45 protein-coding genes and 2 tRNA genes (2 of these 47 running past the window's edge) are annotated in these 57671 nt (G+C 68.6%); 13 read left to right on the top strand and 34 right to left on the bottom strand.

All coding sequences use genetic code 11. The features are described 5' to 3' along the window. The 11 genes from RVX_RS11405 to lysS all read right to left on the bottom strand — a co-directional run. Positions 1 to 955, bottom strand: partial view of a PLP-dependent aminotransferase family protein gene (locus RVX_RS11405; RefSeq protein ID WP_116305954.1) — the 5' portion only. Its footprint begins 221 nt before the window's first position; the window shows 955 of its 1176 coding nt (coding positions 1-955); it begins with the start codon at positions 953 to 955; its stop codon lies off the left edge, out of view. 120 nt (positions 956 to 1075) lie between these two features. After that, a complete protein-coding gene (locus RVX_RS11410; protein WP_116305955.1) occupies positions 1076 to 1921 on the bottom strand; it encodes an LpxI family protein in 846 nt (281 codons plus the stop codon). Between the two features lie 181 nt (positions 1922 to 2102). Then, positions 2103 to 2903, bottom strand: a complete 801-nt coding sequence (gene lpxA / locus RVX_RS11415; protein WP_007527378.1) for an acyl-ACP--UDP-N-acetylglucosamine O-acyltransferase — start codon at positions 2901 to 2903, stop codon at positions 2103 to 2105. After that, positions 2903 to 3367 carry a 3-hydroxyacyl-ACP dehydratase FabZ gene (fabZ, locus tag RVX_RS11420; RefSeq protein ID WP_007527376.1) on the bottom strand — a complete coding sequence of 155 codons (465 nt, stop codon included), beginning with the start codon at positions 3365 to 3367 and terminating at the stop codon, positions 2903 to 2905. Before fabZ ends, lpxA begins: the two co-directional genes overlap by 1 nt. 1 nt (position 3368) lies before the next feature. Further along, a complete protein-coding gene (gene lpxD, locus RVX_RS11425) occupies positions 3369 to 4400 on the bottom strand; it encodes a UDP-3-O-(3-hydroxymyristoyl)glucosamine N-acyltransferase (protein WP_116305956.1) in 1032 nt (343 codons plus the stop codon). Between the two features lie 10 nt (positions 4401 to 4410). Beyond that, the gene (locus tag RVX_RS11430; protein ID WP_116305957.1) at positions 4411 to 4938 is read right to left on the bottom strand and encodes an OmpH family outer membrane protein; all 528 of its coding nucleotides are present in this window, start codon (positions 4936 to 4938) and stop codon (positions 4411 to 4413) included. 225 nt (positions 4939 to 5163) lie between these two features. Continuing rightward, positions 5164 to 7575, bottom strand: coding sequence for an N-acetylmuramoyl-L-alanine amidase (locus tag RVX_RS11435; RefSeq protein WP_116305958.1), 2412 nt, complete (start codon positions 7573 to 7575; stop codon positions 5164 to 5166). A 337-nt stretch (positions 7576 to 7912) separates the two neighbouring features. Further along, a complete protein-coding gene (bamA, locus tag RVX_RS11440) occupies positions 7913 to 10603 on the bottom strand; it encodes an outer membrane protein assembly factor BamA (protein WP_116305959.1) in 2691 nt (896 codons plus the stop codon). After that, complete coding sequence (locus tag RVX_RS11445; protein WP_230404580.1) at positions 10587 to 11360, bottom strand: ABC transporter ATP-binding protein; 774 nt, start codon at positions 11358 to 11360, stop codon at positions 10587 to 10589. Before RVX_RS11445 ends, bamA begins: the two co-directional genes overlap by 17 nt. Then, positions 11357 to 12634, bottom strand: coding sequence for a lipoprotein-releasing ABC transporter permease subunit (locus RVX_RS11450; protein WP_116305960.1), 1278 nt, complete (start codon positions 12632 to 12634; stop codon positions 11357 to 11359). Before RVX_RS11450 ends, RVX_RS11445 begins: the two co-directional genes overlap by 4 nt. A 10-nt stretch (positions 12635 to 12644) precedes the next feature. Continuing rightward, complete coding sequence (lysS, locus tag RVX_RS11455) at positions 12645 to 14150, bottom strand: lysine--tRNA ligase (RefSeq protein ID WP_007527362.1); 1506 nt, start codon at positions 14148 to 14150, stop codon at positions 12645 to 12647. Between the two features lie 274 nt (positions 14151 to 14424). Here lysS and RVX_RS11460 point away from each other — a divergent pair. The 3 genes from RVX_RS11460 to RVX_RS11470 all read left to right on the top strand — a co-directional run bounded on the left by RVX_RS11460 (position 14425) and on the right by RVX_RS11470 (position 19490). Beyond that, a tRNA-Asn gene (locus RVX_RS11460) sits at positions 14425 to 14500 on the top strand. Positions 14501 to 14952: 452 nt separating this feature from the next. Then, positions 14953 to 16494 carry a YeiH family protein gene (locus RVX_RS11465; protein WP_116305961.1) on the top strand — a complete coding sequence of 514 codons (1542 nt, stop codon included), beginning with the start codon at positions 14953 to 14955 and terminating at the stop codon, positions 16492 to 16494. A 122-nt stretch (positions 16495 to 16616) separates the two neighbouring features. Beyond that, the gene (locus RVX_RS11470; protein WP_116305962.1) at positions 16617 to 19490 is read left to right on the top strand and encodes a cation-translocating P-type ATPase; all 2874 of its coding nucleotides are present in this window, start codon (positions 16617 to 16619) and stop codon (positions 19488 to 19490) included. 136 nt (positions 19491 to 19626) lie between these two features. Here the strand turns inward: RVX_RS11470 and RVX_RS11475 are convergent, their stop codons facing one another. Further along, entirely contained in the window at positions 19627 to 20775 is a 1149-nt protein-coding gene (locus tag RVX_RS11475; protein WP_116305963.1) for a radical SAM/SPASM domain-containing protein, read from the bottom strand. Between the two features lie 34 nt (positions 20776 to 20809). After that, complete coding sequence (locus RVX_RS11480; protein ID WP_230404581.1) at positions 20810 to 21505, bottom strand: methyltransferase family protein; 696 nt, start codon at positions 21503 to 21505, stop codon at positions 20810 to 20812. Between the two features lie 264 nt (positions 21506 to 21769). Between RVX_RS11480 and nhaA the strand changes: the two genes are divergently transcribed. From nhaA to RVX_RS11500, 4 genes are all read left to right on the top strand, one after another. Beyond that, positions 21770 to 23137: a Na+/H+ antiporter NhaA gene (gene nhaA, locus RVX_RS11485; protein ID WP_116305965.1), complete on the top strand. Its 1368-nt coding sequence runs from the start codon at positions 21770 to 21772 to the stop codon at positions 23135 to 23137. Positions 23138 to 23255: 118 nt separating this feature from the next. Beyond that, positions 23256 to 23331, top strand: a tRNA-Asn gene (locus RVX_RS11490). A gap of 376 nt (positions 23332 to 23707) precedes the next feature. Continuing rightward, on the top strand, positions 23708 to 25762 hold the full coding sequence (locus RVX_RS11495) for a methyl-accepting chemotaxis protein (protein WP_116305966.1): 2055 nt from the start codon (positions 23708 to 23710) through the stop codon (positions 25760 to 25762). Between the two features lie 314 nt (positions 25763 to 26076). Continuing rightward, on the top strand, positions 26077 to 26418 hold the full coding sequence (locus tag RVX_RS11500) for a calcium-binding protein (protein WP_116305967.1): 342 nt from the start codon (positions 26077 to 26079) through the stop codon (positions 26416 to 26418). 255 nt (positions 26419 to 26673) lie between these two features. Here the strand turns inward: RVX_RS11500 and RVX_RS11505 are convergent, their stop codons facing one another. Next, a complete protein-coding gene (locus RVX_RS11505) occupies positions 26674 to 29880 on the bottom strand; it encodes an ATP-binding protein (RefSeq protein ID WP_116306566.1) in 3207 nt (1068 codons plus the stop codon). A gap of 433 nt (positions 29881 to 30313) precedes the next feature. On the opposite strand from RVX_RS11505, the gene RVX_RS11510 reads away from it, so the two are divergent. After that, positions 30314 to 32629, top strand: a complete 2316-nt coding sequence (locus RVX_RS11510) for a YgiQ family radical SAM protein (protein ID WP_116305968.1) — start codon at positions 30314 to 30316, stop codon at positions 32627 to 32629. Positions 32630 to 32767: 138 nt separating this feature from the next. Here RVX_RS11510 and RVX_RS11515 read toward each other — a convergent pair whose 3' ends face one another. Further along, entirely contained in the window at positions 32768 to 35284 is a 2517-nt protein-coding gene (locus RVX_RS11515; RefSeq protein ID WP_230404583.1) for a hypothetical protein, read from the bottom strand. A gap of 146 nt (positions 35285 to 35430) precedes the next feature. Between RVX_RS11515 and RVX_RS11520 the strand changes: the two genes are divergently transcribed. Next, entirely contained in the window at positions 35431 to 35898 is a 468-nt protein-coding gene (locus RVX_RS11520) for an EVE domain-containing protein (protein WP_116305969.1), read from the top strand. A gap of 58 nt (positions 35899 to 35956) precedes the next feature. Continuing rightward, on the top strand, positions 35957 to 36178 hold the full coding sequence (locus tag RVX_RS11525) for a SlyX family protein (protein ID WP_007527329.1): 222 nt from the start codon (positions 35957 to 35959) through the stop codon (positions 36176 to 36178). 50 nt (positions 36179 to 36228) lie between these two features. Here the strand turns inward: RVX_RS11525 and RVX_RS11530 are convergent, their stop codons facing one another. From RVX_RS11530 to RVX_RS11560, 7 genes are all read right to left on the bottom strand, one after another. Further along, positions 36229 to 36798 carry a VanZ family protein gene (locus RVX_RS11530; RefSeq protein ID WP_116305970.1) on the bottom strand — a complete coding sequence of 190 codons (570 nt, stop codon included), beginning with the start codon at positions 36796 to 36798 and terminating at the stop codon, positions 36229 to 36231. Between the two features lie 111 nt (positions 36799 to 36909). Continuing rightward, positions 36910 to 37401 carry a rhodanese-like domain-containing protein gene (locus RVX_RS11535; RefSeq protein ID WP_116305971.1) on the bottom strand — a complete coding sequence of 164 codons (492 nt, stop codon included), beginning with the start codon at positions 37399 to 37401 and terminating at the stop codon, positions 36910 to 36912. A gap of 138 nt (positions 37402 to 37539) precedes the next feature. Continuing rightward, complete coding sequence (locus RVX_RS11540) at positions 37540 to 38154, bottom strand: flavodoxin family protein (protein WP_116305972.1); 615 nt, start codon at positions 38152 to 38154, stop codon at positions 37540 to 37542. Positions 38155 to 38292: 138 nt separating this feature from the next. Beyond that, the gene (locus tag RVX_RS11545; RefSeq protein ID WP_015946597.1) at positions 38293 to 38625 is read right to left on the bottom strand and encodes a hypothetical protein; all 333 of its coding nucleotides are present in this window, start codon (positions 38623 to 38625) and stop codon (positions 38293 to 38295) included. A 172-nt stretch (positions 38626 to 38797) separates the two neighbouring features. Then, on the bottom strand, positions 38798 to 39916 hold the full coding sequence (locus RVX_RS11550) for an NADH:flavin oxidoreductase (RefSeq protein WP_116305973.1): 1119 nt from the start codon (positions 39914 to 39916) through the stop codon (positions 38798 to 38800). A 116-nt stretch (positions 39917 to 40032) separates the two neighbouring features. Continuing rightward, the gene (gene dmpI / locus RVX_RS11555) at positions 40033 to 40221 is read right to left on the bottom strand and encodes a 4-oxalocrotonate tautomerase DmpI (protein WP_116305974.1); all 189 of its coding nucleotides are present in this window, start codon (positions 40219 to 40221) and stop codon (positions 40033 to 40035) included. 1 nt (position 40222) lies between these two features. Continuing rightward, positions 40223 to 40732, bottom strand: a complete 510-nt coding sequence (locus RVX_RS11560; RefSeq protein WP_116305975.1) for a nitroreductase family protein — start codon at positions 40730 to 40732, stop codon at positions 40223 to 40225. A 220-nt stretch (positions 40733 to 40952) separates the two neighbouring features. On the opposite strand from RVX_RS11560, the gene RVX_RS11565 reads away from it, so the two are divergent. Further along, positions 40953 to 41393: a winged helix-turn-helix transcriptional regulator gene (locus tag RVX_RS11565; protein ID WP_116305976.1), complete on the top strand. Its 441-nt coding sequence runs from the start codon at positions 40953 to 40955 to the stop codon at positions 41391 to 41393. Between the two features lie 91 nt (positions 41394 to 41484). Here the strand turns inward: RVX_RS11565 and RVX_RS11570 are convergent, their stop codons facing one another. From RVX_RS11570 to RVX_RS11615, 10 genes are all read right to left on the bottom strand, one after another. Beyond that, positions 41485 to 42465, bottom strand: coding sequence for a DMT family transporter (locus tag RVX_RS11570; RefSeq protein WP_172596564.1), 981 nt, complete (start codon positions 42463 to 42465; stop codon positions 41485 to 41487). Between the two features lie 245 nt (positions 42466 to 42710). Continuing rightward, positions 42711 to 43619 carry a glycerophosphodiester phosphodiesterase gene (locus RVX_RS11575; RefSeq protein WP_116305978.1) on the bottom strand — a complete coding sequence of 303 codons (909 nt, stop codon included), beginning with the start codon at positions 43617 to 43619 and terminating at the stop codon, positions 42711 to 42713. A gap of 199 nt (positions 43620 to 43818) precedes the next feature. Further along, entirely contained in the window at positions 43819 to 44679 is an 861-nt protein-coding gene (locus RVX_RS11580; protein WP_116305979.1) for an ABC transporter permease, read from the bottom strand. Beyond that, entirely contained in the window at positions 44676 to 45557 is an 882-nt protein-coding gene (locus RVX_RS11585; protein WP_116305980.1) for an ABC transporter permease, read from the bottom strand. Before RVX_RS11585 ends, RVX_RS11580 begins: the two co-directional genes overlap by 4 nt. Then, positions 45554 to 46738 (bottom strand): ABC transporter ATP-binding protein, encoded by a 1185-nt coding sequence (locus tag RVX_RS11590; protein WP_230404584.1) that lies wholly within the window; start codon positions 46736 to 46738, stop codon positions 45554 to 45556. Before RVX_RS11590 ends, RVX_RS11585 begins: the two co-directional genes overlap by 4 nt. Positions 46739 to 47019: 281 nt before the next feature. Then, entirely contained in the window at positions 47020 to 48090 is a 1071-nt protein-coding gene (locus RVX_RS11595) for an extracellular solute-binding protein (RefSeq protein ID WP_116305981.1), read from the bottom strand. Between the two features lie 149 nt (positions 48091 to 48239). After that, positions 48240 to 49154, bottom strand: coding sequence for an EamA family transporter RarD (gene rarD, locus RVX_RS11600; RefSeq protein ID WP_116305982.1), 915 nt, complete (start codon positions 49152 to 49154; stop codon positions 48240 to 48242). Between the two features lie 174 nt (positions 49155 to 49328). Then, entirely contained in the window at positions 49329 to 49883 is a 555-nt protein-coding gene (locus tag RVX_RS11605; RefSeq protein WP_007527298.1) for a hypothetical protein, read from the bottom strand. 175 nt (positions 49884 to 50058) lie between these two features. Then, positions 50059 to 50517, bottom strand: a complete 459-nt coding sequence (locus tag RVX_RS11610; RefSeq protein ID WP_007527296.1) for a glycine zipper 2TM domain-containing protein — start codon at positions 50515 to 50517, stop codon at positions 50059 to 50061. A 265-nt stretch (positions 50518 to 50782) separates the two neighbouring features. Further along, the gene (locus RVX_RS11615; protein ID WP_007527294.1) at positions 50783 to 51049 is read right to left on the bottom strand and encodes an RNA recognition motif domain-containing protein; all 267 of its coding nucleotides are present in this window, start codon (positions 51047 to 51049) and stop codon (positions 50783 to 50785) included. Between the two features lie 302 nt (positions 51050 to 51351). On the opposite strand from RVX_RS11615, the gene RVX_RS11620 reads away from it, so the two are divergent. Beyond that, positions 51352 to 54921: an EAL domain-containing protein gene (locus tag RVX_RS11620; RefSeq protein WP_116305983.1), complete on the top strand. Its 3570-nt coding sequence runs from the start codon at positions 51352 to 51354 to the stop codon at positions 54919 to 54921. Positions 54922 to 55041: 120 nt separating this feature from the next. On the opposite strand, the gene RVX_RS11625 is transcribed toward RVX_RS11620, so the two are convergent. Next, the gene (locus RVX_RS11625; RefSeq protein WP_116305984.1) at positions 55042 to 55557 is read right to left on the bottom strand and encodes a hypothetical protein; all 516 of its coding nucleotides are present in this window, start codon (positions 55555 to 55557) and stop codon (positions 55042 to 55044) included. Positions 55558 to 56123: 566 nt separating this feature from the next. Next, positions 56124 to 57365 (bottom strand): response regulator, encoded by a 1242-nt coding sequence (locus tag RVX_RS11630; protein ID WP_172596565.1) that lies wholly within the window; start codon positions 57363 to 57365, stop codon positions 56124 to 56126. Between the two features lie 164 nt (positions 57366 to 57529). Here RVX_RS11630 and RVX_RS11635 point away from each other — a divergent pair, with 164 nt between their 5' ends. Then, positions 57530 to 57671 carry the start of a magnesium transporter CorA family protein gene (locus RVX_RS11635; protein ID WP_116305987.1) on the top strand. Its footprint extends 1043 nt past the window's final position, so 142 of the gene's 1185 nt are visible here — the first part of the coding sequence; the start codon lies at positions 57530 to 57532; its stop codon lies off the right edge, out of view.

The raw sequence follows: 57671 nt of genomic DNA on the forward strand, positions 1-57671 counted from the left end.
ACATGCCGCCCTCGGGCTCGGTGTAGGACACCTCTTCCGGAAAGTGCTGGCGGATGGCCTGCACCATGGCGTCGCGCTGCGCGCCGTAGCGGGCGCGGATGGACGCGATGTGCGTGTCCACGTCGTTGTCCACGAGGTAGCGGTGCAGGATGCGCTGGGTAAAGCCGGGGGTATGCAGGTCGCTGGCCTGCTTGGCGGTGATCATGGGGTTCAGCACCTCCTGCGGGGCGCACACCCAGCCAAGGCGCAGCCCCGGCGAAACCACCTTGGAGAACGAGCCCAGCAACACCGAGGGCGCGTTCATGTACGCTCGCACCGGCGGCAGGTGCTGCCCCATGAAGCGCAGTTCGCCGTAAGGGTTGTCCTCCACCAGCAGGCAGCCTGTCTCTGCCATGATCTCGGCCACCTCGCGGCGGGTCGCCTCGTCGTAGGTGATGCCGGACGGGTTCTGGAAGCTCGGCACGGCGTAGAACACCTGCGCGCCCTTGGCCGCCTGGCGCAGGGCCGCCGTATCCACCCCGCGCGGGGTGAGGGGCACGGTGACGAAGTCCGGCCCGAACACGGCGAAACACTGGATGGCCCCCAGGTAGCCGGGGCGTTCCATGACCACCTTGCCGCCCCGGTCGATGCACGCCTTGGCCACCAGGTCCAGGGCCTGCTGCGAGCCGGTGGTGATCAGGATGTCGTCGGGCGTGACGTTAATGCCCTGCCGCTTGTAGCGGTCGGCGATCCACTGCCGCAGGGGCGGAAAGCCCTCGGTGGTGGTGTACTGCAACGCTTCCGGCCCTGCCTCCTCCAGCACGCGGGCGGCGGCATCGGCCACCGCGTCCACCGGGAACGACGCCGGATGCGGCAGCCCCCCGGCAAAGGAGATGATGTCCGGTTGCGCCGTCACCTTCAGGATTTCGCGGATGTAGGAACGGGGCACGCTTTCCATGCGTTGTGCAAGACGCATCGCTGAATCCTCCGCCGCCCTTTGGACGGCACGTATGTATGCGGGCAACCGGCCCGCGTGGGGTCTGCCGAATACGCGGCGAAACCGGATAGACAGTCCGTATTCACGCAACGACGGGCGTCAGTTGGTGACTTCGGGATCCTCACCGGCCATGAACCCTTCCGGCATGGAGATGATCGAAATGTCGTGCTTGTCGGCCAAGGCCAGGCTTTCCTCGCGGTCGAAGAACAGGGTCTTGCCCGCTTCCAGCGCAAGGCAGGTGTACCCGTAGTCGGCCAGCACCCGGATGGTGCCCGCCCCCAGCGCGGGCAGGTCGATGCGGTCGTCCTGGCCGGGCTTGACCACCTTCACGGCCACGCAGCCCTCGCCGCCCAGTTCGCCCCCACGGCGCAGGGTGGCGTCGGTGCCTTCCATGCCTTCCACGGCCACGGTCATGCCGCGCTTGACCACGATGCACTGGCCGATGTCCAGCCGCCCCAACACGTGGGCGATGGGCCAGCCGTAGCGGATGTCGGCCCATTCCTCGTCGCTGGGGGGGCGTTTGGTCAGCACGCCCTCGGGCGCGCGCAGGCCGGGCACCAGCGAGGCGGGCTGCACCACGGCAAGGCCCTCCGACTCCAGTTCGTCGATCACCGCGCGCAGGATGGCGTCGTCGCCCTTGGCCCGCAGCCGGAACAGCACCTTGGCCGCGCGCAGGTCGGGCCGCAGGTCCAGCGCGCGCGGCTTGCTGATGGCCCCGGCCAGGCACAGGCGGCGCACGCCGTTGTCGCGGAAGAAGTCGATGAGCTTGCCGAGCTGCCCCAGGTGCAGCATGGCGAAGGCGTCGGCCTCGTGCTCAAGGGCTTCGTCGGTATGGCCGTGAAAGCCGCACATGACCACGGATAGCCCTTCGGCGCGCGCGCCGCGCGCCACCAGGGCCGGAAACTGTCCCCTGCCTGCGATGATGCCGATGGATTCGTTGCTCATGCTGCTCCCGTGCGGGTCTGTGCCGTGTGCGTGTGTTTCGTGCGTATGGTTGCCGTGCCGCCGGGCGTGGCGCCGGGTTCGCGCCGCGCCTGCCGCCCTGTTCCCCCAAAAACGCCGAAGGGAGAAAGGGGCCACGGCCCGCTTTCCCCCTTCGGCGGAATGGCGATGCATTCCGGGTGGGCTATACGGCCGTTCCCTGCGCGGCGGGCAGAATGCCGCGCTCGCTGGCGCGAATGAATTCTACGAATAGAAGAACTTCGGGGTAGTTGCCAAGCTCGTATTCCAGCTGTTCCAGGGCCTCCTTGCGGGGCACCTCGGAATTCCAGATCAGCCGGTAGGCGTTCTTCAGCGCGCCGATGAGCTCGCGCGAGGCCTGCATGCGGCGCAGGCCCACCAGGTTGGGGCTGTGCACCCCGGCGCGGTGGCCCACCGCCAGCATGAACGGGGGCAGGTCCTGCGCGATGCCGCTCATGCCGCCCACGAAGGCGTGGCCGCCGATGCGCACGAACTGGTGCACGGCGGAAAGGCCGCTCATGATCACGTAGTCGCCCACGTGCACGTGCCCGGCCAGGGTCGCCCCGTTGGACATGACGATGTGGTTGCCGAGAATACAGTCGTGCGCCACGTGGGTGTAGGCCATCAGCAGGTTGTTGTTGCCGATGCGGGTCACCCCGCCGCCGCCCTCGGTGCCCCGGTGCAGCGTGGCGAATTCGCGCACGGTGTTGCCGTCGCCCATTTCGAGCACGGAGGCTTCGCCGTGGAACTTCAGGTCCTGCGGTTCGCCGCCCACGCAGGCGTAGGAGTGGATGTGGTTGCGCTCGCCCATGCGGGTGTAGCGCTTGACCGAGGCAAAGGCGTCCACGCGCGTGCCCGCGCCGATGACCACGTCCTCCTCGATGACGGCGCAGGGGCCAACCACCACGCCTTCGCCAAGCCGTGCGCTCTCGTGCACGAACGCGGAAGGATGCACCTGCGCGGCCACTACATGTCCTCCCTGTTGGTCACCGCGGCGGTCATCACCGCTTCGGCGGCCAGCTTGCCGTCCACGTAGGCGAAACCTTCCATCTTCCACAGCTTCAGCTTGTGGCGCAGCAGGCGGCAGTGCAGTTCCAGCTTGTCGCCGGGGTAGACCGGCTTGCGAAAGCGCACCGACTCGATGCCGGTGAACAGGAACAGCTTGTCCTCCACGGGGGTGTCGGTGCTTTTGACCACCAGGATGCCGCCAGCCTGGGCCAGGGCTTCCATGATCAGCACGCCCGGCATCACGGGCACGCCGGGAAAATGGCCCTCGAAGAACGGCTCGTTCATGGTCACGTTCTTGTAGCCCTTGATGTACTCGCCGGGGACATATTCCGTCACCCTGTCCACCAGCAGGAAGGGATAGCGATGGGGCAACAGGCCCAGAATCTGGCGGATGTCGAGGATGTTCTGTGCGGGGTCGGTCATATCATTCCTTGGCGGCGAGCTTTTTCAGTTCCTCAAGCTCCTTTTCGAGCTTGCCGATGCGCTTGTACATGTCGGGCAGCTTGGGCATGACGGTCAGGGTGCGCATGTAGGTGGACTTGTCCACGGCGGGCGCGCCGCCCATGGTTTCGCCGTCGGGAATGCTCTTGGCCACGCCCGACTTCGGCCCCAGGGTCACGCCGTTGCCGATGGAAAGGTGCCCGGCAACGCCCACCTGGCCCGCCATGGTCACGTCGTCGCCCACCTTGGTGGAACCGGAAATGCCCACCTGCGAGACGATGAGGCAGTTGCGCCCCATCTCCACATTATGGCCGATCTGCACCAGGTTGTCTATCTTGGTGCCATCCCCCACGGTGGTCACGCCCAGCACCGAACGGTCGATGGCGGTGTTAGCCCCCACCTCCACGTCGTTGCCAAGGCGCACGGTGCCCACTTGCGGAATCTTCTGGATGCCGAATTCGGTGCGGGCAAAGCCGAAGCCGTCGGCCCCCAGCACCGCCCCGGCGTGCAGGATGCAGCCGTTGCCGATTTCGGTTCCGGCCATCAGCACCGCGTTGGGGTACAGCAGGCAGCCCGCGCCCACGCGGCAGTCCTCGCCCACGTAGCAGCCGGGAAACAGGACGGTCCCCGCGCCGATACGCGCGCGGGGACCGATGAATGCAAAGGGATAGACGGTGCAGCCTTCGCCCAGTTCCGCCTCGGGGTGCACGAACGCCATGTCGCTCACGCCCGAAAGGCTGCCCTGCTGTTTCGCGAACAGGGCCAGGGTTCGGCCGAAGTCGAAGTAGGGATTGACGCTGATCAGGGCGCACGGAACGGAATCCGCGTGCTCTGCCGCCACGATCACCGCGCCAGCGCGCGTTGCCGCCAGCAGGTGGGTGTACTTGGGGTTCGCCAGAAAGCTCACCTCGGCGGGGCCTGCCGCCTCAAGGGTGTTCACGCCCTCGACCATGCGGTCCTCGCCGCGCAGTTCGAGTCCCAGCAGCCCCGCTATCTCGGAAAGCAGTCTGGCCATCGGCCCCCCGCTACTTCTTGCCCGCGCGGTACACGCGGTTCACTTCGTCCAGCAGTTCCTTGGTCACGTCGATGGACTTGTCGGCATGCACCACGCCCGCCGAAGCGCCGTCGAGAATCATGGTGTAGCCCTTCTTCTCGCCGTATTCCTTGGCGGCCTTCAGGATGATGGCGGCCATTTCCTGACGCACGCGCATTTCGGCGGCTTCCACCTTGCGGGCGAAGGCGCGGGTCTTGTCTTCCAGGTCGCGCTTCAGGCGGATGAACTCGACCTTCTTGTCTTCCTTGGCTTCGGAAGACAGCGCGGCGGACTGGACCTTCATGTCCTCGGCCTTCTTCTTCAGGTCGTTGGCCTGCTTTTCCAGCTGGTCCTTCTCGGCCCCGAAGGTGGTCTTCATCTTCTTCTGGGCATCCTGCGCGGCTTCGCTCTGGGAGGCGATGGCCTGCATGTTCACGATGGCGATCTTCATGTCGGCGGCGACGGCGGCGGTGGTCCAGGCAAGGACGAAAGCCACGGCCAGGATGAGAACTCTACGCATGCGAAGCGACTCCTTTAAAAACAACCTTACGGGATGATTGGCAGCCGGAAGGCCCGGCGTGTGCTTGTGGTGAGGCATGGCCCGGGGTTCGCGGCGGTTCTGGACGCCGCCCGGCGTCCGGTCCGCGCCGCCCCCGCGACGCCTGCCGCATCCCGCGCGAGGGGCGCGCGATATGCGGGGGTTCCGGTCAGTTATCCCCTTGCGGGTGGGGCGTCAAGCGGCGCGTCATCTCTGGGAAAAACGGGCAAGTTTGCGCTTGTACGAGGCCACCCCCTCGGCGACGCCGTCGGCCAGCGTGGACAGGTATTTCTCCGAGGCCAGGCGGCGCGCCTCGTCGGGGTTGGTGCAATAGCCAAGCTCCACCAGCACCGAAGGCATGCGCGCGCCCATCAGCACATAGAACGGCGCGGACCGCACGCCGTTGTCGTGGGCGGGAAAGCCGGTGCGCCGCAGCCGCCCCAGAGCCGAATCCTGCACGAAGTTGGCCACGTCGCGCGATTCCTGGGTCTTGGCGTTGAGCATGAGGTCGGTGAGGATGAATTGCAGGTCGCTGAGGCTTTTCTCGCTCACCGCGTTTTCGCGCGCAGCCACCCGGGTTGCGCTGTCCGAACGGGCAAGGTCGAGGTAGTAGGTCTCGAAGCCGCAGATGCGCGGGTCGGTGTTGGCGTTGACGTGCAGCGACAGGAACAGGTCGGCCTTCTTGTCGTTGGCGAAGGCCGTGCGCTTGTCCAGCGGCACGAACACGTCCCTGTCGCGGGTGTAGATGACCGAAAAACCCATGCGGCGCAGGCGTTCGCCCACCATCCTGGCCATCTTCAGGGTCAGGTTGCGCTCGGTGATGCCGTTGCCCATGGCCCCGGGGTCCTTGCCGCCGTGACCCGCGTCGATCATCACCGTGTGCACGGTAAGACCCAGCTGTTCCACAAGATCCTTGGGCGGCGTGGTGGGGGCGGCCTTGTCCGCCTCGCGCACGGGCACGGACACGCGCGAATCGTCGGGGCGCTGGCCATCGGGCAGCGCGGCGTCCGTCGCGCCCACCTCGATGACCACCCGGTACGGGTTGCGCACCGCCTGCACCTTGTAACGCTTCAGGGCCTTGAAATCGAGGATGACCCGGGTGTGACCGGACGAGGGCTGGTCGGAGCGCACCCGCGTCAGCAAAGCGCCGGAAACCCGCGCGCCGGGCTTCACCGCGTCGTCGGGCAGGGCTTCGGAAAAGTCGATGTACAGGCGCGGCGGACGGCCGGATGCGCCGTCCGGGGCGGCGTACTGGCTGCGCCATTCGGTTTCGCGCGAAAGCTCAATGGTGATGGTGGCCCGGTCGTTGTCCGCCCGCCACGACACCTGGCGCAGCACGGCGGGCTTGCCGCCCCTGGCGGGAGCGGCCGGGGCCTGCGGCACCTGCGCGCCTGATGCGGCGGATGCGACGGGCGCGGGCTGGGCCGCCTTGCCCGGCTGGGCGGCGGTGATGCGCGCGGCGGTCAGGTCCGCCAGCAGGGCGCGCGCCTCTCCGGCCATGTCGCCCTTGGGATAGCGGCGCAGCTGCGCCTCCAGCAACTGGTGCGCGCCGTCGGCGTCATCCAGGCGGTTGGCCCGCAGCCGCGCGGCGCGCAGCATGCAGTCGTCGGCCAGCGAATCGTCCGGGTGGGCGGCCACCACATCGTTGTAGCGGGCCACCGCCGCCGTGAAGTCGTCCTTGCGCCACGAGCGCGAGGCCAGTTCCTCCTGCGCCACGGCAACGCCGTACAGGGCATTGGGCGCCAGTTCCCCTTCGGGCGCGGCATCGCGCGCGCCTTCATACAACGCCATGACCCGCAGCCACGGTTCGCGCAGGGCGGCGCGTTTTGCGTCACCGCGCAGCGCGTCCAGTTCCTTGCGGGCCTCGGCATACAGCTTCGCGGCCTTGGCCGGGTCGCTGCGCGCGCTCTTTTTCGGCTTTGCCGCGGCCTTGGCGGCGGGCACTCCGTCGGCGGCGGAGGCCACGGCCACCCCGCCGCCGTCGGCGGAGGGATTGGCTGCACGTGCGGAAGTGCTCGCGGCATTGGCGACGGGGCCGTCGTCATCCTGCTCCAGGCGGCCGGAGCGCCCCACGGCCACCGGGGCCTTGGGCGCATCGCCCCCGGGCGCGCCGGAAAGCGAGGCCAGCAGGTCGCGCGCCGATTCGGCCATGTCGCCGCCGGGGTAGCGGGTCAGAATGGTGTCCAGCAACTTGCGGGCGTCGGCGGCATCGCCAAGGCGGTTGCCCCGGATGTCGGCCGCGTGCAGCAGGGCGTCGTCGGCCAGCACGTGCCAGGCGTATCTGGCGGCCAGCTTCTCGAAACGGCGTGCCGCGTCCTCGAAGTCCGTCTTGCGGAAGGAACGGATGGCCAATTCTTCCACGGCCAACGCGCCGTGGAACATGGCTGCGGGCACGTTGCCCCAGTTCGGGTACTGCCGGACTATCCCATCGAAGCGGCCAACCAGGCGTTCCCATGGTTCGCGCAGGGATCCGCGCCGGTCGTCCCCCTTCAGGGACGCCAGTTCCTTCTTGGCGGCCGCGTACGCCGAGGACGCATCGGCGGCCCCCGCCGGTGCGGGGAGGCCGAGGCAGCAAACGAATGTGAGGGAAAGCAGAAGGAGGGCGAAAAACCTGTGCATGTCCATTCCTGGGTTCCGCCGGGCGGCCACGGCGCAGTGCGCCGTCGGGGTCCGGTTTCGGACACCAGCGGCGGCAAACCCTACCGCAACCCCCGCCCCGTTGGCAACCCGTGCGCTCTGGTCGGGGCGCTCCGCCCGGCCAACAGGCCAGGCTGGCGGGACGGCCAAGCTTGGTCGCTTGGACAGGGGCGCCGACCATGGCCGTGCCCCGCGCTGCGGCGCGCGCCTGCCTCCCCGTCCGCACGAGAAAAGGGGCGCGGCCTTTCGCCGCGCCCCCATCATGCCTTTTCCGTGCGTCCCTGGCAGACGCTTCCGCCCCGTGGGGCGCTCACCTGGGCTAGAAGAACTGGCCCATGGAGAACTCGAAGCGGCCGTTGGTCTTGTCGCCCTCGCGGTTTTCGTCCAGCGGGTAGCCGTAGGCGAAGCGCAGGTCACCCATGGGCGAACGCCACCGCAGTTCCAGGCCGACGGACTTCTTGATCTCGTCGTCCCAGTTGAACTCGTCGCGCGAGTCGGAGTTGAAGCCCACGTCGAAGAACGGCACCAGGGCAAGGCCAAGCTCGGAATGGAACACCCAGATGTATTCCATGTTGGCGAAGGCCATGCGGTCGCCGCCGATGCGGTCGCCGCTGTCCTTGTCGCGCGGGGAGAGGTCCTTGGAGCTGTAGCCGCGGATGGAGTCGATGCCCCCGATGTAGAAGCGCTCGAACACCGGCACCTCTTCGCCGTCCTTGGTCTCCAGCACCACGCCGCCGCGTACGCGGCCGTGCAGCACGTGATTGGGGGCAAGCTGGTAGTACTGCTCGGTCTGGGCGGTGGGCTTGAAGAAGTTGTCGTCGCCCATCAGGATGCCGCCGCCGTATTCGGTGAATATTTTGGTGATGTTGCCCCGGGTCGGATTTTCCTTGCTGTCCGTAGTGTCGCGGGTGATGCGGCCGTGCACGACGCTGGACACGTTGTCGCCTTCGCGTTCCTTGATGATGTCGGCCGCGTCGTCCTCGATGTCGTACAGCTTGTAGAAGTCCAGGCGGTAGCCCCAACCCACGGTGGTGTATTCGCCGATGGGGTAGGCAAAGCGGATGGTGTTGCCGATGGTGTTCTTGCTGAAGTCCGTGTACTCGTCGCGGATGTTGTACGCGTCGTAGCCCACCGACAGATTGGTGTCGTTGTAGCGCGGGTTGGTGAACGACCACTGGTAGGCGGTGCGGCGGCCGGAGAACAGGGCCATCAGCGAGGTCTGGTAGCCCTTGCCGAACAGGTTGCGCTCCATGATGGTGCCGGACACGCCGAACTCGTAGTAGGTGGAGTAGCCGATGCCGCCGATGAGCGCGCCGGTGTTCTTCTCCTTCACCTTCACCTTCAGGTCCACTTCCTCTTCGCGCTCGGTGGGCACCAGTTCGGTGGACACGGCCTCGAAGTACTGCAGCTTGTTCAGGCGCTCGGCGCTGCGGCGCAGCTTCTTGCCTTCGAACATGTCGCCGTCGGTGATGCGCAGTTCACGCAGGATGACGTTGTCGCGGGTCTTGTCGTTGCCTTCCACCAGCGCGCGGCGAATGTACACCTTCTGCCGCTTGTTCACCGTGTAGGCCACATCCACCACGGGTTCGTCCTCGTGCTTGCGGGTGCGGGCGTTCACTTCGGCGAAGGCGTAGCCGTAGTCGGAATAGAAATCGGTAAGGGCCTTGTTGTCTTCCTGCATCACGTTGAAGCGGAAGAAACCGTCTTCCTGCTTCACGTCGTCCAGTTTGACGATCTCGGCCAGGCGGGCATCGGGCTCGATGAGGTCGCCGGCGAAGGTCACCTCGCCCAGCTTGTAGCGAGGGCCTTCCTTGATGGCGAAGGTGACGATGATGCCGTCCTCCTCATAGTCCACCTTGGGCGCGGCCACCATGGCGTCGAGATAGCCGTGGTTCATGCAGTAGGCGGTGATGGCGGCGGAATCGCGCTCGAGGTGTTCATCCTTGAGCACGCCGGACCCGGTGATCCACGAGAACATGCCGCGCTCGGAAAGCGCCAGCTGCTTCTTGAGATCGTCGGCGTCCATCTTTTCCGCGCCTTCCACGGCCACCTTCTTGATGTACAGCTTCTTGCCCTCTTCCACCTTCAGCACCAGGCTCGCGCCCGCCCCGCCAGCGCGAGATTCCACGCGGTGCGAGACCTTGGCGAGGTAGTAGCCTTCCTTGCGATAGAGTTCGGTGACCTTTTGCAGGTCCTGGGCAAGCAGCTTTTCGTTGAGGACCGAACCGGTCTTGGTGCTCATGGCGGCGAGGATGTCATCCACGTCCACCTTGTCCGAGCCCTCGACGGCAACGTTTTCGATGCGCGGCTTTTCCTTCACCGTGTAGACGAGGACAAGGCCTTCGCCGTCCTGCTCCACGTTGGCCTGCACGTCGCTGAAGTAGCCAAGGTCCCAGATGCGCTTCACTTCGCGGTTGATGGCGGCCGGGTCCACCGGGTCGCCCTTGCGGGTGGTCAGGCGCATCAGCACCACGTCGGGGTCCAGCACCTTGGTGCCGCGCACCTTGACGTCGGCCAGAGTGTTGCGGCGCAGAAGGTCCGAGGCGATGCGCTCGGCCAGTTCGTCCACGGCGGGCAGGACATTGATCAGCCCTTCCTTCTGGATGAAGAAGGGGCGCGCCGCGCGGATGCCCAGGGCGTCCACCACGCGCACGTCGATGCTGAAGCCATCGCCAACCTGGTTGAAGCTGCCGTACACGGCAACACCCGCGCCCGCGAGCACGGAAAGGTCGCGCGCCGTGGACACGTCCAGCGTGGTCACGCGCTGGTCGCGCACCAGGGCCTGCGCGTCCTTGCGGGCGATGACGTTAAGCCCGCGCGCCACAAGGCGCTGCGAGATGAGTTCCGGCAGATCGTCGTTGAGGTATTCGAGGTCCGGACCGGCATTCACCTGGAAAGGCAGGACGATGACGGTGGTATCCCTCGGCGTCTGGGCCGGAGAGGTTGCCGCGTGTGCGAGCACAAGCAGGGCCACCGCAAGGATGCGCCCCCATTTAGCGAGTCTGGTCATACAGCTCTCCGGCTCTGAGTTCTAGGCATCTGCCCATGATGTCGGCCAATTCGCGGTTGTGGGTCACGATGACGAGGGTCATGCCCAGTTCCCGGTTGAGATCAAGCAGCAGGCGCGCCACCACGTCGCCGGTGCGCGCGTCGAGATTGCCCGTGGGCTCGTCGGCCAACAGCACCTTGGGCCGCATCAGGATGGCCCGCGCTATGGCGGCGCGCTGGCGCTCGCCGCCCGACAGCGTGGTAACCCGATGCCCGGCCCTGTCGGCCATGCCGACAAGGGCCAGGGTGTCGCGCGCCCGAGCCAGGGCCTCTGCGCGCGGCATGCCCGCGATGATGGCCTGCATGGCCACGTTTTCCAACGTATCGAATTCCGGAAGCAGGTGGTGGAACTGGAAGACGAAGCCTATTTCGCGGTTGCGCAGCCGCGCCTTCTCGTCCGCAGACATGGCCCCCATGTCCCGGTCCTCAAACAACACCTGTCCCTGTGAGGGAGTATCAAGGGTACCCAGCAGATGCAAGAGGGTGGACTTGCCGGAACCGGATGCCCCGACGATGGCCACCGACTCGCCGCACCCGATGGAAAGGTCCACCCCGCGCAGGATGGTCAGTTGTTCCGCCGGGCCTTCGTATGCCTTGTCCACGCCCACCAGGCGGTACAACGGCGCGTTATTTTCGCCGGGTCCGGCATTCTTGCCGGTCGGGCCAGTCGGGCCGGTCTGTCCAGTCGGGCCGGTCATGTGGATGGTGCCGGTGCTCATTCGTAGCGCAGCGCTTCGGCGGGTTCCAGGCTGGCAGCCTGGCGCGCCGGGTAGATGGTGGCGACGAAGCACAGCAGCATGGCGCTTACGCCTATGGCCACCATGTCGGTCCATTGCAGCAGCACCGGCAGGTGGTCCAGCGAATAGACCCCGTGCGGCAGCTCGATGAACTGGTACTTCTGGAGCAGCCAGGCCACCCCCAGCCCCAGCACGTAGCCGAGCCCGGTGCCGATGGCCCCGATGACGGTGCCCTGAAGCATGAAAATGCGGCGGATCATGCCCTTGGTGGCCCCCATGGACATGAGTATGGCGATGTCGCGCGTCTTTTCCATGACCAGCATGACCAGCGTGGTGATGATGGAGAACGAGCCCACCAGCACGATGAGCACGAGAATGACGGCCATGGCGGTCTTCTCCAGCTTCAGCGCGGCGAACAGGTTGGCGTTCATCTCCATCCAGTGGCGGGTGTACAGCGGATAGCCGCCCACCGCGCGGGTGACGCGCTCCGCCACCGCATCGGCCTTGTACACGTCGTCCACGGCCAGCTCCACGCCGGAAACGGCCCCGTCCGGCAGGCCCAGCACATCGCGCGCGGCGTCCAGCGACACGAAGCCCAGCGAAGAATCGTACTCGAACATGCCGGTGGAGAACACGCCCACCACCACGAAGGGGCGGATGCGCGGGGCGAACCCGGCCGAGGTCTTCTGCCCGGCGGGCGACAGCAGGTTCACCCGGCTGCCCACCACCACGCCCAGACGCTGGGCCAGCTCCTCGCCGATGATCACGCCGGGCGGCCCCGAAGCCGTGGCAACGGCCCCTGTAGAGGACGCACCTTCGGGCGTGACGCGCGGCGCAAGGTCGGCCACGTCGCCCTTCTTCATGTTGGAAAGGATGCCCAGCACCGAAGGCGCGGTCCGGGGGTCTATGCCGCGCAGCACCAGCCCCTTCACCCCGTGGGGGGTGGAGAGCATGACTTCGGAATAAATGAACGGCGTCGCGCCGCGCACCCCTTCCACCTGCCGGATCTTGTCGATGAGATGCGGCGCGTCGGTAAGGCCGGTGCGGTCGGCGGACATGACGATGCCGTGGGCGTTGGCGCCCAGGATCTTGTCGCGCAGGTCTGTGGTGAAGCCGTTCATGACGCCCAGCACCACGATGAGCGAGGCGACGCCCAGCGCCACCCCCAGGATGGAGGTGACGGAGATGACGGAAATGAAGGTCTGCCTGCGCCTTGCGAACAGGTAGCGCAAGGCCACGAACAGTTCGAAGCTCATGCGGCGGGGCCTAGCTTTCCGGTTTCAGCAGCGGGAACAGGATGACCTCGCGGATGGAGGGCGAGTCGGTCAGCAGCATCACCAGACGGTCGATGCCCACCCCCTGCCCTGCTGCGGGCGGCATGCCGTATTCCAGGGCGCGCAGGTAGTCCTCGTCCATGAAGTGCGCCTCGGCGTCGCCCGCTTCCTTTTCGGCCACCTGGTCCATGAAGCGCATGCGCTGGTCCACGGGGTCGTTCAGTTCGGAGAAGGCGTTGCCCAGTTCGCGGCCGGTGATGAACAGTTCGAAGCGGTCCGTCACGTCGGGCCGCTCGTTGTTGCGGCGCGACAGCGGCGAGATGTCCGTGGGATAATGATAGATGAAGGTGGGCTGGATCAGCTTGCCCTCCACGTCGAGGTCGAACAGCTTGGCCTGCAGCTTGGCCATCTTCTCGCCGTCCACCACCTTTTCGCCCCGTTCGCGGATGTACTTTCGCACCGCTTCGTAGTCGTTGTAGAATTCCGGCTTGTGCCCGCCGATCTTCTCCAGCGAATCGTGGAACGAAAGGCGCGTCCAGCGGCCGGGGGTCAGATCCACTTCCTGTCCCTGGTAGGTGACCACGTACGAGCCGCACACCTTTTCCGCCACGTGGGCGAACAGTTGCTCGGTGAGGTCCATGAGGTCCTCGAAGGTGGCGTAGGCCCAGTAGAACTCACACATGGTGAATTCCGGGTTGTGCCGGGTCGAGATGCCTTCGTTGCGGAAGTTGCGGTTGATCTCGAACACCTTCTCGAACCCGCCCACCAGCAGGCGCTTCAGGTACAGCTCTGGCGCGATGCGCATGTACAGCTGCATGTCCAGCGCGTTGTGGTGGGTGATGAACGGCATGGCCGTGGCGCCGCCGGGAATGGGCTGCATCATGGGGGTTTCCACCTCCATGAAGCCCTTTTCCTCCAGGAAGCGGCGGAACTCGCGCACGATCAGGGTGCGCTTGCGAAAAATCTCGCGCGTGCGCGGCGTGACGATGAGGTCCACGTAGCGCTGGCGGTAGCGGGTCTCCACGTCCTTCAGGCCGTGGTACTTTTCGGGCAGGGGCCGGATGGACTTGGTGAGCAGGGTGCACTGGTCGCACGACAGGGTCAGTTCGCCCGTCTTGGTGCGGAACAGCGTGCCGGAAACCCCAAGAATGTCACCGATGTCCAGCTTCTTGAAGTTGCGGTAGGGGTCGTCGCCCAGCACTTCGCGCGCGGTGTAGCACTGCAGGCGGCCGCTCTTGTCCATCAGGTGGAAGAAGGTCACCTTGCCGAACGAGCGCAACGAGACGATGCGCCCCGCGCAGGTGAAGCGTGCGTCGACGTTCTCCAGTTCCTCGGCGGTCAGCCCTTCGTACTCGGCCGAAATGGCCGCCACGTCGTGCTGCTTCACGAAGCCATTGGGGTACAGGGAAACGCCGTCGTCCAGCAGTTCGCAGGATTTGACCACCCGGTTCTTGACGACTTCGTTCAGTTCGTCGCGGGCTTCTAGGCTTTCGAGCATGGGCATGAAATATTCCGCCCGCTCGGACTTGGTGGCAAGCTTGATCTTCTTGCGCTTGGACTGTTCCTGACTGCTCAAGGACGTTCTCCGTGGACCTGTTGATTCTGCCGTCTGCCGGACTGCTACGGGTATGCCAATTGAGTGCGGCAGTCAAGAAACGCCCAAGGCGGCAGTTCGTCAACCGTTTTTTCGCGCTGCGCGATTTTTCGCTTGACCGTCCGGCCCGTTGCGGGTACTTCACCCTCCGCGCCGGAAAACGTCCGGCGCTCCACGTTCCCCGGTGGCTCAATTGGCAGAGCGGGTGACTGTTAATCACTAGGTTGGCGGTTCAAGTCCGTCCCGGGGAGCCAGAACGCACAGGGCGCATGACCACGGTCATGCGCCCTTTCGCGTCGCCCCCTGCCCTGCACGCGGATCGGGCAGCCGGGCAAGTGCTGGACATCATGCCGCGCATTTAATATCAATGTATCAATAGGCAAAGTTTTGGCGGGGCCTCGCCGTTCCGCCCACACCGCGCCGCACCCTTCCCCACGCGCCTCGTTCGCGCCCTTCCCCGTCCAGTGCGGCCGCGTCCACCACGCGCGCCACCCGCGCGCCACCCGCCCGCAGGCTACGCCCATGTGGTCCATGCCGCGCGCAACCGGACAAGGAGGAAGCTGCCCACCCCACCGCCCCGTCGCCCCCGCTCCGCGCCGTCGCCCCGTTCCGGGCCGTCGCCATTGACGCGGAGCACGTGCTCGGAGGCGGCAGCCTTTGGATTCCACACGCTTCACCCACCGCAAGACACGGAGGAGGACTTCGTATGGCTGGGGAAAACAAGCTGGGGATTTCCGTACTCTGGAAGACCGAGGACTGGCTGGCCGTCTGGCTTGGCTTTCTGATCATCATCCTGATCCTCGGCGGTCTCACCGTCACCCTTCCCAAGTTCAAATGGACCACCGACGGCGAATTCGCCCAACTCGCGGAGCGCAAGGCCCCCGAGGTGACGGCGTTCGCCCTGCAGGCCACCCAGAAGGGCGAGGCGGGAGTGGCCACGTCGGCCGCCCTGCTTCAGGCCGCCCTTGCGGGCAAGGACCGCAAGGCCATCGGCGATGCCGCCAAGGCCATGGCCGACGCCGCCAAGGCCGCCAAGGACAAGGACATCAAGAAGAAGGGCGGCGCAATCGCCAAACTCCTGGGGGACAACGCGGGCGCGCTGCTGCCCAAGGTGTTCGCCGCAGCCAACCTCACCGGTTCCCTCACCCTGATGGTGGGCCTGCTGGCGGTGGCGTCGCTGGGCATCGTGCTGCTGGGACGCAACATCGGCAGCTTTCTGGTGGGCTTTCCCGTGGTGTTCGTGCTGGCGTGGCTGGCCCAGTTCATCGCGGGCAACTTCACCATCAACGACTACGGCATCGAGTACGTGCTGTGGTGCCTGTTCCTGGGACTTGCCGTCAGCAACATCCTCGGCCTGCCGCAATGGATGCGCCCGGCGGTGCAGACCGAGTACTACATCAAGACGGGCCTGGTCATACTGGGCGCGGGCATCCTGTTCGGCGAAATCGTGCAGGCCGGGATGTACGCCATCGTGCAGGCCCTGCTGGTGATCACCGTCGTCTGGTACTTCACCTTCTGGCTGTGCAAGAAGCTGGACATCGACGATGAATTCTCGGCCATGCTCTCCTCGGCCGTGTCCATCTGCGGCGTGTCGGCGGCCATCGCCACATCCGGCGCGGTGCGGGGCGACCCCAAGAAGCTCTCGTACGTCACCTCGGTGGTGCTCATCTGCGCGGTGCCCATGATGGTGCTGCAACCCATCATCGCCAAGATGACCGGAATGCCCGACCTGGTGGCGGGCGCGTGGATGGGCGGCACCCTCGACACCTCCGGTTCGGTGGTGGCGGCGGGCGCGCTGGTGAGCGAAACGGCCATGAAGATCGGCGTCATCGTCAAGATGGGCCAGAACGTGTTCATCGGCTTCGCCGCGTTCTTCCTGGCCGTGTGGTGGGCCTACAAGGAATCGGCTCACCTGCCCGGCGGGCAGAAGCCCAGCGCCATGGAGATATGGGACCGCTTTCCCAAGTTCGTGCTGGGATTCATGGCCGCTTCGGTGCTGTTCTCGTTCTTCCTGCCCGGAGACATGGTCAGCGCCACCAAGTCCACCCTCAGCGGGCTGCGCACCTGGTGGTTCGCCCTGGCCTTCACCTGCATCGGGCTTGAAACGCGCTTCAGCGAACTGGCCAGCCTTGGCGGCGGCAAGCCCGCCCTGGCCTTCCTCATCGGCCAGGGGGTGAACATCATCTGGACGCTGGTGCTCGCCTACCTGATCTTCGGCGGCACGCTGTTCCCGCCGCCGCCCATGTAACGGACCATGCAACGCGTCCGCATGTCCGCGCCAGCGTTGCGGGCATGCGGCCAGACGAAATACCGCGCCGGGGGCTTGCCGTCCCCGGCGCGCACCACGCCACCCCCGCACGGGAGCGCATCATGACCCAACCAGCATGGCACGCCATGGCCACGGACGACGCCGCGCGCACCCTGGGCACGGACCCGGCGCGCGGCCTTTCCGCCGCCGAGGCGGCCGCCCGCCTTGAACGCCACGGCCCCAACGAACTGACCCACGAGGAACGCGCCTCGCCCCTGCGCATGTTCCTGGGCCAGTTCGCCAACGTGCTGATCGTCATCCTGCTGGCGGCGGTGGCCCTTTCCGCCGCCGTGGGCGAGGTGGTGGACGCGGCCATCATCCTGGTCATCGTGCTGTTCTGCGCGGTGCTCGGCTTCGTGCAGGAATACCGAGCGGAGCAGGCCCTGGACGCCCTGAAGAAGATGCTTTCCCCCACCACCGGCGTGCTGCGCGACGGCGCGGAGGCGCGCATTCCCTCGGCGCAGGTGGTGCCCGGCGACATCGTGCTGCTGGAGGCGGGCGACCGCGTCCCGGCCGACGCGCGGATCATCGAATCCCATTCCCTGCGCTGCGACGAGGCCCCCCTGACCGGCGAATCGGCGCCCGTGGGCAAGTCCACCGACCCGGTGCCCGAAGATGCGGGCACGGCCGACCAGCGCAACATGGCCTTCACGGGCACCACCGTCACCTACGGGCGGGGGCGCGCCGTGGTCACGTCCACGGGCATGGAGACCGCCTTCGGGCAGATAGCGCGCGAGGTGGCCACCGTGGAAACGGTGAAGACCCCGCTGGAAAAGCGCACCGAAGAAATCGGCAAGTGGCTGGGCATCATCGCCCTGACCATCTGCGTGCTGGTGGCCGGGTTCAGCATCGCGCGCGAGGCCTTGCACGGCAAGGTCGACTTCGCCTTCATCGTGTCCATGATCATGTTCGCCGTGTCGCTGGCCGTGGCCGCCGTGCCCGAGGCGCTGGCGGCCATCGTCACCGGGGCGCTGGCCATCGGCATGCGCCAGATGGCCCGGCGCGGGGCGCTGGTGCGGCGCATGCCCGCCGTGGAGACGCTGGGCTGCACCACGGTGATCTGCACCGACAAGACCGGCACCCTGACGCGCGGCGAAATGACCGTGCGCGCCATCTTCACGCTGCCCGACACCGCCGCGCCCGGTTCGGCGGACGGCGGCGAGACCGAGGTCACCGGATCGGGCTATGAACCCAGGGGCGGCCTGCGCCACGCCGGGCAGGCCGCGCAAACCGCCGCCGGTCCGCCCCCGCGCGAGGTGCAGGCATTGCTGCTGGCGGGCCTGCTGTGCAACGACGCGGACCTGCTGCCCCCCGGCGACGCCGGGCAGTGGGCCATCCGGGGCGACCCCACCGAGGCGGCGCTGGTGGTGGCCGCGCTGAAGCTGCGCGCGCCCGGCGCCGGAAACGCCGCGGCGGATTGCCCCGCGTGGCTGGCCGCCGGAGACCAGACGCCCGACGCCGGATGCGCCCTGCCCGTGCGGGCGGCCAACCCGCGCGTGGAGGAATTTCCGTTCAGTTCGGAACGCAAGCGCATGACCACCCTGCACGAGCTTTCGGCGCAGGCGGCCCTGGTGGCGGGCGCGCCGCTCGCGGCCTTCATGAAGGGCGCGCCGGAAGTGGTGCTGGCCCGGTGCGAGCGGGTGCTCTCCGGCGGCGAGGTACGTCCCCTGACGGACGCGGACCGCGCCGCCGTGATGGCTGCGGCCGAGGGCATGGCGGGCCGCGCCCTGCGCGTGCTGGCCCTGTCCATGCTGCCCCTGGAAGGCCACCCCGGCGCGCAGCCGATGACCGAGGACGCGGCAGAGCACGGCCACGTGCTGCTGGGTCTTGCGGGCATGATGGACCCGCCCCGCGACGAGGCCAGGGACGCCGTGGCCACCTGCCGCAAGGTGGGCATCCGCCCGGTGATGATCACCGGCGACCACCGCCTGACGGCAGAGGCCGTGGCCCGCGAGATCGGCATCCATGGCGAGAATGACATGGTGCTCACCGGCGACGGGCTGGCCGCGCTGGACGACGCCACCTTCGCGGGCATGGTGGACAGGGTCAGCGTGTACGCCCGCGTCTCGCCCATGGACAAGCTGCGCATCGTCAAGGCGTGGAAGGCGCGCGGCGACGTGGTGGCCATGACCGGCGACGGAGTGAACGACGCCCCGGCCCTGAAGCAGGCCGACATCGGCGTGGCCATGGGCATCACCGGCACCGAGGTGGCGCGCGAGGCGGCGGACATGGTGCTGACCGACGACAACTTCGCCTCCATCGTGAAAGCCATCGAGCTTGGCCGGTGGATTTACGACAACATCAAAAAATACCTCACGTTCCTGCTGCGCTGCAACATCACCGAGGTGGCCGTCATCGGCGGCACGGTGCTGCTGCTGGGGCCGGAATACCTGCCCCTGCTGCCCGCCGCCATCCTGTACATCAACCTGGCCACGGACGGCCTGCCCGCGCTGGCCCTGGGCGTGGCCCCGCCGGATCCGGACATCATGGACCGCCCCCCGCGCGACCCGCGCGAAAGCGTGTTCACCAAGGACGTGATGACTTTCGTGCTGCTGGCCGTATGCATAGAGATTCCGCTGTTCTTCGGCCTGTTCCTGCACGACCTGTCGGACATCGAGGCCGCACGGACAGAAATGTTCTTTTTGTTCATCATCATAGAGATGATCATCGCGCTGAACTTCCGTTCCATGCGTTTCAGCATCGTGCAGGCCCCGCCGCACGGCTGGCTGCTGCTGGCCATCGCATGGGAGATGGCGCTGATCGCCGTGCTGATGCAGTTCGCCCCGGTGCGCGAGGCGTTCGGCATCCACATGCCGGATGCACGCACCATCGCCATCATCGCCGCGTTCGGCGCGGTGGTGTTCGCCTCCATGGAGGTGGCCAAGGTGTTCATTCGCAGGCGCATGGGGGGGCAAGGCGGGGCGGCGCGGGGCTGACGCAGGCGCATGGCGGGCTGCGGAAGGCCGGGCGGCGGAGGTTGCCGAAGGGGGACGCCGGGTACGGGCTGGCGCGGCCACGCATGGCCGCGCACGAGCAAGAACGCACGGACACGTGCGGTCAGCGAAAACCGGTTCAGTGCACCCGCAGCTTGATGCATCCCTCGCAGGGCGGGGGCGGCGCGCCGCGCGCGTGGGCGGCGCGAAAGGCCGCGTAGGCCGGGCGCTGCCACACCTCGGCCAGGGTTGCGTCCGCCACGCTGCCAAAAAACATGCGTTGCGCCGTCACCTCGTTCGTGCCGTCACGCGCCCGGCCGCCGCACCTGGGCAGCGCCGCGAACACGCACGGGGCCACCATGCCGTCCACGGTGACCACTGCGGCGCGGCCCACGTTTTCGGTGCAGCAGGCATCCCCCTCGCGCGCCGCCAGCGCGTGCAGCATGTCTTCGGGAATATCCCAGAGTTCCGGCGGGCTGCTCCCCGGCGAGAGCGGGTGCTCGCCCCGCGCGGGCGCGTCCATGACCTCGCCCGGCGCGTGATGCCCGGCGGGTTGCGGCAGCCGCCAGACCATGCGGATGCCCGCCGCGCGCGCCGCGGCCTCCGCCCGTTCCAGCCTGCGGCGCAGCGCGGCCAGTTCCTCCGCGCCCGCATGGGCGAAGGATTCACCGGCCAGTTCCGGCGCGGTCACGTGGTCCAGGGTGGACACCACCACCGTTTCCACGCCGCGCCCCCGCAGCAGCGCGGGCAGCCCCTCCGGGCCGTCGGCGTCCGAGCGCAGCAGCATGTAGGCAAGATGCACGCCGGGCAGCGCGCCGCCCGCGCGGGCCTTGGCCTCGCGCAACCTGTCCAGCGCCTCCAGCACCCGGGCCACGGGCGCGCCGCGCCGCACCGCATCGTTGCGCGGGCCGGTTCCCGCCAGCGACAGGGCCACCATGTCCACCCCGGCGGCCACCAGCGTCCGGGCCATGTCCGCGTCCAAATGCATGCCGTTGGTGGTCAGCCCCACCTCGTAGCCCGCCGCCACGGCCTCGGCCAGCATGTCCGGGTAGCGGGGGTGCAGCAGCGGTTCGCCCCACCCTTGCAGATGCACGCGGCGCGCGCCCCGGCAGGCGTGCAGCACCCGCCGGAAGAGCGCCTGCGGCATGTCCGCGTCGCGCCAGCCGTTCCCGCAGGCGGTGCGCGGACAATAGGCGCACGCCGCGTCGCAGCGGGTGGTCACCTCCACCTGCACCCAGTCCCAGCGGGGTCGGCGGGGACGGAACAGCGCGCGCAAGGCAGGGAACATGGTTCCCCTCCTGTTCAGTCGTGACGATGGGGGGCTACCCGCCGCGCGTGCGGAACGGATTGGGCCACAGGCGGTTCACCCGCATGGCGTAGCCGTCCCATTCCTCGCCGAAACGGGCGGCCAGGAACGACTCCTCCACCACGATGGTCTCGCGGAACAGCGCCCACGCCACCACCGGTCCGGCCAGCATGGGCCACGAGGCGAAGCACAGGGCGATGCCCGGCAGGATGCCCAGGATCCACCCGGCATAGATGGGGTTGCGGGTTATCCGATACGGGCCGCCGGTGACCAGCCGCCCCTCCTGGCGGCCCGGCTTCAGCTCCGCCCAGGCGCGGCGCACGGTCAGCGTGCCCAGCAGCAGGGCGCACAGCCCCATGAGCGCCCAGGCCCAGTGGGGCAGCATTTCCATGCCGAAAGGCCCCGGCAGGGCCAGGGTAAGCCCCGCCCCGCCAAGCTGCGCCAGCAATGCGGGCACCACGATGCGCGGCCCCGCGCCCCACAGCGAAAGCTCCTCCTGCCCCGCCCCCTCGGCGCGTTCGTCTTCGGGGGTGGGCGTCACGCGGGGGATGGTAACGTCCAGACCGTTTGCCTGCGCGCCGGGCCCCAACAGGACAGCCACGTCGCGCGGCGGCTCCGGAATTTCCCGGCCATGCCCGCCGGTTTCGCCAGTGTCGCCGGGCGGCAGGGAAGAAGAACCCTCGTGCGCGAGTTCAAGAGATTCATGCTTCATGGCGGCGCCTCCGTGCGGAAGGGTTTTCCACGTCTGCAGCATAGCCGAACCAGGCGGCATCAGGGAAGCCCCGGACGACTCCGCTGGCCGTATTTTCCGCATTTATCCAGGCAGCGGCGCGCATGCCGCGCCACGCCGACACTGCCGCCATGCACCTGCATGGAACTGCTGCAGGAAGCAGATTTCAAGATTATTTTTCTTGACTGTACGCAACTCGCGCATATTATATTCAATTGAACCAATAAAAGACCACAAGGATACTCCATGACGCACGACACCGGTCACGACCTGCGCGCCTCATACGCACGTCCCGCGACCCCTGCCGATCGCCTGCTCGACCCCTTCCGTTCCTTCATGCGCATCGAGGCCGCCAGCGGATTGCTGCTGCTTGCCTGCACCGTACTTGCGCTCATCGCCGCGAATTCCCCCCTTGGCCCGGCCTGGCAGTCCTTCTGGCAGCACCCCTTCGCCGTGGGGCCAGAGGGCTTCGAGTTGCGCAAGCCGCTGATCCTCTGGGTCAACGACGGCCTGATGGCCATCTTCTTCTTTCTGGTGGGCCTGGAAATAAAGCGCGAAATGCTGGCCGGAGAGCTGGCCTCGCCCGCGCAGGCCCTGCCGCCCGTGCTGGCGGCCGTGGGCGGCATGGCCGTCCCGGCGCTGCTCTACCTTGCCTTCAACCTGGGGCACCCTTCCGGCATCGCGCAGGGCTGGGCGGTGCCCATGGCCACGGACATCGCCTTCGCCCTCGGCGTGCTCTCGCTGGCGGGCGACAGGGTGCCCCTGTCGGTGAAGGTGTTCCTGACCGCGCTGGCCATCGCCGACGACATCGGCGCGGTGCTGGCCATCGCCCTGTTCTACACGGCGGACATTTCTCTGGCGGCGCTGGGCATCGGGTTCGCCGGGCTGGCCGTGGCCGCGCTGGGCAACCGGCTTGGCGTGGTGCGCACCCTGTTCTACGTGCTGGCGGGCGCGGTGACGTGGGTGGCCTTTCTGAAGTCGGGCGTGCATGCCACGGTGGCGGGCGTGCTGCTGGCCTTCTGCATTCCCGCCCATGCGCGAGCCACCCCCGGCGACCTCGTTGATGCGGCACGGCGGCTGCTGGACATGGTGGAACGCGGCGACGCCGACGCCCGCCTGCTGGCCGATGGCCAGCGCCACGCCGCCGTGGAAGCCATGGAAACCGCCGCCCGCCATGCCTCCGCACCCCTGCTCCGGCTGGAGCACGCCCTGACCCCATGGGTGGCCTGGGGCATCATGCCGGTATTCGCCCTGGCCAATGCCGGGGTGGCCATCAATGCGGACCTGCTGGGGGGCCTTGGCAACCCGGTGACGATGGGCGTGGCCGCCGGGCTCTTTTTCGGCAAGCAGTTGGGCGTGCTGGCCGCCGTGTGGCTGCCGGTGAAGCTGGGCCTGGCCCGCCTGCCCAGGGACATGACCTGGCGACACGTGTACGGCGTGGCCCTGCTGGCGGGCATAGGCTTCACCATGGCCCTGTTCGTGGCGCAACTGGCCTATGCCGACGCGCGCACCCTGGACTACGCCAAGGTGGGCATTCTTGCCGCCTCGCTGGTGGCTGGCGTATGCGGCTGGCTGGTGCTGCGCGCCGCTCCGCCAGCCCCGGCCGGGAACTGATGACGGCAACGGACGCGCCCCGCCACCGGCCGGACCGCCATCGCGAAACTGCGGGCTCGCGCTTGACAAAGACGCCACTTCACCATACACACCTTCTTCGCCGTAACCACGGCCACGTTCCCCGGTGGCTCAATTGGCAGAGCGGGTGACTGTTAATCACTAGGTTGGCGGTTCAAGTCCGTCCCGGGGAGCCAGAACGTACAGGGCGCATGACCACGGTCATGCGCCCTTTTCGCATGTCCTTCCGGGCGTTGCGGACGGCACGCCCAACCGCAAGGCCACGCCCGTGTCCATCGCAGCGCCCGTCGCGCGAAGCTCCACGGCCTTCTTCCGCCCACGGGCGTCTCCCCGCGCCTGCCTTTACACTTTTCCTCCCGCCTTCACGGAAATGCGCCGGAACTGCATCGTACCGGAACGCATAACAATCCACCGATTATTGACATGCCACACCAAAAGCCGCGAGCGATTACGCACAACACAAGCCTATAGACACTACTCGAAGTGCAATGTTAGATACAAGACCAATCCGCACATGACACACTCACCTACCGAACCAGAGAGAGGGCAGACATGGTCTCGCAGAGCATTCGCACTGCCATGCTGGTCATCATCGGGGGCGTCGTACTGCTGATACAGTCGGCCCTGATCGTGATGGTGGCCAAATCCAGCTTCGACGAAGGCATGGCTTCCAGAAGCCACGAAATGACCCTGATGGCCAACACCATCTCCAAGTCGGCCTCGGATTTCGGCTTGCGCCAGGTGGACATGATGCGCGGCACGTCCAGGGTGCCGGTGCTGCGCCAGTTCCTGCAGGGGGACACGGCCCTGGAAGGCGCGGCGGCAGAGGTCATCACCTCCATGTCACTGGCCGCGCCGGGGGTGAACACCTTCTACCTGTTCAACGCGCAGGGCAGCCAGGTCATCCTGCGGGCGCAGGGCAAGCCGGGCAAGCCCAACCTTCTCGCCGACCGCGAATACATCAAGGCGGCCCTGGCCGGTAAGGAGGGCTACAGTTCCTCCCCCACCAAAAGCCTGGCCACGGGCAAGCTCATCGTCAGCGTAACCGCGCCCATTTTCGACGAGGCGGGCAAGGTGCTCGGCGGGGTGGGCATGTCCTACGCCATCGACGGCCTTGTGGCCAACTATGTGGAATCCGTGAAAATCGGGCAAACAGGCCATCCCTTCTTCCTTTCGCCCAAAGGCATCGTCATCGGCCATCCCGACGACACGCTGATCCTCAAGGACATCTCCGCCGAACCCGGCATAGCCGCCATGATCGCCGCGCCGCAGGGCCAAGGCACCTTTACCCGCAACGGTCGCGAAGTGATGCTGACCTGGACCCGCGTGCCCAACTGGAACTGGATTCTCGGCGTGACCATGGACATGGACGAAATCGCCGCGCCCGCCGTGGAGCAGCGCAACCACATGATCACCCTGGGCGTGGTGGCGGTGCTGGCACTCATCGGGGTCAGCCTGTTCGCCCTCGACCGCATGGCCGTGCGGCCCATCAAGCAGTTGGAAGCCTACGCATCGGACGTGGCGGCGGGCAACCTGGACAACACCCTGCACCTTTCCCAGCGCAACGAGATCGGCAAGCTGGCCGACAGCCTGCGCACCATGGTCACCAGCCTGAAGGGCAAGATCGCCGAGGCGGACGAGAAGACCCGCATGGCCAATGAGGAATCCGGCCGGGCGGCCAAGGCCGGGCGCGAGGCGGAAGAAGCCCGCGCCGCCGCCGAGCGCGCCCGCGCCGAAGGCATGTTGCAGGCCGCGGCCAAGCTGGAAAGCGTGGTGGAAATCGTCACCTCCGCGTCAGAAGAACTTTCCGCGCAGGTCGAGCAGTCCAGCAAGGGGGCGGAAGGCCAAAGCGCCCGCGTGGGCGAGACGGCCACCGCCATGGAGGAAATGAACGCCACGGTCATCGAGGTGGCCCGCAACGCCTCGCAGGCCGCCGAATCGGCCGAGAACGCCAGGGGCAGGGCCGAGGACGGGGCCACCGTGGTCACCGACGCGGTGCGCAGCATCGGTGAGGCGCAGACCCAGGCGATGTCCCTGAAGGAGGACATGCAAACCCTGGGGGCGCAGGCCGAGGGCATCGGCCAGGTGATGAACGTGATCAGCGACATCGCCGACCAGACCAACCTGCTGGCCCTGAACGCGGCCATCGAGGCGGCCCGCGCCGGGGATGCCGGGCGCGGCTTTGCCGTGGTGGCCGACGAGGTGCGCAAACTGGCCGAAAAGACCATGAACGCCACCCGCGAGGTGGGCGACGCCATCCGCAACATCCAGCACGGCACCCGCCGCAACATCGACAACGTGGAGCAGGCTGTGCACCTCATCGACAACGCCACGGGGCTCGCCAACAAGTCCGGCGACGCGCTGCAGGCCATCGTGCAACTGGTGGAGGTGACCTCGGAGCAGGTGCGTTCCATCGCCACGGCGGCGGAGCAGCAGTCGGCCACCAGCGAGGAAATCAACCGTTCCATCGAGGACATCAGCCGCATCTCGGCCGAAACCTCCGACGCCATGCGCCAGTCGTCCCTGGCCGTGACCGAACTGGCCCGCCAGTCGCAGGCCATGAAGGCGGTCATCGATGCCATGAAGCAGGAAGCCACGGCCGCGTAAGCAGCCGCACCGGACATCCAGGCGCTGAAGGCCGGGACGACGGGGAATGCCCGTGTTCCGGCCTTTTTTCGCCCCTTTTCCGCCATGTCGGCGTGCCCCGGGAGGCATTGCCCCCCGTGCGCGCGGCGACAGGCGCGGCCTTCACGCCGCCGCCATGCCCCCTGCGATCATGCGGCCCTGCGCTTGCCGCTGTTGACCAACACCGCCACGGGCCTATACATGGCGGTACGGACCACGCACCGCGCCCCCCCCGGCGCACCCACCTCACGGGGGCGCGTGCCCGAGCCCGCAACCCGAAGCCCGCAGGAGGCACCATGAAACGCATCATTCCGGCCGCCGTGCTGCTGCTGTGCGCCGCCACGGCCCAGGCCGACGACAAGTTCTCCGCCATGGACAAGGACGGCAACGCCAGCGTGACCTGGGAGGAATTCTCCGCCGCGTTCCCGCAGATGAAGAAGCCCGCCTTCGACGCCATCGACACCGACACCAGCGGAGCCCTCTCGCACGAGGAATGGGACGCCTTCCGCGCCCATCACGGCCAGGGCGGCATGGGCATGGGCGGCAGCATGGGGCCCAAGGACATGCAGGGCAAGGAAATGCCCAAGGGCATGGGCGGCATGGGGTCCACCCCGCTGGTACAGCCCCCCTCCAAGTAGCCTCCGCGTGCCGGGGCCGCGCGCCGTGCCGGCGCGGGCACGCCCCAGGCAGGCGCAGGGCGTACGACGCGATACGGGCCGGTATGACACCGGCCCGTTCCTTTTGCCCGACGGCGGAAATTTCGGAAAACCCCGCACACCTCCACGGCCCGGCCACACCCGCCCGGACACACCCGCCCGGACACACCCTCCGGCCATTCTGCCGGTAGCCGCGCCCGCCACGGGCAGCCCCGCGAGACTCTAGCGCCCCGCCCCTCAACTGGTCGGCTGCTCGCCGCGCTGCATCTTGCGCAACTCGTGTTCCAACTGGTTCAGGGCGTCCATGAGCAGCATGAACACCGGGCGCGTTTCCTCCGCGCCCGTGGACCTGGTGCGCAGTTCCAGCCGTTCGGCCATCTGGCGCACCCGTTCCGCGCCGATGGCCTCTGCTTCCAACCGCAGCAGATGCGACAGGGCGATGAGCTCCACGCGGCTGCCCCGGTCCATGGCCGACCACAGGCTTTCGCGCAGCGTGCCCGACTGGCGCAGGAAACGCAGCGACGCCTCGTCGCCGCCCACCAGCAGCGTGGCCGCGTTGAACACCGGCGGCTCCTCCACCGGCGCGGGCGTGGAACGGCGCAAGGCCTCTTCTCCCGACCCGCCGCACACCAGCCCTTCCACGGCGGCCAGCAGCGCCTTCAGGCGCACCGGTTTCAGCGCCACGGCCACTCCGCCCGCCGCATCGATCGCCGCCTGGTCCACGCCCGTGGGGTCACCGGTCATGAGCAGCACCGGCACGTCGGCGGGGGTGGCCGCATCGGTCAGGCGGCGCAGTTCGCGCAACACCTGCGTGCCGTCCATGTCGCGCGGGTGCGCGTCGGTGACAACCAGGTCGAAACGCTGCGCGCGCGCCGCCGCCAGCGCCTCGCGCCCGGTGGCGGCCGTCACCGGGTGGTGCCCGCCCCGCGACAGGACGCGGCTTACGGCGTGGCGGTTCACGTCGTCAGACTCCACCAGCAGCACGTGCAGTTCCTGCGCGGGCGTCAGGCGTGGCAGGGCGGCAAGCGGCGAACCATCCGCCCCGGCGACGCGGGGCGGGGCTTGCTTCCCGGCCCGTGCGCGCGCCGCGCCGCCCTCCTCCGATAAAGCCGCCGCGGCATGGAGCGCTGCCTCGCCCGCGCCGAAGGGCAGCAGCACGCGGAAGACGCTGCCTTGGCCCGGTGTGCTGTCCAGCACGATGCGCCCGCCCATCATGTCCGTGAACTTGCGGCAGATGGCCAGGCCCAGGCCGGAGCCGCCGTAGCGCCGCGCCGTAGAGGCATCGGCCTGCCGGAAATTCTCAAAGATGAGCTCGTGCTTGTCTTCCGGAATGCCTATGCCCGTATCGCGCACCGAAAAGCACAGCCACTGGATGTCGCCCGTCGGCACGGCATCCGGCATGCCTGCGGGCAGGCCGCATCCCGCGTCCTCACTGGAACCGCCGGGGGCCTCGGCCCGGCTGACCACCACATGCACCCCGCCCTCGTCGGTGAACTTGATGGCGTTGCTGATGAAATTCACCAGCACCTGGCGCAGCCTGCCGGGGTCGCCGCGCAGGCGGCGGGGCACGTCGCCGTCGACGTGCAGGGTAAGGGTCAGCCCCTTGCGCTCGGCAGTGTGCCCCATGACGCGCACCACCCCGCGCACCAGCCGGGCCGGGGAGAAGTCGATGCACTCCAGGCGCAGCTTGCCCGCCTCCACCCGCGAAAGGTCCAGCAGATCGTTGACGATGCCCAGCAGCGCCTCGGCCGAAACCAGCGAGGCGCGCAGGTTCTCGGTCACGTCAGCAGGCAGGCGCTCTTGCAGCGAAAGTTCGGTCAGGCCGATGATGGCGTTGAGCGGGGTGCGGATCTCGTGGCTCATGTTGGCCAGAAATTCGCTCTTGGCCCGGCTGGCCTCATGAAGGCCGCGCGCCGATTCGGCCAGCGCCAGTTCCGTCCTGCGGCGCTCCAGCGCGGCCCCGATGATCTCGCCCGCCGTCTGCAAGAACTTGAGGTCCACCGATTCCCACACCCTGGGCCGGCGGGTGTCGTCGAAACCGATGAACCCGTACCACCGCCCCTGCGCCACGATGGGCAGCACCAGCAGCGAAAGGATGCCCTGCGACTGTAGCACCGTCCGCTCGGAATCGGGGAAGGTGGACACCGGCCCCCGGATCACCCGGCCCGCCTCCAGCTCCTGCCGCCAGCGGGGAATGGTGGTGGCGTAAGGCACGCCGTGCAGCAACGGGTTGTCGATCTGGGGCGGCACCCCCGGCGCGCACCGCTCGTAGCGCTGCGAACAGCACAGGCTTCCCTGCGCGCACTCGTGATTCTCGAAAATGTACACCCGGCAGGCCCCGGCCGCCTCGCGCAGGCTTTCCAGCACCGCGTGCAGCGTCTCGTCGGTGCAGGGGCGCGACAGCAGGTCGCGGGCGCAGCTGGACAGTACCCGGTCGTACAGCAGGCGCAGCTGCATCTCGTTGCGGGCGCGCACGCGGTCCGAAATGTCGCGCGCAACGGCCACGATCAGATCCCCGCGCGAGGAATGCCACGCGCTGGTGCTTATCTCCACGGGCACCAGGGTGCCGTCGGCCCGGCAGTAGCGGGCTTCCTGGGCCAGGAGCGGCGTTCCCCGCAGCACGGTGCGTGAAATTTCCGAGCAGCGTTCCGGGGTCAGGGTGGGGTTGACGTCGCAGGGGCCCAGGGTCAGCAACTGATCGCGCGAAAGCCCCAGCAACGCGCAGGCCCCCCTGTTCACGTCCACATGCAGCCCGGTCACCGGGTCTATGAGAAAGATGGCCTCGGCCGTGGCGTCCAGCGCCGCGCGGAAGCGGCGCATGGCCTCTTCCGTCTCCTTCATGTCGGTGATGTCCACGGCCAGTTCATAGCGGGCCATCCGCCCGCCGCCCAGCGGCACCAGCCGGTCGATGCACCGGAACCAGCGGTTCAGGGCCGGGTTGCGGAACTCCCAGACGTGGGCCTTTTCCGGCTCTTCGCGCAGCCGGGCGTTGTTGCAGAAGGGGCAGGGCGTGTCGCGCCCCTGCAGCGCCTGGTGGCAGGAGCGGCCCTCGCAATCGCCCACCAGGCGGCGCAGCGCGGCGTTGACGTGGAGTATCTCGTGGGTGTCGATGTCCGACAGATAGGCGCAGACCAGCCCGTCCACGGCCGGTGCGGCCATTTCCACGAAGGCCTCGGTGGTGTGGTCGTGAAAAAGGGAGCTGCCCGCCCAATAGCCGGGGACGGGGGGCTGGGCCGGGGACGGCCTGGGCTGCCCCGCATCGGCGCAGGCCGCGCCGGGTGTGGCGGACGTGCCGGACGTAGCGGACGTGCCGGACATGCCGGACATGCCGGACATGCCGGATAAACCGGGCGCGGCGGGCGGAACGGGAACGTCGGGGGGCAACCCCAACGCCTCGCGCAGACGGCGGTTCTCTTCTTCGAGGTGGAGCAGGCGACGGGTCATGTCACCGGGACAGGGCACAGCGCCGGAAACGGGGGCGGAACGCGCGCCCGAATCCGCGCCCATGCGTGCGGCCGGACGCGCATCGGCGCGCGCCACGCGGAGCATCGCATGGCCGCACTCCGGGGCGGGAGTCTGGTCCGGGGTCCGTGAACGGGGCTGCGCGGCCCCGTCGGCATCGTCCTTGCGCATGGCGTCCTCACGGGGTTCCCCCATTGTCCGGGGGCAACCGGCATAGTGCGCGAAACCGGGGCCGAACGCAACCGCCCCACGACGCCCCAGACATGGGCGGAATGGCGGGCGGGATGGCAGGCGGCAGGAAGGCGGCCTTCTTCGGTCCTGCCCGATTCCGGTCGGCCCTGCACGGCCCACCCGCCGCGCGACAAAACAGCGCATGCGCCTTGCGTGCCCCCCTGCCCGCCACTATAGTCCGCGCATGCGACATTCCAGCCACGACAGCCAGCGCGCCCGCACCAGCGACGGCGCGCAACCTGCGGCATACCAGCCCACACGGGGCCGCACGCCCCTGCCCCAGCCCGCCTTTCTGCCCACCACCGCGCGCGAGATGCGCGAGCTTGGCTGGGACCGGCTGGACGTGCTGCTCGTTTCCGGCGACGCCTACGTGGACCACCCCACCTTTGCCGTTGCCCTCTTGGGCCGCTGGCTGGTGGCGCACGGCTTTCGCACCGGCATCGTGGCCCAGCCCCGCTGGGACGCGCCACATCAGACGGACGACGTGGCCCGCATGGGCCGCCCCCGCCTGTTCACCGGCATTTCGGCGGGCGCGCTGGATTCCATGCTGGCCCACTACACCGCCTTCCGCAAAAAACGCCACGACGACGCCTTCACCCCCGGCGGCCGCGCCGGGGCGCGCCCCAACCGGGCGGCCATCGTCTACGCCAACCTGGCGCGCCAGGCATTTCCCGGCCTGCCCGTGGTGCTGGGCGGCATAGAGGCATCCTTGCGGCGCATCAGCCATTACGATTTCTGGACCGACGCGCTGCGGCGGCCCATCCTGCTGGATGCCAAGGCCGACCTGCTGGTGTGGGGCATGGGCGAGCGCGCCCTGCTGGACGCGGCCTGCGCACTGGATGCTGCCGTGGAGGCGGTGGGCGCGGACGAATACGACGCCGCCCTGCTGCCGCCGCTCGCGGAGATTTTCGACGCCATTCCCGGCACCGCCCGCATGGGCCGGGTGGCGGAATGGGACGCGGCCCCGGCGGACGATGCCGCACGGGAGAGCGCCGACCAGCCTTACGACGGCGACAACGGCGACCAAGGCAACGACACCGCCGCCCCGGCCATGCGCCTGCCCTCGCACGCCGCCATCACGGCGGACCCGCGCCTGCTCATGCGCGCCACCCTGCTGCTGGAGCGCCACGTACACCGTGGGGATGCGCGGGCCATCCAGCCCGTGGACGACACCCCGGACCCCAGGGCCGCCCGCGCCGTGCTGCTGGCCCCGCCCGCGCCGCCCCTGTCGCCACGGGAAATGGACGCGCTGTACGCGCTGCCCTTCGCCCGGCGGGCGCACCCGTCCCACCGCGAACCCGTCCCCGCCGAGGAAATGATCCGCACCAGCATCACCACCCACCGGGGGTGCGGGGGCGGCTGCTCGTTCTGTTCGCTGGCCCTGCACCAGGGGCGGCGCATCGCCTCGCGCAGCCGAGATTCCGTTCTGGACGAGGCCCGCCGCCTGAACGACATGGAGCGCTTCAACGGTTCCATCAGCGACGTGGGCGGCCCCAGCGCCAACATGTGGAACGCCCGCTGCACGCTGGACCCGGCCCGCTGCCGCCGGGCAAGCTGCATGCACCCGCGCGTGTGCCCCGGATTCGCCGTGGACCAGTCCGAGGCCGTGGAACTGCTGCGCGCGGTGCGCGCCACCCCCGGCGTGCGCCACGTGCGCGTGGCCAGCGGGGTGCGCTTCGACCTGGCCCTGCGCGACGATGAAGCCCTGCGCGCCTACACCATGGAATTCACCGGCGGCCAGCTGAAGGTGGCCCCGGAGCACATCTGCGACCGGGTGCTGAACCTGATGCGCAAACCCGGCCTCGGGGTGTTCGAGCGGTTCCTGACGGCCTTCGCCGACCATTCGACGGCGGCGGGCAAGGAGCAGTACGTGGTGCCCTACCTGCTCAGCGCCTTTCCCGGCTGCACCGACGACGACATGCGCACCCTGGCCCGCTGGCTGGCCGCGCGCGGCTGGTCGCCCAAACAGGTGCAATGTTTCATTCCCACCCCCGGCACCGTGGCCACGGCCATGTTCTTCGCGGGCATCGACCCCGAGGGCAAGCCCGTGCCCGTGGCCCGCACCGACGCGGAACGGCTGCGCCAGCATCGCATCCTGATACCCGACTTCGGCCTGCCGCCCGGCGCGGGGGGCAGGAGGGACGGGCGCGCGCAGGGCCGGGCCGACGAGCGCCCCGACCGGCGACCCGATCGGCGGCCGGGACGGGGGCCACGACCGGAAGGACAGGGCAACCGGGACGACCGCCGCGAAACGGACAGAACCGGCCGTTCCGGACGGCAGACCGGAAAACAGGACTCGCGGCAGGGCGGGCGGTCCGAAACCGGGGGCGGAAGCCCCGGCGACGCGAGGCGTGACCATGACAGGCCGGGGGGCAGGTCCGGTCCTGAAGGACGTGGGAATCGTGGAAATCGCGACGCTGGAAGCGGCGGACGCGGCGGACACAGCGGACGGGCGGAGCGGAACGGCAAGGCGGGACGGTCCGGCAAGGGCAGCCGCTGACGCCGCCCGGCCTGACGGGACGTCCGGCACGCAACGGCAGCAGAACCGGCATATCCGGCATATCGGGCATATCGGGCAGGTTCAGCGGGTTCGACGGGGCAGTCCGCCCGTCTCAGGCCGGACATTCAGGCCGAGCACTCAGCAAACATCGTCATCGGAAGGGAACGGCGGCGCGCCGTCCGCTGCGGGCCGCGCGCCATCCCGCGTGCGGTCCTCGGCCCCCGGCTTGCCCGCGCGGTGACGGCGCAGGGCATGCAATGCGGCCTCGCGCACGGCGTCCCCGCCATGGCGCAGCAGCGCGGCCAGCGCAGTGGCGGGCGGCGCATCCCGCCCCGCCTCCTCGCGCCGCGCGGGCAGGGCCAGCACCCGGCAGGAATGCTCTTCCGGCAGGGCGCGGCACAAGGCGTTTTCCACCACCAGCAGCGCTTCCAACGACCCCGCCGCGCCCATTGCACCCATTGCACCAGTCGCGGAGCGAGCGGGCCCGCGCCCCCGCACCGGGCATGCGCCCCCTTCTCCCACCGGTCCGCCTTCGGGCGAAAGGGCCACGGCCACCGGCCCGGCCCACGCCGTGGGCAACGCGCCCAGCACCGCCGCCGCCCGCCGCGCGTCGCGCACGGCCAGGTGGCGCAGCACGGCCACGGCCACGGCCAGCCCCTCGGCCGTCAGCAGGCGGGCCAGCGTCACGGCGGGCACTCCCAGCAGCAGCGCGAAGGGCTCCACGCCATGCGACGCATCCGCGTCATGAAGGCGAGTTTGCTCGTAGCCGGGGCCGCTGCCCGACACATCCTCACCGCCCCTTTCCGCCTCGGCAGGCCCGTTGGCTTCGGAAGTTCCGGCGGACCCCGCCGCCGCGTCCGCCGCGTCCGCGGCGTCGAGGCAGGCCCGCACCTCGCGCATGTCGTCCGGTCCCAGCGCCCGCATGAGCAGGCGGCGCACCTGCGCCTCGCCTTCCAGCACCAGGTCCTCCGCTCCGGCCAGGCCCGCGCCGTCGTCGCGCAGCACGGCCTCCACCTGCTCCGCGTACAGCGAACCCAACCCGCGCATCACTTTCACGAAGCGGGCCGCCACCTCGGGCCGCAGGGCCGCCAGGGTCTGCGCGGCATGCACCTCGCCCAGCGCCAGGGTGCGCACAACAAAGCGCTGTTCCGGCGACAGCACCTGCCGGAACAGCCGCCGCCGGGCCATGCGACGCCGCACCTCGGCGCCCAGTTCCGGCCCCAGCAACGCCAGCACGGCGTCTCGCCGCAGCGGGGCCAGCCGTGCCGCCACCACCGCCGCCGTCTGCGGATGCCCCCCGGCCAGATGCCGGGCCAGTTCCGCGTCGGACAAGACCTGCAAACGGTCGTGGGCCGATTCGGCGGTTTCGGTCTGCTCCGGGGCCAGCAGTACGGCCTCGTCGGCCAACAGGTCGGCCAGCGGCAACAGCATGGCCAGGGGCAACGCCAGCATCAGGCGGCCACCCCAGGGTGCACAGGGCCCACGCCGCGCCGGGGGGGCCAGTTCCTGCGGAATGGACGGCGGGGAAGGCGCGGGGGAAAAAGCGGGGGACGGCCAGTGCAGCACCACCTCGAAGGGCGTGGCCACCAGCGGCTCGCCAAGGGCCGCCCAGTCCGGGCGCAACGCCTCCCGCGCGTGGACGGGCTGGCCCGGTTCGCCGGGGGGTGCGTCGCAGCCCGAGGTCTCGATTTCGAAATAGGGCAGGAAGGCCCATTCCAAGTCCAGTTGCAACTGGCGGCCAAGGTGCGCGCACAGCGCGGCCTCTGCATGGCCCTGCCGCCAGCCGTTGCGCCCCCCGGACCCGACCCCGGAAGTCCCGGCAGGGCCGAGCGGCCCGAACGAACCGAACGAACCGAACGAACCGAACGAACCGGGCGACCCCGGCTGCGGGGACATGGTGTCGCCGTCTGCTCCGGCCCACGCCCCGGCCATCACGCGCGGGTCCACCCCCAGCGCCAGCCAGGTGGCCGTTTCGCGCAAGGGATGGTCGAACAGCAGCGCGGCCGTGCCTTCCAGCGGGACCACCCCGAAGCGGTGCATGGCGGGCAGCACCAGCAGCCCGGCGCAACCGGCCATGTCGTACAGCCGGGTCTCTCCGGGGGTGACCTCGCAGCCCACCCCGCACAGCGCGCCCATGCGCCGGGCCGCCGCGTCGGCGAAGCGGCGCACGATGCGTTCCAGCAACGGCAGACGGCGCAACACCGGCAGCCCGCCGCCGGGGCGGGGGAGCAGATCGCGCAGACCGGTGAGGCCATCGGTGCAGCGCAGCGGGCCGGGCGCGCGGCCAAGCGGCCCGGCTGGTTCGTCTGGGGGAAGCTGGCCGGAGGAACCCCGGCCCGAAGGAACATCGCGAAAACCGAGCACTCCGGCCCCCAGGGAACGAGGGGCGCGGCTTCTGCCGCCTCCCTGCACCACCACCAGTTCGGGCGCGGGAAATCCGCCGTCCGCTGCCCCCGGCGCATCCGGGGCATTCGGGGCAACAAACGAGTCGGCCCCGCCAGACCCGCCGGGCTCGCCAGACCCTGCGGCCCTCGCGGTCCTTGCGGACAGACGTGCTTGCCCGCCGGGCGCATCGCCGCCACCGCCGGTTCCGGCAATGCGCCGGGAGCGGCGGAAGGGAAGCACCTTGCGGTGGGGTGGCCTGCGCTCCTTCATGGGGCCTCCTGGGGGGTTCCCGCCCTTACCGCCCACCTACGCCAAAACGCAGCTGCCGCCAAGCGCGATGCGCGGCGCGGACTTTACGGCGGCGCGCGGCGCGGGTATCGTTTCCGCTGTCCGGAAACATCCCGCAAGGAGGCGACATGCCCCGCCACTGGCTGTTCAAGACCGAGCCCGGCTGCTTCTCCATAGCCCACCTGGCCGCCCTGCCCGGCGCAACCTCCAGTTGGGACGGCGTACGCAACTACCAGGCCCGCAACTTCATGCGCGAGATGCGCCTGGGCGACCTTGGGCTGTTCTACCACAGCGTCACCCACCCCTCGGTGGCCGGGGTGGTGGACATCGTGCGCGAGGCCTACCCCGACCACACCGCATGGGACCCGGAGGACCGGCATTTCGACCCGGCCTCCACGCCGGACAAGCCGCGCTGGTTCATGGTGGACGTGCGGCTGGTGCGCACCTTTGCCCGGCCAGTGCCGCTGGCCCAACTGCGCACCCTGCCGGAACTGGCGGACATGGAGCTTCTGCGCAAGGGCAGCCGCCTTTCGGTGCAGCCGGTGAGCCCCCTGGAATTCGCAACGGTGCTGCGCCTGGCCGACGCCGACGCATAGGCGACGGCTTCTGCACAGGCCCCGCCCCACATACCCGCAATCACCCCACGGACGACCCATGACCAAGGAACTGGAAGACCGGCTGGCCCGGCTGGAAGAGACCGTCTATTTTCAGGAACAGGCCCTGCGCGAGCTGAACGACGCGCTGGTGCGCCAGCAGGCCCAACTGGACGAGACGGACCGGCTGCTGGCGGCGGCACGCGAGCGGTTGCGCTCGCTGACCCAGATGATGGAGGACGACGGCGGCGAGGATACCGGGCCGCCTCCGCATTACCTATAGCGGATTTCATGCGACCGGCTGATGGGGCAACCCGTCCGCCGGTTTTCCGTTCAGGCGCCGGGCTTGTGGCGGCGTTGCCCGGCGGCGCTGCATGCGGGAGATGCGGGGGATGCTGACGGGTCGCTGTGCGGCGCGCCCCTGTCCGTGGGATCCACGACGGTTTGCGCACACGCGGCCATCCGGCGGGCCAGATGCCCGGCCAGCAGCACGCCCAGCCACGTGCCCGTCGCGTTGGCGGCCATGTCAGCGGCGGAGGCCACCCGGCCGGGCACATACGCCTGCGCCAACTCCAGCCCCACGCCCAGCAGGGCCATGGACCACGCCGCCCGGCGCGCCGCCGGGGCCAGCGCAGGCGGCGACGGCGACGACGGCGGCGACTGACGGCCCCGGAACGACTCCGCCGCCAGCAGCGCCAGCAACAGGTAGGCCAGCGTGTGCCACAGCTTGTCGATCTGCGGCACGTCCAGCAGCATGTCCGGCTGGGGAATCAGCGATTGGCGCACCACCACGGTCACGGCCAGCCCCCATGCGCAGCGCGTGCAGGCAACCCGCCAGGGGTGGCTGGCCCACCAGGCCAGCAGGGACGATGTCGGGGAGCCGTGTTTCCGGAAATCGGGCATCGGGTGCAGTCCTGCATGAAAGCGGCCGGGCCGCTGGTAATACCCTCGGAAGGAATGTCTGAAGGCCGGGACATCAGGGCATGGCGCGCCGCGCCAGCATCAGCGCAGCCGTCAGCCGCCCCCCGTGCACGGTGAGCGGGGCGGGGCTTCCTGCTTCGGCACGCCGTCGTCCCCCGGCGGCGCGCAGGGGCCGCAGGGGCCGAATTCCACGGGCAGCCCCGTGGCGTGCCAGGCGTCCATGCCGCCCGCGATGCGGTAGGCCACGGCAAATCCCTGCACCACGGCGGCGCGGGCGGCGGAATCGCTGCGGGTGGACGTGGCCCCCTCGCACACGAAGGCCACGGACGGACACTGGGCGGCGCACAACACCTTGTGCAGCCACCAGCGCCGCAGCAGCCGCGCCACCCAGGTCAGGGGCAGGGGAAAGCACAGCGCGCCGGGCACGTGACCGGCCTCGTAGTCCGGCGCATCGCGCACGTCGATCACGCTCAGCGTGCCCGCCTGCGCGCGCCGCCACGCCTCTTCGGGGGCCAGCAACCCGTAGCCGCCCGAAGCCGCCTGCCGCAGCAGCCCGACCGGAAATTCCCGCGTGTCGTCAGCCATGCGCCGTTACCCGCCCCTCCCCTGCACGGTTCCACCCTGCCCGCCACGTAACACGGCGCGGACGGGACGAAAAGCCCGGCCGCGCCGCGTGGCATGCGTATGGTCCGGCGGGACGCACTGCGGCCCACCTGTCACTTCCTAGACTTCGCCGCCCTTCAAGGAAGCAGGCGCCTCCGGCCCGTTCTTCAGGCACTTGAGCACGTGGGCCATGTTGCGGCCCAGGTTGACCATGGTGCGGATGCCTTCCTCGTCGCCGTTGACGTCGCCGGGGGCCAGGCCGATGCCCACGTTCCAGTAGCTGGAGCACGGCACCACCATCTCGGCGATGCCGAAGAAGGCCATCAATCCGTTGTACACCTGCTGCGCGCCGCCGCGCCGCACGGCCACCACGGGCGCGCCCACCTTCATGCGCAGCGCGCCGCCGTTGGCGATGGACACCATGCCCGCGCGGTCGATGAGGGCCTTCATTTCTGTGGAGACGTTGGCGAAATAGGTGGGCGAACCCAGGATGACGCCGTCGGCCTTGTGCATGGCGGCGATCCACTCGTTCATGGGGTCGCCGGTCTGGATGCACTGGCCGTCCTGCTTTTCGAAACACTTCATGCAGGCGATGCAGCCGCGCACGGCCTTGCCGCCCACGCGGAATTCCTCGGTGGTGACGCCCGCGGCCTCAAGTTCGCGCCGGACGGTGCCGAGCAGGATGGACGTGTTGCCGTTCTTGCGGGGGCTGCCGTTGAAAACGACGACATGCATGGAAATATCCTCCGGTTGGGATGGGGGCATGATGGGTGGCCGCATGGCCCGCGCCGCACCCGGAGGCTGGGCCGCGCGCCCTGTCCGTTCCGGCCAGGGAAGGCGGAACGAAGCTGGAGCGCGCGGCCCGGATTCGGGCTATTGCGCGGGGCCAGCGGCGGTTTCTTCCGCCGGGCCGTCGGCCTCTTCGACAAGCAGGCCCAGCGGCACGTACGGGCCAAGGGGAATCAGTTCGAACTCTATCTGCCCCTGCTTGACCAGAGGCAGCGTGTTGATCAGCGACTGCGCCTCTTCCATGGAGGGGGCTTCCAGCACCATGACGGTGCCGGACCGGTCCTGCCGGAAGTACACCTCGCGGACCACGTCGGCGAGGTACATCTTGATGGTATGGGCCACTTCCTTCAGGAAGTTTGCGCGGATGACGTCGGGGGTGGCGTCTTCGCGAACCTTGTCGATGGCGAGAATCTTCATGCGCGGCTCCTCGTGGAATTGCGGGTTGCACCCGGTCCACGACGGGTACGCGGTTTCGCCGCCCCGCTCAAGGCCCAAGTGGCCTGCCGCACGGGGGAACGCCGGGATGCGCGCCCCGTCACGACGCATGGGGGCGCATGGGGCCGCGTGGTCCGCGCGCGGCCGTCCCTCGCTATTCCCCGGCAACCTCGCCGCGCGCCACGGGGCAGTAGAAGCCCCGGTTCTCGCGCAGGGGGCCGTAACACTTGTTGCACGAGATGCACGCGGCGCGGGCGTCGTCGCCTTCCGCCCAGCGGCGCACCAGGCCGGGTTCGCGGATCAGCGGGCGGCACAGCGAAAGCATGTCCGCCGTGCCCTCGTCCACCAGTTGCTGCGCCACCTGCGGGGTACGGATGCCGCCCACCAGGATCAGCGGCACGCCCACTTCCGCCTTGAAACGGCGCGCGGCCTCGCGGTACCACGCCTCGTCCTCGGGCGTGCGGATGCGCGTCACCCGGGCGGGCATGCGGTTCGGCGGGTTCATGGCCGTGCCGCCGGACATTTCCACGGCGTCCACCCCGGCGGATATGGCATGCCGGGCCGTTTCCAGCATCTCGTCCACCTCGAAGCCGCCGTCCATGAAGTCGGAGCTGTTCAGCTTCACCCACACGGGGAAGGTGGGCCCCACGGCCTCGCGCACGGCGCGCACCGCCATCAGCAGGGGGCGCATGCGGTTTTCCAGCGTGCCGCCGAACCGGTCGGTGCGCTTGTTGCGCGCGGGCGACAGAAACTGGCTCAGCAGATAGCCATGCGCCCCGTGCACCTGCACCCCGTCGAAGCCCGCCTGCACGGCACGGCGCGCTGCGGCGGCCAGGGCGGCCACCACTGCGTCGAGGTCTGCTTCAGTCATTTCGCGCATGGGCAGAAAGCCTTCGCGCTCGAAGGGGGTGGCGGTCATGCCGGGTTCGCCCGTGGCCGGGGTGTGGGCCAGGCCGCCCGCGTGGGCCAGCTGGGCCACGATGCGCCCGCCGCCCGCATGCACTGCGTCGGCCAGCATGCGCAGACCGGGAATGCAGGCGTCGTCATGGATGCCAAGTTGGCGGGGGCCCGCCTGCCCGCGCTTTTCCACATAGGCATGGCCGGGTATGACCACGCCCACGCCGCCCTTGGCCAGTGCGCCCAGCACCTCGGCCAGAGCCGGGGTGGCCAGGCCGTCGTCGGTAGCCAGCCCTTCCCAGGTGGCGGAACGGACGAAACGGTTGGGCGATTCCAGATTGCCGATGCGCATGGGCGCGAAAATGGATGCGCTCATTGGATCTCCGTAGTGTGCCGCCCTGCCCGCAAAAGGGGGAGGGAGGACACACGAAAATGTTGGCGAAATGTCGGGTAGAACTTTGTGGAGCAGGGGCGGCGGGTTGCCGCCCCCCGTCATTTCTTGCGGTCGGACAGCAGCACCCCGGCCACTCCGATGTCCTCGGGCTGGCGGCAGTCGATGAGCACGGTGATGGTCTCGGGGGGCAGCTTCATGACGCGCGCCGCCGCGGCGGTGAGTTCGCGCACCAGTTCACGCTTGTCGTCCGTTGCCATGTGGTTGGCCACAACGCTGATGATGGGCATGCTACCACCCGTTCCAGTGGACTTTGGCTTCGTCGTAGCGGTCCTGCGGGGCCAGTTCCTGCGCCGGATGGCCGATGACGATGAAGCCCAGCGGCACCACGCTGTCCGGCAGACCGAGCAGACGGCGGAAGCCGTCCTCGCGGTCCTTCATGGGGTGCACGCCGGTCCACACCGCGCCCAGCCCCTTGCCGTGCACGGCCAGCAAGATGTTCTGCACGGCGGCGGAGCAGTCCTGCACCCAGTAGCCGGGGTATTTTTCCGCCGTCAGGTCGGCGCACACCAGAATGCCCAACGGGGCCTTTGCGGCCATGGCGGCATACTGGCTGAACGCGGGGATGGCCTCGAGCAGCGCGCGGTCGTCCACGACCACGAAGCGCCACGGCTGGGCATTGCCCGCGCTGGGCGCGGCCATGGCGGCGGCCAGGATGGCGCGCACGTCGGACGCGGCAACGGGGGCCTCGGTATACTTGCGGATGGAGCGACGCCCGTGGATGGCGGAAAAGACGTCCATGAAAACCTCCTGCGCCTGATGCGGCATGGTTGGTGGCGGATCGGGCCGCCCTTGCCCGGCAGTCCGGATGGTTTGGGGGATCGGGCGACCTGTGGTGTCAAAATACCTACTTGGGCATTTTCATCAAGTACGCACCATTTTGTGGCATAGTATCCTACTGCATACCATAGGGCCTTGAAAGATACCGCGCATGGTACTATGTTTCGGGCGGAGGTACCAGATGGTCACGGCATGCACCCTCAAGCACTGCGCGGGCAAGGAATATTACTGCTCGCTGGAGCTGACCCTGCAGGTCATCGGCGGCAAGTGGAAGCCCATCATTCTGTGGCGGCTGGGGCAGGATGGCACGCTGCGCTTCAGCGAGCTGCGGCGCATCATGCCCAACATCACCCAGAAGATGCTCACCCAACAGCTGCGCGAACTGGAATCGGACGGCGTGCTGCACCGCGAGGTATACCCCCAGGTGCCGCCACGCGTGGAATATTCGCTGACCGAGCTTGGCCGCAGCGTGCTGCCGGTGCTGTCCGAGATGTGCAAGTGGGGCCACGCCTTCGAGGCGCGGCACGGCACCTCGGACACCGGGCTCACCACCCGCGCCGCAGCGCCGGCCAACGGCGGCGGCCCCGGCGACGATATGGACATGGCCGTGGGCGAGGTGTAGCCCGCCAGCCGCCGGATTCAGCCCCCCAGAAAAACGAACGCGCCCGGTCAGACGACCGGGCGCGCTTTCATGTACGAATGGACTTTCGGACTCACCAAACATCGCGCAGGCACAGCAGGGCCGTCCCCACGAAGGCGATGCCCGCCCCGGCAATGGCGCGGGGCGTGGGCCAACGCCGCTCCACCATGGCGGCCACGGGAATGATGAAGATGGGCTCCAGCCCGATGAGCGTGGCGGCAATGCCGGTCTTGGTCGCGCCAATGGCCACCAGCGACAGCCACACCCCCACCACCGGCCCGATGAGCGAGGCCGCCAGCAGCAGGCGGAAGTTGCGGCGGTCCTGCTCGTCGCCGCGCACCACTGACAGAGCCGGGCGCAACCGGCCGGTCAGCATGGCCGTGGGCCAGAACACGCCCATGGCCACCACCATACGCAGCAGGGCCGCGAACAGCGGGTCCACGCCTTCCGCCAGCCCCTGCTTGGACAGCACCATGCCGCTGGAAAGCGCCAGCGCCGAGGCCAGGGCCAGTCCCACCCCGCGCATGCGCACCGCACGCGACGGGGGCACCGCGCCCTGCGGCACCGTGCCGCCGTCGCCCACCACCCAGGCCACCCCGGCCGTGGCGATGAGAATGCCCGCCATGCCCATGGGGCCGATGGTCTCGCCCAGAAACAGATAGCCGAGCACGGCGGTGATCACCGTGGACAGCGACTGCACCAGCAGGGCCACCCGCGCGCCCACCAGCACCACGCCGGAATAGAACAGCAGGTCGCACAGGGCCACGCCGAACACCCCGGAAAGGGCCAACGCGGCCAGGGCCAGGGGACTGGGGCCGCCTGCCCCGCCCGCCCCGGTTGGGGCGGGCGGGCCGGAGGTCATCACCCCGCCGCCGAAGAACAGCACGGACGCCCCCCACCATGCGCCGAACATGACGATGCAGATGGGCAGACGCAGCAGGATCAGGGTGTGGGCGCCAAGACGCCGGGAGAGGATGGCGTGAATCTGGCACGAAACCGCCCAGAGGGCGGCGGTGGACAGGGCGGCGATTTCGCCGGTCCCGAAGGCGGGCATGCGGGTCCTCCGCTGTGCGGACGGGTGGAACGTGACGGGGGCGGCGCGGCGTTGTCCGGGCAGCGCCCGGCATTCGGCAACGCGGCGGGCGGCGCGCTGCGCCTGCGGCGGCGGGCTGCCCGAGCGCACGCTCTCACGGAGAGCAGCGCGACGCCCACGCCCTACGCCCTGCGGCGTGCCGGGTCAACCGTGCGGCGCGGCACGGCGACCGACGGGAGAGGCGAGGCCATGCCGAGGGGCCGGAATCAGGCCAGCCCCTTCTCGCGCAGGATGCCCCAGCACAGCAGCGGAAAGTCGGTGATCAGCCCGGACACGCCCCAATCGATGAAGCGGCGCATGTCCGCCTCTTCGTTCACGGTCCAGACGTTGACGGCAACGCCCATGGCCCGCAGGGCCTCCACGTCCGCTTCGGTGACGATGTCGTCGCCGGGGTGGTAGGCCACCACGCCAAGGTCGCGGCACAGGGCCACCGGGTCGGCCGGACGCACGTCCTCCACCAGCGCGGCAAGGGCCAGCGCGGGCTGCATGGCCGCAGCGTGACGCAGGTAGTCGTGCCGGAACGAGGACAGGATCACCTTCTCCATCAGGCCGTGCGCGCGGATGCATTCCAGCACGGCGCTAACCACCGCCGCGTCGCCCGGATAGGGTGGACAGCCGGGGCTGCCGTCCGCGTTGACGGTCATGTCCTTGATCTCCACGTTGACGCGCCAGCCGTGGTCCGCCGTGAAGGCCAGGGCCTCGTCCAGCGTGGGAATGCGCAAGCCGGGGAACAGGGCCAGGTCGTCGGCGGTCATGCCGCCCGACGCCACCTGCCCGAACGGGTCGGCGGCCTCGTACCAGCCGCCCGCGTCCAGCCCGCGCACCTCGTCCAGGGTGAAGTCGCACACCCGCCACGGAGCGCGGCCCGCGTATTCCGGGCGGGAGGCCACGTCGGTGGTGCGCTCAAGGGTGTCGTCGTGCACCACCACCAGATGCCCGTCGGCGGTGAGCTGCACGTCCAGTTCCCACAGGTCCGCGCCCTCCTCCAGCCCGCGCTGGGCGGCGAGGATGGTGTTCTCGGGCGCGACGGAGCGCGCGCCGCGATGGGCGATGCACAGCACCCGCCCCTGATGCGGGGCGAAATATCCTTCACGATGCGTGGTTGCGCCGGACATGCTGACCTCCTGAAAATTCAAACAGAAGCACGATTTCATACCTGAACTACGTACCCCAAATGAAAAGTTTGGGGGGGAGGGGGCCGGGGAGGGAGACCCTTTTACGCGCTGCGGTCGCCATCCGTAAGGTTCGCACTACGTGCTCACCTAACGGCTGACGCAAAGGGTCCCTTCCCCGGTTGCTCTTCAATAAATCTCGCTATGTTGCTTCGCTTTTTCGTCCGACATACAGATTCACGCACGCCACCAGCGAGGTGCCCACGATGAGCAGGAACGAAATGGCATTGATGACCGGGGTGGAGCCGTCGCGCACCTGCAAATACAGGTTGATGGGCAGGGTGGGTTCCGAACCCACCAGGAACAGCGTGGTGTTGAAGTTCTCGAACGACATCAGGAAGGCCACCGCGCCCGCGCCGATGATGGCCGTGCGCAAGAACGGCAGGGTGATGTAGCGGATCACCTCAAGCCGCGTGGCCCCAAGGTTCAGCGCGGCTTCCTCCAGGGTGCGGTCGAACTTCTTGAGCCGCGCGGACACCACCAGGGTCACGAAGGTGGTGATGAACGAGAACTGCCCCAGCACCACCAGCCAGAAGCCGGGCCGCAGGATGCCCACGTCGATGCCCAGCACGTCCTCCATGAACGTGCCCGCAGTGGTGGCCGCGATGAGGATGGAAATGCCCAGGATGACGCCGGGCACCACCAGCGGGGCCAGCATCAGGAAGTACAGCGGCCCCTTCAGCGGAAACTCCTCCTGCTCGAACAGGAAGGCCGCGCAGGTGCCCACCAGCGTGGCCAGCGCGGACACCAGGATGGCGGTCTGGGCGCTGGTGAGGATGGACGACAGGTTGCCCCGGTCGTGAAAGATGCCGGTGCGCGCGGGCAGGTCGGCCAGAAACCAGTCCAGCGTGAAGCCTTTCCACGGCAGCGAGGGAAACTGCGAATCGTTGAAGGCCAGCACGCAGGTGACCGCCAGCGGCGCGAACAGAAAGACGAAATACAGCGCCACGTACAGGCCGTAGCCCATGGTGTAGCCGCGCGAGCGCGGCAGCGAACGGATCATTGCACCACCCTGCTCAGTTTCTGGCCGGTCAGCTTCAGCCCCAGCCAGATGATGCACGACGACAGCGCCAGCAGCAGAAAGCCGAAGGCCGCGCCCTGGTTCCAGTTGAAGCTGGCGATGAACTGGTTGTAGATCTGCTCGGTGAACCACAGCGAGTTCTTGCCGCCCATCAGGTTGGGCGTCAGGTAGTTGCCGAGGGTGAGCATGAACACCACGATGCCCCCGGACACGATGCCCGGCATGCAGTGCGGCACCACGATGGTGCGCATGATGGTCCAGGGCCCGGCCCCAAGGTCGTAGGCGGCCTCGATGAGGCTGTCGTCCAGACTTTCCAGCACGGAGACCAGCGGCACCACCATGAACAGCATGGAGGTATACACAAGGCCCATGATCATGGTGGCGTCGTTGTACAGCAACTCAACGGGCCTGGCGGTCATGCCCAGAGCCGTCAGCCAGTGATTCAGCACGCCGCTTTCGCGCAGCAGGATCATCCAGCCGTACACCCGCACCAGCTCGCTCACCCAGAACGGCAGCAGCAGCATGGTCAGCAGAAAGCGCGAGGTGTTCCGCGCCACCACCTTGGTCACGTAGAAGGCCACGGGCAAGGAAACCAGGAAGGTCAGCAGGGTGACCAGCACCGAATACCCGGCCGTGCGCACGAAGGTGAGCCAGTAGATGGGTTCCGCGAAGAACTGGTGGTAGTTTTCGAGGCTCCAGCCCTCGTCGCCGAAGGACGGGTCCATGCGGAAGGACATGATCAGCAGGTCGATGTGCGGCAGCACGATGAGCAGCCCCAGCCACAGCACCACCGGGGTCAGGAACAGCGCCAGGGTCAGGCGCAGCCCCGGCCCGGCCTTGGAAGCCGCCACGGCGCTCATCGTCCGCTCCCGGCTGCGAAGCAGATGCCCGCCCGGTCGTCCCAGCCCACGGTGATGCGGTCGCCGGGCTTGATGTGGTCGTACAGGCGGTTCTGTGGCAATGCCACCATGACCTCGCGGCGCGAACCTTCCGGGTGGGTCAGCAGGCGGCTGGCCGCGCCGTCGAACAGGATGGCCTGCACCTGCACCGACGCCCTGTTCCCAACGTCGGCGCAGGCCCCGCGCGGCGGCAAGGGTGCGTCACCGGCATCGTCTGGCGCATCGCCAGGCCCGTCACCCGCCACGCACACCGCGCCGTCCGGGTCGATGAGCACGGCCTCTGGCCGGATGAACATGTCCACCCGAGCGCCCTTGGCAAGCCCGGCGGCCACGCGGGCGCGGAACACCGCGCCTTCGTCGGTGCGCACCACGCCCGCATCGCCCGCCACATCTTCCAGCGTGCCCGTCCAGACATTGGTCTCGCCCACGAAACCGGCCACGAAGGCCGATGCCGGGCGGCGGTACAGGTTGCGCGGGGTGTCCACCTGCTCGAAGCGCCCGGCGTTCATGACCGCCACGTGGTCGGACATGACCAGCGCCTCGGACTGGTCGTGGGTGATGTACACGAAGGTGGTGCCCACCTCGGCCTGCAACGTCTTCAGCTCCACCTTCATCTGCTCGCGCAGCTTCAGGTCCAGCGCGCCCAGCGGCTCGTCCAGCAGCAGTACGGCGGGCTCAAGCACCAGACAACGGGCGATGGCCACGCGCTGGCGCTGCCCGCCGGAAAGCTGGGCGGGCATCTTGGCCCCGTAGCCGGGCAGCCCCACGCGCTCCAGCACGTCCTGCACCTTGCGGGCGATGTCGCCCCCGGCCATGCCCCGGCGCTTGAGGCCGAAGGCGATGTTCTCGGCCACCGACATCATGGGAAACAGCGCAAGATGCTGGAATATCAGGTTCACGGGGCGGCGATTGGGGGCAATGCCCGCCATGTCGCGCCCGCGAATGGCGATGACGCCGGAATCGGGCGACTCGAACCCCGCGATCATGCGCAAGAGGGTGGTCTTGCCGCAGCCGGAGGGGCCGAGAATGGAAAAAAACCTGCCCTGCTCCACCTCGAACGACACCTCGTCGACCGCCGTGAACTTCTCGAAGCGCTTGACGATGTTGCCGACGGAAAGATCTGGAAAGATATCTGGGGGCATCTGGTCGTATACTCCCGCCGCGCCGGGCCGCACGCCCGCCCTCCATCGGCCGCTTCGACAGCCGTCTGCCGGGACCGTGTGGGACGAGGAACGTCGGCCGCCCTGCGCGGCGCGTCTGGCAGGCCCCCTCTGCCGGGGCCGTCCGGTATCCGTTGCGGTTTCCCCCTCGTGCCACGCGGGGGCGAAACCGCCGGGCCCTGCATGCCCGGCTCCATCGCGAAAGAACGGAAACGGGGCGCCGCCCTGCCCTTTTGCGGCAGCAACGGCGCCCCGGCGTCCTGCTACTGGGCGGCCTTCACCCGGTCCAGCGCCTTGCCTTCCATGGCTTCGAGCTTGGCGGGCACGGGGGGGTACCACTTGATGTTGTCGATGACCTGCTGCGGGTAGCAGCGTTCGAAGTCGGCGCGGAACGAGGGCTTCAGGCGTTCGCCCACGCCCACGGCGGCGGTGGGGGTGTCTTCGGCATTGGTGAACACGGCCGCGTTCTCGGGCCGCATCATGAAGTTGATCCACTTGTACGCGGCGTCCACGTTGTCGGCCTTGGCGGGAATGGCGAAGGTGTCGATCCAGCCCAGCGCGCCGGTGGTGGGGGCCACGAAGTCGATGTCCGGGTTTTCGGCGTGCAGCTTGAAGCCGCCGTTGTCCCAGGCCTGGGCGATGTGCACCTCGCCCGAACGCATGGATTCCAGCAGCGCGTCGCCGTTGGTCCAGTAGTTCTTCACCACGCCCTTGGCGGCGATGAGCTTGCCTTCCACCTGGTCCAGCATCTTCTGGTAGGCGGCTTCATCGGCGTACAGGGCAAAGGGGTCGATGCCCATGCCGAAGGCCTGGGCGATGAGGGTGGGGCGCTTCAGGCGGTAGCTGGCGCGCCCGGCGTACTTGGAATCGAGCAGGTCGGCGAAGCTCTTGGCCTCGGGCGCGAACTTGCGGTTCACGATCAGGCCGTCGGTGCCCCAGCAGAACGGCACGGCGTACGACTTGCCCTTGACCAGGGTGTTCTTTTTCACCGCGTCGAGCATGGAGGGAATGAACCGGGGGGCCTCGATGCGGCCGAAGTCGATGGCCTGGTACAGGCCGAAGCTTTCCTGCACCGAAGAGATGCGGTCCTGGCTCGGCTGGGCAAGGTCGAAGCCGCCGCCGCGCGTGGCGCGCAGCTTGGCGATCATTTCCTCGTTGTTCGAATAGGTCACCTGCACCTTGTAGCCGGTCTCCTTCTCGAACTTCTCCACCAGTTCCGCCGGGGCGTAGCCCTTCCAGGTCAGCAGGCGGAACTCCTTGGGCGCGGCCTGGCCCAGGCAGGGCAGCAGCAGCACCGTGATCATCGACAGCACCGACAACAGCTTCTTCGTCATTTGCAGCCTCCGAGAATGATGGGTTTCCCGCCCGCGCGCCAGTCCCGCCGCCACGCGCCGGGCGTGGCCCCGTAATGACAGCGCCATGTTACGCATGCGTCACGGTCGCGCGACCACACATCGCAAGCTACTCCAAAACGCTGCCGCTGTCACCGAACAGCGTGGCGGTGCGCGCTCCGTGCCGCGCGAAGGCCTTCGGCCGTGTACAGGGCCAGGGCCGTCCAGATGCACCCGAAGGTCAGCATGTGGGCCGGGGTTACCTGTTCGCGAAACACGAAGGCCCCCAGCAGAAAGGCGATGCTTGGCGCGATGTACTGCATGATCCCCAACGTGGTCAGGCGCAGCCGCCGCGCCGCGAAGGCGAAGCACACCAAGGGGGTGGAGGTGGCGATGCCCGCGCCCACCAGCAACAGATCGGTAAGCCGGTCCTGATGCCCCAGCGCGCCGCCCCCCTGCCAGGCCAGCCAGCCCAGGTACCCGACGGCCACGGGGGCCAGCAGCAGCGTTTCCAGGAACAGGCCGGGGATGGATTCCACCTTCACCAGCTTGCGCAACAGGCCGTAGAACGAAAAGGACACGGCCAGCACCAGGGCCACCCACGGCAGCCTGCCGTAGGAGACCAGCATGGACAGCACCCCCGTGGCCGCGATGGCGATGGCCACGAGCTGCACCCGGCTTGGCCGCTCGCCCAGCACCAGCGCGCCCAGCAGGGCGTTGACCAGCGGGGTCATGTAGTAGCCGAGGCTGGTTTCCAGCACCATGTTCGAGTTCACGGCCCAGATGTACAAAAACCAGTTGCCCCCGATGAGCAGGCTGCTGCCGATGATGGTCAGCAGACTGCGGCGCGAGGCCACGGCGGCGCGCACTTCCGCCAGGCGGCGCCCCAGCAGCACCAGCGGCAGCAGGACCACCACCGACCAGGCGATGCGGTGGCACAGGATTTCAAAGGGGGGCACCTGCTGCACGAGCTTCCAGTACAGGGGCAAGAGGCCCCACAGCCCGAACGCGCCAAGGGCCCCCCAAAGGCCCGCGCGCGTCGTGCGTTGCTCCGGTTGCGGCGACATGACGGCTCCGTGTGCATGTGGCGGCGGGGTGCGAGCCCGCCCCGATGAGGTGGAAACGACAGGCCGGGCGGCGCGGATGTTCCCCGTCGCCCGGAGGCACGGCGAGGTCGGCGGACGCCCAAAAAACGAAGGGGGCCGTCGCCGACGGCCCCCCTGAACTACGCTGGGTCGTTGTTACCGGCTGAAGGATCTGGCGAACAGGGCCTCGATGGCGGCCTTGCCGGTGTCCTCGAGAAAACGGGTGCCGGTGGCGGTGAAATGGCGATGGGTGATGCGGGGCGCGGCTTCGGGCAGCCAGGCGTCCTGTTCCCAACGGAACCAGCCGTTCTTGGCCTGGTCGAACACGAACAGGGGCTTGTTGCAGATCTTGGCGAATTCCGCGCCCCAGCCGGTGCCGCCCTTGACCGTGGAATCGTCCATCACTTCGCCCACCACGAACACCTCGTGGCCGCTGCTGACCTGCCAGCAGATGGATTGCAGCACCTTACGGAACAGGGGGGCGCGGGTGTACTGGCGGTTCATCAGCCGCGAAACGTAGGTCAGGCTCACGTCCTTGAGGGCCAGTTCCTCGCTGGTCAGCACGCGCACGCCGCGCATGCGTTCCACCTGATGGCCCTCGAAGCTGTAGTTGACCTCCTGCAGGCCATACGCTTCCGCCGTGACGCCGAAGCAGGCTTCGGTCCCGGCGGCGCCGCCGCTGTACAGGATGCATTCCCTGGGATCAAGCATCGGTATCCTCCGTCGCGTTCGTGGAAGGCCGGCCCGCCGCCGGCGCGGTGTGGTGGCGTCGTGCGACGTGCACGGCGGGCACCATCCCGACGGACACGTCATGAATAAGGAAGACCCGCCCCGGAAGGCCGGGACGGGTCCAGTATACGCATTTGTCTTCCGGTGTACAGCGGGGCTAATGACGGACGCGGGCGGAACCGTCGCTGCCGGTCAGGATGCGCACCTTGTCGCCCACCATGAAGGTTTCGTCCGGCTCCTGCACCACCGACATCATCTGGCCGTTATCGAGCCTGACGGTGATTTCGATGGCCTTCTTGGTGGCCATGGCCTTTTCGCCAGCGTACCCGGCCGCGCCACCGGCAACCGCGCCGCCCACAGTGGCCAGGGTGCGGCCCTTGCCGCCGCCGATCATGTTGCCGAGCACGCCGCCCACCACCGCGCCGCCAAGCGCGCCGAGGCCAGTGGCGTTGTCCTCGATCACGGCGTCGTTGATCTGTTCCACGGTGCCGTACTGCACGGTGTGCGACATGCGGGTCTGCCCGCCCTTGTAGGTGCCGCCGCCATAGGTCTGGGCGCAGCCGGAAAGGGCAAGCCCGACGATCAGCAGGGCCACGAGGGCCTTGAGTTGACGCATCTCGTTCTCCTTGTCTTGAGACGGAATCGTTTCCCGCGCCGCCGGGAATGACGGCGCGACTTCCTATTCAAATATACAGCCTGCGGGCGGGGGATGCAACATGGCGCGTTTCGGCCGCGTTCGCGCGGCCCGCCGGGCAATGCGGAACGCCGCCCCGAAACGTGGGCTTCGGGACGGCGGCGTCATGCGGAATTGGCTGAATTGGCAGCGCTTGCAGAATTTGGCCTGCAATCGCCCGTGGGCGGAACAGCGCCCCGCGGCAAGGCTAGTAGCGCGGGGGCCGGGGAGCCTTGGGCTGCGCCTCGTTGACGCGCAGGTTGCGCCCGCCGAACGGGGTGTTGTCCAGAGCTTCGATGGCGGCCGCCGCGGCGGCGTCATCCATCTCTACGAAGCCGAAGCCACGGGCGCGCCCGGTTTCGCGGTCGGTGACCAGCTTGACGGAAAGCACATTGCCGTAGGTGCCGAACAGGCTGCGCACTTCGTCCTCGGTGGCGGACCAAGGCAGATTGCCGACGTAGATAGACTTGGCCATGCAGAAAACCTCTCACTAAAAATGGAACACTCCCGCGCCGTTTCATCGGGACAGGACCGATGTCCTGCTGCGCGGCCCCAGTTTCTGCCCTTGCCCCATGCGGGGCCATCCGTCAACAGGAAACATCAAGGGTGGTGCCACCCTGCGTGCATGCGACGCAAAGGGCGCGCTTGCGCGCGGCCCGGCCGCCGGGCCAGGTCAATACTCCATGACATCAGGCACATGCTCCCAAAGGCCGCTTTTCAAACGGCACGGAATCCTCTATCCTTTTTTTATTCAACCCGTCTTCCCAAGGGCCTCAGATGACCACCCGCCGCAAGGCGTCATGGCCGCAGCAGGCTTCACCGCGCGCATTCTCGCGCGCGCCAGCCCCCTGCCCGCGCCGCCGCAACCATACCGCCCCGCCGGGCTCCACGCCCACCGTCCGCCATCAAACCGTCCAGCCCTGCCCGCGCCGCCGTCTGCGGGAGCAATTTCACCTGTCCCACCTGCCCCGCGCACTCCGACTGCTTCCCGCGCGCGCCCTGCCAGCCGTTGCCGCCGCATGCCTCGTTCTTGCCGCCAGCGCGGCACGCGCGGCCGAGGCCGGGACAACGCTGCCGACGGGCACGCCCGATGGGTTGCCTGGCGGGTTGCTCGGCGGGCTGCCGGGCGAATTCGTGGCCGCACTGCTGGCCGGACTGCTGCTAGGCCTTCTGGCGGGGTTGTACCTGCGGCGTAGCGGCCGTTCCGGCCCGGCCGACGCGGCCGGGCTCTCGCCCGCCGGGCAGGCCTCCGCCGCCCGAAGCGGGACCGACGACCTGGACCACGCCCGCGAGCAGTACCACGCCATATTCACCAGCGCGCCGGTGGGCATCTTCCGCGTAACGCCCGAAGGCCGCTACGAGAACGTCAACCCGGAATACGCGCGCATCTGGGGCTGCCCCACCACCGAAGAAATGCTGGAATGCGTCACCGACATTCCCCAGCAGATGTACGTCTACCCGGACGACCGCCGCCGTTTCGTGGGCGCGCTGCGGGCCAGCGGCCGGGTGGACCGCATGGAACTGCGGCTGAAACGCCGCGACGGTTCACAGTTCTGGGGCCTGGTCAGTGCGCGGCTGGTGCGCGGCCCGGCCACGGGCGCGAAAACCGGCGTGTCTGGCGAGTCGGGCGTAACCGGCGGTATCGGCGAAGACGAGGCGGAGTTCATCGACGGCTTCGTGCTGGACATCACCGAACAGAAGGTGATGCAGGACCAGCTTTCCGAGGCCTGGCGCAGGCTGCGCGACATCATCGACTTCCTGCCCGACGCGGCCCTGGTGCTGGACGCGAACCGCAGGGTCACCGCCTGGAACCGCGCCATGGAGGACATGACCGGCCGCAGCGCGGGCGACATGCTGGGGCGCGGCAACTTCGAGTACGCCCTGCCCTTCTACGGCGAGCGCATTCCCCTGCTGGGCGACCGCTTCTTCACCCCGGACCTGCCCCTGCCCAGCCATTACACCCAATTCGGCGAACAGGGCGACAAGCTGACGGCGGAAGCCTACGTGCCGTCGCTGTACCATGGCCGGGGCGCGTACGTGTGGACCGTGGCCTCGGCCCTGCGCGACGGCGAAGGCCGCCTTGCCGGGGTCATCCAGACCATCCGCGACATCACCGAACGCCGCAATCAGGTGCTGGAACTGGAAAAGAGCCGCCAGCGCTACGACATGGCCATTTCCGCCACCAACGACGGCATCTGGGAATGGGAACTGGCCACCAACACCCTGTACCATTCGCCGCGCTGCCTCGAGATCATGGGCCGCGCGCCCGACGAGATACTGTCGCCCATGGACGTCGCGGCCATCCTGCATCCGGAAGACAGGCTGCGCGTGCTGTCCGAGGTGCGCCGCATCACCGGCGAGGACGCCGAGCGCTTCGAGCACGAATTCCGCATGCGCCACACCGACGGCACGTGGCGTTGGGTTCTGGCACGCGGCGCGGCCCGGCGGGCCCCCGGCGGCCGCCTGGCCCGCGTGGCCGGGGCCCTGGCCGACATCACCGACCGCAAGCAGGGCGAGGCCATCGCGGGCATCCTGTTCCACATCGCCAACGCCATCAACGAAACGCGCGACCTGGACGAACTGTTCCTGTCCATCCATACCGCCCTGCGCCGCCACGTGCAGGCCCCCAACTTCTTCATCGCCCTGGTCAACGAACCGGAAGACCGGCTGGATTTCGCCTACTTCGCCGACGAGCGCGACGCCCGCTACAGCCCGGTGGAGCACATCTCCGACCCCGAAGTGCGCAGCCCCACCCTGGAGGTCATCCGCACCGGCAGGCAGTTGCACCTGCACGGCGGCGGCATGGAGGCGCGGCCGGTGTTCGGCTCTCGCCCGGCGGCCTGGCTGGGCACCCCGCTGCGTTCGCGCGGCAAGGTCATCGGGGCCATGGTGGTGCAGCACTACGAGGATTCGGAATTCTTCTCGGCCCGCGACGCGGAACTGATGGTGCCCGTGGCCGAACAGGTGGCCGTGGCCATAGAACGCAAGCAGGGCGAGGAAATGCTGACCCACCTCGCCCTGCACGACCCGCTCACCGGCCTGCCCAACCGCGCCCTGCTGCTGGACCGCATCGACCGGGCCATCCAGCGCCGCCGCCGCAACGACAGCTACCGCTTCGCCGTGCTGATGCTGGACCTGGATCGGTTCAAGTTCATCAACGACAGTCACGGCCACACCACGGGCGACAACCTGCTGGTGGAAGTGGCCCGGCGCATGCGCCCGGTGGTGCGCGCGGGCGACACCGTGGCTCGCCTTGGCGGCGACGAATTCGCCCTGCTGCTGGAAGACGTGGACTCGCCCCGGCGCATCGTGCAGATAACCCGCCGCCTGCTGGCCGCGCTGGAACGCCCGGTGCGCATGGGCGCCAAGGTGGTGCGCACGTCCGCCAGCATCGGCATGGTCCTGCGCACCCAGGGGTACGATACCGCCGACGCGCTGCTGCGCGACGCGGACATCGCCATGTACCAGGCGAAAGCCCAAGGCAAGGGGCGGTTCCGGGTGTTCAACCAGTCCATGCACCGCCAGACCATGGAACTGATGACCCTGGAAAGCGACCTTTCCCTGGCCCTGCGCCGCAAGCAGCTGTACCTGGAATACCAGCCGGTGTTCGCCGTGGACGGCCCGGCGCTGCTGGGCTTCGAGGCGCTGGTGCGCTGGCGGCACCCCACCGAGGGCGCGGTGCCCCCCGCCCGGTTCATCCCCATGGCCGAAGAGACGGGGCTCATCCTGCGCATCGGCCAGTGGGTGCTGGAACAGGCGGCGGCCACCCTGGCCCGCTGGCGGGTAGAACTACTCGGCGCGCGCGACCTGTACGTTTCGGTGAACCTTTCGGCGCGGCAGGCATCCCAGTCCAACCTCACCGGCCGGGTGGCCCGCGTGCTGTCCGACACGGGGCTGCCGCCGGAAGCCCTGAAGCTGGAGATTACCGAAACGGCCATCATGAAGGACCCGGACGGCGCGTTGCAGCGGCTGGAAGCCCTGCGCAGACTGGGGGTGGGCATCGGCATCGACGACTTCGGCACCGGCTATTCGTCCCTGGCCTACCTGCAACGCTTTCCGGTGGACACCCTGAAGGTGGACCGCTCGTTCGTCTCGTCCGTGGCCGGGGACGCGGAAAACCGCGAGATCGTGCGCACCGTGGTCACCCTGGGGCGCAGCCTTGGCCTGCACGTGGTGGCCGAGGGCGTGGAGACGGCGGAACAGTTCGCCATCGTGGCCGAGCTTGGCTGCCACGCGGTGCAGGGCTACCACTTCTCGCGCCCCGTTGACGAGGCGAGGGCGGCGGGGATCATCAAGGCCGGGGCTGCCCCAGCGCCCCTGGGCGCGGACGGAACGGCGGCATCCTGACACATGGCGGCATGCATCGGCCCGTTCACGGGGCATGAAAAAACCCGGACCTTGGTCCGGGTTTTTTCATGCCTGGCAATGGATGCGGTGGACGGGTGCGAGTGCCCGCCACGAACACGTCTAGCAGACGCAGCGCAACACCTTCAGCCCTTCCTGAAAAAGCACTTCCACCTTGTCGGGGCGCACCACGGCGCGCACAAGGCCGGGGCCGAACACCGGGTGGTCGATGATTTCGCCCTCTTCGTAGCCTTCGTTCATGCTGTACTTGCGGTTGGTTTCCGCCGGGTTGCGGGTCATGGCCACCTTCCAGGCCACCTCGGTGGCTTCCGCGTCGCGCGCGGCGCGCTGCTGGGCGCGGGTGGCCGCGGCCTTGCGGGCGGCCTCGGACCGCGAGGCGGAAACGTCCACGGCCTCGGCGCGGCTGGAACCCGCGCGCACCTTGCGCACCGAGGGCGCGGCGCCGCGCGGGGCGTCCTGTTTCTGGGGGCGGTATTTGTGCACCGAGCCGCAGGCCCGGCATTCGACCTTCACCACTTCACCGCCGACCATGGCCACGATGACGTGGCCGGTGATGTCGTTGCATCGGGTGCACTTGGCTTCGATGATCGTCCCGGCGGCAAGTCCTGTACTACGCATCAACACACCTTTCGCTTGTCGGTTCCGTCGCCGGGCCTGCGCCCGGCGCCACGGGCGGCGCATTCCCCCCCGGCGGACCATGCCGCCGGAAACGCGCGCGCGACCCGGAAAAAATGAATCCACCCCGCGCGGGACCATCCGCCCGGCCCCCGGCAAGGGGACCGCACGGCATCCGGCGGGGCGCATGCCCGCATCCGTGTACTTTTCCGCAACGCCGCTTCGGCGGCCTTGCCGGTCATTCCCGTCTGCCCGGCTTCCGCTCCCCCGTCCCGGCCTGCATTCCGTGACGCGGCTGCCGTCGCACAAGCGACGCCCGGCCCCCGGACGCGGGGTCCGGGTACGGCGGGGCCTGCCCGTGAACGCAACTGATGGGGAACATGGAAGCCCGGCGGCAAGGCCGTGGCGGAGCGCCCCGCGCCGCAAAAAAACCACAGGCTGGCACCTGTGGTCGGGCGGGGCTGTTGCGGAAGGGACTCCTTACCCCCCAGGGGCAGCGAAGGCAAGCCCAAAAGGCATCGCCAAGCCAGGAACAGGCCACAAGCACGAACGCGACAGGACCGCGAAAATTACTCCTCCGAAGCCTGCCCGGCCAGTGCGGTCACGCAGACGTCGCGCCACGCCGCCATGCGCCCGGCCAGCCCGCAGGCGGCCAACCAACCTTCGTCCGCAGGGCGCGGCGCACGGCCCGGCGAAAACACCACCAGTTCATGGTGCAGGGAGTTGGCGGCATGCACGGCGGCCACGCAGGCCGTGTCCACACTGCCGCAGGCGGGGGCGTGATGGCGGTACACCGCCTCCACCACGCGGTCGGGCAGGCCCCACAATGCCAGCAGGTACGCTCCCATCTCGGCATGCGACGCACCGAAAGCCCCGCGCTCGGCGTCGTGCACCGTCACTCCCCCACCCCGCACGCGCGCCAGGGCCGCGCCATATTCCACGGGCATCTGGGTAAGCAGCACCAGCTTGCCCACGTCGTGCAGCAGTCCGGCGATAAAGCAGTCGTCCTGCTCCGCTGCAGAAAGCTCCTCCGCCGCCGCGATGGCCCGGGCGAACAGTCCCACCTCCGTGCTGTGCCGCCACAACAGGTCGGTGGAACAGCCCAGTTCCGGCGGCGGGGCGAACTGGCGAAACAGTTCGGACAGCAGCAGCAGGCCGCGCACCGTCTCCAGCCCCAGCAGCACCACCGCCTGGCGCGGCGTGGCGATGTGCCTGCGCAGCCCGAAGAACGAGGAATTGACCAACTTGAGCACTGACGCGGTCATGCCCATGTCGCGCGAGACCAGATCGCCGATGCGTTGCAGCGAGGGTTCCGGCTTGTCCATCTCCTCGCGCAGGGCGGCGAAGACCTCGGGCAGCGAAGGCAACGACCCCACCCCCCCAAGCAGGTTGCGGATGCCTGGGTTGCACAGCACCTCGCGCAGGCGCAAGGCGCGGTTCACGGTGCGGGCGAGATCCTCGTGGCTGCACGGCTTGCTCAGGAACTGGTGGGCGGGCTTCACCGTGCGCATGATCATGGCGTAGTCGGAATACCCGGAAAGGATGATGCGCAGGGTGTCGGGAAAGCGGCGCTGCACCTCGGTCAGCAGCCTGTCGCCATCCATGCCGGGCATGCGCATGTCCGAAACCACCACGTCGTGCGGCTGGCGCGCCAGCATGTCCAGCGCCTCCACCCCTCCCTGCGCGAAGGACATGCTCCACGCCTCGCGCATGTGCCGCAGCGCCAGCCGCAGCCCGTGCAGCACGTTGGGCTCGTCGTCCACGAAGAGCACCCGCAGCTTGCCGCCGTGTTCCCGTCCGGTGCATTCCATGCCGCACTCCCCCTCGTCGCGCGCGCTCCGCAGGTCCCGCGTCCGGGCTGCCGCCAGAGCATGGAACATGATAGCACCCACCCCACATTCAGGCAACGCATACGCGCGGAACGAACGACAACATGCCCTTACGCATCGCGGCGAATGGTGGTACACACGCCCCCATGAGCGCATCCACCATGAATGCCCCCATCAAGCCCCCCAAGGACGCCTCGCAGGACGTCCCCGAGGGCGGCCTGCGCGTGCGCACCCTGCACCTGGCCCCGGACTGCACCATCGCCGCCGTGCCATCCGGCATTTCCGGCG

The sequence above is a fragment of the Nitratidesulfovibrio sp. HK-II genome (assembly GCF_003402415.2).
Classification (GTDB): domain Bacteria; phylum Desulfobacterota; class Desulfovibrionia; order Desulfovibrionales; family Desulfovibrionaceae; genus Cupidesulfovibrio.

What these genes read in the sequence shown, in the direction of transcription:
- RVX_RS11535 (WP_116305971.1), bottom strand. Translation starts at nt 37,401, where the DNA reads ATGGCTGACGACACGCGGGAATTTCCGGTCGGGCTGCTGCGGCAGGCG.
- RVX_RS11570 (WP_172596564.1), bottom strand. Translation starts at nt 42,465, where the DNA reads ATGCCCGCCTTCGGGACCGGCGAAATCGCCGCCCTGTCCACCGCCGCC.
- RVX_RS11605 (WP_007527298.1), bottom strand. Translation starts at nt 49,883, where the DNA reads ATGCTTGATCCCAGGGAATGCATCCTGTACAGCGGCGGCGCCGCCGGG.
- RVX_RS11540 (WP_116305972.1), bottom strand. Translation starts at nt 38,154, where the DNA reads ATGCATGTCGTCGTTTTCAACGGCAGCCCCCGCAAGAACGGCAACACG.
- RVX_RS11620 (WP_116305983.1), top strand. Translation starts at nt 51,352, where the DNA reads ATGACCACCCGCCGCAAGGCGTCATGGCCGCAGCAGGCTTCACCGCGC.
- RVX_RS11630 (WP_172596565.1), bottom strand. Translation starts at nt 57,365, where the DNA reads ATGGAATGCACCGGACGGGAACACGGCGGCAAGCTGCGGGTGCTCTTC.
- RVX_RS11550 (WP_116305973.1), bottom strand. Translation starts at nt 39,916, where the DNA reads ATGAGCGCATCCATTTTCGCGCCCATGCGCATCGGCAATCTGGAATCG.
- RVX_RS11545 (WP_015946597.1), bottom strand. Translation starts at nt 38,625, where the DNA reads ATGAAGATTCTCGCCATCGACAAGGTTCGCGAAGACGCCACCCCCGAC.
- RVX_RS11615 (WP_007527294.1), bottom strand. Translation starts at nt 51,049, where the DNA reads ATGGCCAAGTCTATCTACGTCGGCAATCTGCCTTGGTCCGCCACCGAG.
- fabZ (WP_007527376.1), bottom strand. Translation starts at nt 3,367, where the DNA reads ATGACCGACCCCGCACAGAACATCCTCGACATCCGCCAGATTCTGGGC.
- RVX_RS11430 (WP_116305957.1), bottom strand. Translation starts at nt 4,938, where the DNA reads ATGCGTAGAGTTCTCATCCTGGCCGTGGCTTTCGTCCTTGCCTGGACC.
- RVX_RS11595 (WP_116305981.1), bottom strand. Translation starts at nt 48,090, where the DNA reads ATGACGAAGAAGCTGTTGTCGGTGCTGTCGATGATCACGGTGCTGCTG.
- dmpI (WP_116305974.1), bottom strand. Translation starts at nt 40,221, where the DNA reads ATGCCCATCATCAGCGTTGTGGCCAACCACATGGCAACGGACGACAAG.
- RVX_RS11470 (WP_116305962.1), top strand. Translation starts at nt 16,617, where the DNA reads ATGACCCAACCAGCATGGCACGCCATGGCCACGGACGACGCCGCGCGC.
- RVX_RS11525 (WP_007527329.1), top strand. Translation starts at nt 35,957, where the DNA reads ATGACCAAGGAACTGGAAGACCGGCTGGCCCGGCTGGAAGAGACCGTC.
- RVX_RS11575 (WP_116305978.1), bottom strand. Translation starts at nt 43,619, where the DNA reads ATGTCCGGCGCAACCACGCATCGTGAAGGATATTTCGCCCCGCATCAG.
- RVX_RS11530 (WP_116305970.1), bottom strand. Translation starts at nt 36,798, where the DNA reads ATGCCCGATTTCCGGAAACACGGCTCCCCGACATCGTCCCTGCTGGCC.
- lpxD (WP_116305956.1), bottom strand. Translation starts at nt 4,400, where the DNA reads ATGGCCAGACTGCTTTCCGAGATAGCGGGGCTGCTGGGACTCGAACTG.
- lysS (WP_007527362.1), bottom strand. Translation starts at nt 14,150, where the DNA reads ATGCTCGAAAGCCTAGAAGCCCGCGACGAACTGAACGAAGTCGTCAAG.
- RVX_RS11465 (WP_116305961.1), top strand. Translation starts at nt 14,953, where the DNA reads ATGGCTGGGGAAAACAAGCTGGGGATTTCCGTACTCTGGAAGACCGAG.
- RVX_RS11410 (WP_116305955.1), bottom strand. Translation starts at nt 1,921, where the DNA reads ATGAGCAACGAATCCATCGGCATCATCGCAGGCAGGGGACAGTTTCCG.
- nhaA (WP_116305965.1), top strand. Translation starts at nt 21,770, where the DNA reads ATGACGCACGACACCGGTCACGACCTGCGCGCCTCATACGCACGTCCC.
- RVX_RS11495 (WP_116305966.1), top strand. Translation starts at nt 23,708, where the DNA reads ATGGTCTCGCAGAGCATTCGCACTGCCATGCTGGTCATCATCGGGGGC.
- RVX_RS11515 (WP_230404583.1), bottom strand. Translation starts at nt 35,284, where the DNA reads ATGAAGGAGCGCAGGCCACCCCACCGCAAGGTGCTTCCCTTCCGCCGC.
- RVX_RS11610 (WP_007527296.1), bottom strand. Translation starts at nt 50,517, where the DNA reads ATGCGTCAACTCAAGGCCCTCGTGGCCCTGCTGATCGTCGGGCTTGCC.
- RVX_RS11625 (WP_116305984.1), bottom strand. Translation starts at nt 55,557, where the DNA reads ATGCGTAGTACAGGACTTGCCGCCGGGACGATCATCGAAGCCAAGTGC.
- RVX_RS11435 (WP_116305958.1), bottom strand. Translation starts at nt 7,575, where the DNA reads ATGCACAGGTTTTTCGCCCTCCTTCTGCTTTCCCTCACATTCGTTTGC.
- RVX_RS11590 (WP_230404584.1), bottom strand. Translation starts at nt 46,738, where the DNA reads ATGCCCCCAGATATCTTTCCAGATCTTTCCGTCGGCAACATCGTCAAG.
- RVX_RS11475 (WP_116305963.1), bottom strand. Translation starts at nt 20,775, where the DNA reads ATGTTCCCTGCCTTGCGCGCGCTGTTCCGTCCCCGCCGACCCCGCTGG.
- RVX_RS11520 (WP_116305969.1), top strand. Translation starts at nt 35,431, where the DNA reads ATGCCCCGCCACTGGCTGTTCAAGACCGAGCCCGGCTGCTTCTCCATA.
- RVX_RS11505 (WP_116306566.1), bottom strand. Translation starts at nt 29,880, where the DNA reads ATGACCCGTCGCCTGCTCCACCTCGAAGAAGAGAACCGCCGTCTGCGC.
- RVX_RS11585 (WP_116305980.1), bottom strand. Translation starts at nt 45,557, where the DNA reads ATGAGCGCCGTGGCGGCTTCCAAGGCCGGGCCGGGGCTGCGCCTGACC.
- RVX_RS11500 (WP_116305967.1), top strand. Translation starts at nt 26,077, where the DNA reads ATGAAACGCATCATTCCGGCCGCCGTGCTGCTGCTGTGCGCCGCCACG.
- RVX_RS11450 (WP_116305960.1), bottom strand. Translation starts at nt 12,634, where the DNA reads ATGAGCTTCGAACTGTTCGTGGCCTTGCGCTACCTGTTCGCAAGGCGC.
- RVX_RS11565 (WP_116305976.1), top strand. Translation starts at nt 40,953, where the DNA reads ATGGTCACGGCATGCACCCTCAAGCACTGCGCGGGCAAGGAATATTAC.
- RVX_RS11480 (WP_230404581.1), bottom strand. Translation starts at nt 21,505, where the DNA reads ATGAAGCATGAATCTCTTGAACTCGCGCACGAGGGTTCTTCTTCCCTG.
- RVX_RS11560 (WP_116305975.1), bottom strand. Translation starts at nt 40,732, where the DNA reads ATGGACGTCTTTTCCGCCATCCACGGGCGTCGCTCCATCCGCAAGTAT.
- rarD (WP_116305982.1), bottom strand. Translation starts at nt 49,154, where the DNA reads ATGTCGCCGCAACCGGAGCAACGCACGACGCGCGCGGGCCTTTGGGGG.
- RVX_RS11510 (WP_116305968.1), top strand. Translation starts at nt 30,314, where the DNA reads ATGCGACATTCCAGCCACGACAGCCAGCGCGCCCGCACCAGCGACGGC.
- RVX_RS11445 (WP_230404580.1), bottom strand. Translation starts at nt 11,360, where the DNA reads ATGAGCACCGGCACCATCCACATGACCGGCCCGACTGGACAGACCGGC.
- bamA (WP_116305959.1), bottom strand. Translation starts at nt 10,603, where the DNA reads ATGACCAGACTCGCTAAATGGGGGCGCATCCTTGCGGTGGCCCTGCTT.
- RVX_RS11580 (WP_116305979.1), bottom strand. Translation starts at nt 44,679, where the DNA reads ATGATCCGTTCGCTGCCGCGCTCGCGCGGCTACACCATGGGCTACGGC.